This is a genomic window from Cupriavidus pauculus, from assembly GCF_008801835.1.
GTDB classification, from domain to species: domain Bacteria; phylum Pseudomonadota; class Gammaproteobacteria; order Burkholderiales; family Burkholderiaceae; genus Cupriavidus; species Cupriavidus pauculus.
On sequence record NZ_VZOW01000003.1, the window covers coordinates 227,579 to 285,249 of the forward strand.

Below are 57,671 nucleotides of genomic sequence, written 5' to 3' on the forward strand. Positions count from 1 at the left end.
CCACATTGCCCACCGCGCCGCCAAGAATCAACGACACCGCCAGACAGAACAGCTTCTGGCCCGTATGGCGATACAGCAGCCAGACGATGAAGCTGCCCACCGCGACGCCCAGCACCGTGAAGAACCAGCGCTGCCAGCCGCCCGCGTCGGCAAGGAAGCTGAACGCCGCGCCCTTGTTCCAGACCAGCACGAGATTGAAGAAGCTCGTGACCGGGCGCGATTCACCGTACTGGAACGAGCGCGAGATCAGGATCTTGAAGAACTGGTCGATCATGACGACCAGCAGCGCAAAGGCCATCCACAGCCACGGCGTGACGTTGCTTTTGCCCTTGCCCTTGCTGCGCACCGGAGTTGAGCGCGCGGAGCGCGTGGAAGACGTTGCCATCAGGCGTGGCTCCTATGTTCACCGGCGCCAAACAGGTTGCTGTCGCAGCGGCCGCAAATCGTCGGGTGCTCGGGGTTGTGGCCGACATCGGCGCGATAGTGCCAGCAGCGCTCGCACTTGGCATGCTGCGAAGGCGTGACGGTCACCATCAGATCGCCGCCTTCCGGCGCCGGCGTGACCTTGGCGGCCGACGTCAGCAGCACGAAGCGCAAATCGTCCTCCAGGCTTTGCAGTGCGCTCAGCACCGGGCCGCCCGCGGCAATCGTGACTTCCGCCTGCAGCGACGATCCGATATCGCCCTCGGCGCGTACGGCTTCCAGCTGGCGCGTGACCTCGGCGCGCACGGTGCGGATCTCGTGCCACTTCATCAGCAGGTTGTCCGCATCGTCCACCGACGGGATGTCGTAGTAGGTGCTCGTAAAGATCGTGTCCGTGTGTTCGGTGCCGTGCGCGAAGATCTGCCAGGCTTCCTCGGCCGTGAACGACAGGAACGGCGCCATCCAGTGCAGCATCGCCTGCGTGATGTGGTACAGCGCATTCTGCGCGGCGCGGCGCGCCTTCGAATCGGCTGCCGTGGTGTAGAGGCGATCCTTCAGCACATCGAGGTAAAAGCCGCCCAGGTCTTCGGAGCAGAACGTCTGCAGCTTGGCCACCACCGGGTGGAATTCGTAGGCCTGATAGTGCGACAGGACTTCCTTTTGCAGGCGCTCGGTCAGCGCCACTGCGTAGCGGTCGATCTCAAGCCATTCCGACGCCGGCAGTGCGTCGCGGGCGTGGTCGTAGTCCGTCAGGTTGGCCAGCAGGAAGCGCAGCGTGTTGCGGATGCGGCGATAGCCTTCCACCACGCGCTTGAGGATCTCCTCCGAGATCGACAGCTCGCCCGAGTAATCGGTCGACGCCACCCACAGCCGGATGATTTCGGCGCCCATCTTGTTCGAGATGTCCTGCGGCGCGACCGTGTTGCCGACCGACTTCGACATCTTGCGGCCTTCGCCGTCGACCGTGAAGCCGTGCGTGAGCAGCGCCTTGTACGGCGGCTTGCCATACAGCATCGATGCGGTCAGCAACGACGAATGGAACCAGCCGCGATGCTGGTCCGAGCCTTCCAGGTACAGGTCCGCCAGACGGCCGTCAGGGGTGTCGGCCGACGGATCGTAGAGTTCGTCGCGGTGCGATCCGCGGATCACGGTCCAGTGGGTCGTGCCCGAATCGAACCAGACGTCGAGCGTGTCGCGGTTCTTTTCGTACTGCGCGGCTTCGTCGCCGAGCAATTCCTTGGGGTCGAGCGATTGCCATGCCTCGATGCCGTGCTGTTCGACGCGCTTGGCCACTTCCTCGAGCAACTCGGGTGTGCGCGGGTGTAGCGCGCCGGTTTCCTTGTGCACGAAGAACGCCATCGGCACGCCCCATTGGCGCTGGCGCGACAGCGTCCAGTCCGGGCGGTTGGCGATCATGTTGTGCAGGCGCTGCTTGCCCCACGACGGATAGAACTCGGTGGCCTCGATGCCCGCCAGCGCGGTCTCGCGCAGGGTCGGGCCGTTGTCGGCCGGATCCACGTCCATGCCGGCAAACCACTGCGACGTAGCGCGATAGATGATCGGCGTCTTGTGACGCCAGCAGTGCATGTAGCTGTGTTCGTACTTATGGGCGTTGAACAGGTTGCCCGAGGCGCGCAGCACCTCGACGATCTTCGGGTTGGCATCCCAGATCGACAGTCCGCCGAACAACGGCAGCGTGCTGGCGTAGACGCCATCGCCCATCACTGGGCTGATGATGTCCGCATCGGGCATGCCGTGCGCCTTGCATGACTGGAAGTCTTCCACACCGTAGGCCGGCGCCGAATGGACGATGCCGGTGCCAGTGTCGGTGGTCACGTAGTCGCCCAGGTAGACCGGCGACGTGCGCGCGTATCCCGCGTCCATCTTGGCAAGCGGGTGATGGAAGCGCACTTCGGTCAACGCATCGCCGCGCGCGGTGGCCACGATGGTGCCTTCCAGCGCGTAGGTTTTCAGCTGCTCCTCGACGCGATCCTTGGCCAGGATCAGGAAGCCGCGCGGCGTGTCGACCAGCGCGTATTCCACTTCCGGATGCATGTTCAATGCCTGGTTCGACGGAATCGTCCAGGGCGTGGTGGTCCAGATCACGATCCAGCCCGGCTTGCCTTGCAGCTGCGCCAACGGCACGTGGAACGCATGGGCCAGCTTGTCGAGTTCCGCGAACGGGAAGCCGACATCGATCGACAGATCGACCTTGTCCTTGTACTCGACTTCCGCCTCAGCCAGTGCCGAACCGCAGTCGAAACACCAATTCACGGGCTTCAGGCCGCGGAACACGTAGCCTTTCTCCATGATCTTGCCCAGCGCACGCAGCTCGTCGGCTTCGTTGCTGAAGTTCATGGTCAGATAGGGATTGTCCCAGTCGCCCAGCACGCCCAAGCGTTCGAAATCCTTCTTCTGGCGGGCGATCTGTTCCGTCGCGTAAGCGCGCGCCTTGGCCTGGACTTCCTGCACGGGCAGGCCCTTGCCGAACTGCTTTTCGATCTGGATTTCGATCGGCATGCCATGGCAGTCCCAGCCCGGCACGTAGACGGCGTCCAGGCCGGTCAGGCCGCGCGCCTTGATGATCATGTCCTTCAGGACCTTGTTGACCGCATGGCCGATGTGGATGTCGCCGTTGGCATACGGCGGGCCGTCGTGCAGCACGAACTTCTTCGCGCCCTTGCGCGCCGCGCGGATCTTCTTGTAGATCTGCTTGTCCTGCCACTGCTTGACCCACAGCGGCTCGCGCTTGGGCAGGTCGCCGCGCATCGGGAACGGCGTGTCCAGCAGGTTGACCGAATACTTGCTTTTTTCAGGCTTGGCGCGTTTGTCGTCTGACATGTTCGATTCTCAGGGCAATTCGTGAGGCGCGGCCGGTAGATGACCGCCGCGCGCGTGTCGGTTTCGGAGCAAGGCAGGGCGGGCCCCGGCGGCGCGCATCTGGCGAGCCGCCGGCCGCTAGCTAATTCGATCCGTAGCGGAAGTGGCAAAGTCGCGCCGGCCGCCGCTCGCGCCCGGCGAGGCGATGCCGAAGAACGCACGCGCGTCCTCGGCATCCTTGGCGATCGCGGCGGTGAGGGCGTCCAGCGAGTCGTAGCGCATCTCGTCGCGCAGCTTCTTCATGAATTCCACCCGGACCAGCTTGCCGTAGAGGTTTTCATTGATGTCGAAAAGATGCACTTCCAGCAGCACGCGGCCGGCGTCTTCCACCGTGGGGCGTACGCCGATGCTTGCCACGCCTGGCAGCGGATGCTCGGCAAGGCCATGCACCTGCACCACGAAGATGCCATTGACGGCCGGGCGCTTGTGCGAAATCTTCAGGTTCAGCGTCGGGAAGCCGAGATTGCGGCCGAGCTTGCGTCCATGGATCACATGGCCGCTGATCGCGTAGCCGTGGCCCAGCAGGCGACGCGCGTGTTCGAGATCGCCATCGCCCAAGGCCTGGCGCACCGCCGAGCTGGAAATACGGATGCCGCCCTCGGACACCGAACCCATTTGCTCGACATCGAAGCCGAATTGGCGGCCCGCGTCCTGCAGATAGGCAAAGTCGCCCGCGCGCCTGGCGCCGAAACGGAAGTCGTCGCCCACCAGGATCCACCGCGCGTGCAGCCCGTGCCAGAGGACGTTTTCGACGAAGGCCTGCGGCGATTGCGCGGCGAAGTGGGCGTTGAAGTGCTCCACGACCACGCGATCGACGCCATTGCGGCGCAGGGCGTCGAGCTTGTCGCGCAGCAGGGCGATGCGGGTCGGGGCGTGTTCGGGGGAGAAGAATTCCCGCGGATGCGGCTCGAACGTCATCACGCACAGCGGCAGGCCGCGCGCGTCGGCGGCGGCGCGCGCGCGCGCCAGCAGCGACTGGTGGCCGCGATGCACACCGTCGAAATTACCGATGGTGAGCGCGCAGGGCGCCCGGCTTTCGGCGTTGGGCAGGCCGCGGAAGACTTTCACGAGGACGGCGGACGAGCGTTTTAGGGAAAGCGAGCATTATAAGGCGAATGGCCACACTTGCCGCCCGATTGGCAGTTTCCCCGGCGCCGGCGTGGTGCCGGTGTTGGTCGGCTGCCCACAAATGGCGAATTTGTGGCCGATCCGCCCACCCGGTAATGGCGCAGCGCCGCAAAAATCGGCATGATATGCGCGATTCAGAACAAAAACCGCGCGAATACTGCAACGGTTGCCGCCGAGACGCGGCTCCTTCAGCCGATTGTCGTCGCCTTACATGCCAGGCCACACTTGAACGCGCTGCTCAACAAGATCCTGCCGCCCGGTCCGCAATTGGACACCGAGACACGGGCCAAGCTGCTGGCCACCGTGCACCGGGTGTCGCCCACGGCCATCGCATCGTCCGTCCTGCTGCCGGCGCTGACCGCCTGTGCCTTCTGGAATCACGCCAGCCACGCCGCGTTGCTGGCGTGGTGCGCGATCATGCTGATGCTCACCGCGGGCGGCAGCTGGTTCTACTTCGGCTACCAGCGGGACATCGGCAAAATGAGCCGCTCGGCGCACACGCGCAAGTGGTGGAACAACATGCGCGCGATTGCCTTTCTCACCGGCCTGACGTGGGGAAGTTCGGCGCTGCTGCATCTGTACACCAACTCCGTGGTGTTTTCGAGCGTGCTGTACTTGCTGACGCTGGGCGTGCTGGCGGGCGGCGCCACTTCGCAATCGCCCATCCCGTCCAACCTGGTGTTTGCCGGCGTGCCGATCCTGGTGCCCAACATCATGCTGGCCGACTTTGCGTTCCCGCAGCACGGCGGCTTCGTGCAGATCCTGCTGGTGATCTACGCGCTGATGCTGGCGCGCCATTCGCTGAATTTGCAGCACACGCTGGTGCGGGCCATCCAGCTGGAATCGGAAAGCCGGCGGCTGGCAAAACAGTTCCAGGAAGAAAAGGAGCGCGCGCTGCACGCCAGCGAGGAAAAATCGCGCTTCCTGGCCGCCGCCAGCCACGATCTGCGCCAGCCCGTCCACGCGCTGGTCATGCTGGTGGAAGCGCTGCGCGCGCGCAACCAGTCGAGTTCGCTGCATCCTCTGGTTGAGCAGGTGGCCGCCGGCACGCAGACCATCGATTTGCTGTTCCGCTCGCTGCTCGACCTTTCCAAGCTCGAGGGCCGCAAGGTGTTACCGACGCTGGAGCCCTGCGAACTGAACGCGCTGATCCACGACGTGATGAGCCAGTTTGCCGCCGATGCGCGCGAAAGCGGGCTGACGCTGACCCCGCGTGTGCCCGACGAGCTTTACGCGATGGCCGAACCGGTGCTGTTGCGGCGGGCGCTGTTCAATCTCGTGCAGAACGCGCTGCGCTATACCAAGCGCGGCGGCATTCTGGTCACCGCGCGCCAGCGTCGCAAACATGTGCGCGTCGAAGTGTGGGACACCGGCGCCGGCATCACGCCCGAGCATCTGCCGGAGATCTTCTCGCCGTACTACCAGGTGCATAACCCCCAGCGCGATCCGTCGCAGGGACTCGGCCTGGGCCTGGCGATCTTCAAGGAATGCGTGCGCCTGATGCGCGGGACGTATGGCGTGCGTTCGGTGCCGGGCAAGGGCTCGGTATTCTGGTTTGCGCTGGCTCCCGTGCCGGCCGAAACCGTGGCCAGCGTGCGCGCCATGCGCGCCAATGCGCGGGCCGAGGATGCGCGCCAGGACCGCCTGCGCGGCACGGTGCTGGTGGTGGACGACGACAGCCAGATCCGCAAGGCGTGGATCGCGCTGATGGAAGCGTGGGGAATCCGCGTGGCATGCGCCGCGCATGGCCAGGAAGCCGATGCGCTGTTCGCCAAGGGCCTGAAGCCGGACATCATCTTCTGCGACCTGCGCTTGCCCGGCAACGAAAACGGCCTGGATCTGCTGGAACGCTGGCAGACCACGCAACCGCAGGCGCGCAGCGCGCTGCTGACGGGCGACCTGAAATCGGCTGCGCTGCTGGCCGCCGAGGACGCCGGATACTTCGTGCTGCCCAAGCCGGTGGATCCGGCCAATCTGCGGATGTTGTTGCGGCGCTGGCTGCAACCAGCCTGACGCTGATAACTCTTGGCCTCGCGCACGGCGCAAAACCGGCAGCGCAGGCAAACGCCGCCATCGGCGCAGGCGCCGCGGGGCATCGTTGCAAGACGGAGTGGTAGAGCGGGGAAGCGGCGTGGTGTTCCGCCGCTGCCGCGACGCGCGTTACTGCCGCAGGCGGAATCGCTCCATGCGCGACATCACCTGCATGCGCGTGCGCACGCGCAAGCGTTGCAGGATGGCCGAAACGTGTTCCTTGACGGTGTTTTCCGTCAGCCCCAGCTTGCGCGCGATGACCTTGTTCGGCAGGCCTTCCAGCACCAACGCCAGCACCGAGCCCTGGCGCGGCGTCAGGCCCAGTTCGGCGGGCGTGACAGGAATGCCATGGGCCGGGCCGAACGATTGCGATCGGCCGGACAGGGCCTCGTCCGACGGAAAGCTCGTATCGCCGGCCAGCACCTTGCGTACCGCGGCGGTGAAGGCGTTGGCGTCCAGATGCTTGCCGACGAAACCGCAGGCGGACAGCGCGCGGGCGCGTCCCACGATTTCCGGTGTGGCTTCGGCGGACATGAAGATAAAGCGCGCGGCCGGAATCACGGTCTTGAAGGCCTGCATGGCATCGAAGCCAGTGCCGTCATTAAGCCAGATATCAAGCAGCACGATATCGGGACGAAGTCCCTGATTCAGCGTATGGAGAGCCTCCTTGGCGCTACCGGCAGCGTGGACTGCGACGTCGGGCATCACCTCCGCAAGAAATGCGGTGGTGCCGGAAAGAGCCATAGGATGATCATCGACCACCAACAGAGTCGGTGCAGCGTTCGACATGCGTATTCCCGTCTAATTTCCCGTTTCGTCCTTGTTGTCACCGTCTTCTGGAGAAGCAGCGCGTGGACGTAGGACCCACTCTAACAGAGCGGGGTGCGCGTCACAATCCATGGCACTTGGGTATTTCGCGTTGCATTTGAACGTGAAAACGTTGCCCGGTGTACGTTTCGGGGTAATTAAGTGCCTAATGCGTACGGTTTGCGGGCGTTTACCCTGCGGCGCGGTAGAATCGCGGCGATGAAAAATATTGTCATATTGATTTCCGGGCGCGGCTCCAACATGGAAGCGATCGTCCGGGCCTGCGCAGCCGAGCGATGGCCGGCGCGCGTGGCGGCGGTGCTGTCGAACCGGCCCGACGCTTCGGGCCTGAAATTCGCTGCCGACCATGGCATTGCCACGGGCGTGGTGGACCACAAACAGTTTGCCGATCGCGCCAGTTTCGACGCCGCGATGCGCGACGCGATCGACGCCTATCAACCGGATCTGGTGGTGCTGGCCGGCTTCATGCGTATTCTCACGGCGGAATTCGTGGCCCATTACGCGCAGCGGATGCTCAATATCCATCCGTCGCTGCTGCCGAGTTTCCCCGGCATGCATACGCACCGCCAAGCGCTGGAGGCAGGCGTGAAACTGCACGGCGCCACGGTGCACTTCGTTACGCCGGAACTCGATCACGGCCCGATCGTGATACAGGCCGCGCTTGATGTTCTGCCTGGCGACACGCCTGAGTCGCTGGCCGATCGTTTGCTCGATAGCGAACATGTCATTTACCCGCGCGCTGTGCGCTGGTTCGTCGAGGATCGTCTGCACGTGCAGCGCGGTATCGTTCAAGTTCAACCGGCCGAGCCCCAATGGTTCATGGCCAACTCGCCCGCAACGGCAGGAAAACAGCCATGAGTCGCAATTCCGCAACACCCCAGGACAATCGCCAGCGTTCGCGTGGCAGCAAAGGCAAGGGCAGTCCGATTCGTCAGCCCCGAGCACATGGCGCAGACGCCACGCCGCGCACGCCGGGCGGGCTGCAGGCTTTCCATCTGCAGCACATCGACCGGCTGCTGGGCAAGGTGCTGCTGTTCGCGCGGCCCGCCGATGCGGTGGTGAGCTTTTACTTCCGTGAAAATAGCAAACTCGGCCACCGCGACCGCGGAATCATCGCAGAAGCAATTTTTGCCGTGTTGCGTCGACGCGTCGAATTTGGTCAATTTGCCGAAAGTGGCACGGGGTCGGCCACGCGCCGCCTGGCTCTGCTCGGTCTTGCCGCAACGCTGGGGCGCGACACGCTGTCGCCGTTCCTCTATCCGGACGAAGCCGAGTGGCTCGATCGCCTGACGACGATCGAGCGCTCGAGCCTGGCGCCGCGCGTGCGCGCGAACCTGCCCGAATGGCTTTACGACGATCTCGTCGCGCGGCACGGCGAAGCGTTCACCGCCGCGCTGGGCGATGCGTGGCTGCGTCCGGCGCCCCTGGATCTGCGGGTGAATACCGTGAAGGTGTCGAAGGAAGAGGCGCTGGCCGAACTGACCAACGCCGGCATCGCGGCCGAGCCGACGCCCATGGCGCCCGATGGCATCCGGCTCAAAGGCAAGCCCGCGCTGAACCAGCTGCCGCTGTTCATCAACGGCGGTGTCGAGGTTCAGGACGAAGGCAGCCAGTTGCTATGTCATCTGCTGGCGCCGCGCCGCGGTGAAATGGTGGTCGACTTCTGCGCGGGCGCGGGCGGCAAGACGCTGGCGCTCGGCGTGGCCATGCGATCGACCGGTCGGCTCTACGCCTTCGATGTGTCGGAAAAACGCCTCGCCAATCTGAAGCCGCGCCTGGCGCGCAGCGGGCTGTCGAACGTCCATCCGGTGCTGATCGATTCGGAGCGCGACGCCAAGGTCAAGCGCCTGGCCGGCAAGATCGACCGCGTGCTGGTCGACGCGCCGTGCAGCGGACTTGGGACATTGCGTCGCAATCCCGATCTCAAATGGCGTCAGTCGCCGGAATCGGTAGTCGAGCTGACGGCCAAGCAGGCGGCGATCCTTGAGGCGGCCGCAAAGCTGGTGAAGGGCGGCGGTCGCGTGGTCTACGCCACGTGCAGCGTGCTGGAAGCCGAAAACGAAGCGATCGTGCGCGACTTCCTCGCCAAGAACGAAAACTTCCGGCTCGTGCCGGTGGCTGAGGTGCTGGCCGAGCAGAAGATCACGGTGCCAGAATTGCCGGCCGAAAGCGGCATGCTGGCGCTGTTCCCGCATATCCACCAGACCGACGGCTTCTTCGCCGCGGTCTTGGAGCGGACGCGTTAAGCGCGGATCTGGACAGAAAGCGAACCGATGAATCCGAACGCGTTGGCGGCGCTGACCCAGTCCCATTCGGTACTGGGCCGCATGCTCGATGACCTGATCCACGACACCAACGGCCAGGGCTTCTTCTGGCAGATCGGCGTGCTGGCGGCGTGTCTGGTCATTGCATGGCCACTGGCGCGTCAGGTGGTCAAGCGGCTCGAAGCGCGACACGCGTCGTCGAGCTTCGCGCTGCGCTTTGCAACGGTCAGCCTGGAACGCGCCATGTTCCCGTTGTTCGGCTGGCTGCTGGTACTGGCCGCGCGCTACGGCCTCGCGCCCTTTGCCTCGGTCAGCGTGCTGCGGCTGGCGCTGGTGCCGCTGTTCGGCATCGCGGCGCTTTATGTTGCGTTCTACATCCTGCGGCGCGGAATGTCCGCCACAGGCCAGTTGCACGGCATGCTGGTGCTGGTGGAGAAGGTGCTGACCACGACGGTGTGGATCGCCATGGCGCTGTATGTGGTCGGCGTGCTGCCCGATGTCATCGCCTGGATGGAAAGCATGCGCTTTTCGGTAGGCGGCAAGCACCCGATCAGCGTGGCCGACGCACTGTTGGGCGTGGTGTGGATTCTGCTCACCGTACTGGTGGCGATGTGGTTCGGGTCGTGGCTCGAAGACCGTCTGATGGGCGCACCCACCCTCGACGCGAACCTCAAGGTGGTGTTGACGCGCATTTCCAAGGCGCTGCTGCTGCTGGTGTCGCTGCTGCTGAGCCTGTCGCTGGTGGGGATCGACCTGACCGTGCTGTCGGTGTTCGGCGGCGCGCTCGGCGTGGGTCTTGGTCTGGGTTTGCAGAAGATCGCCAGCAATTACATCTCGGGCTTCATCATCCTGCTCGATCGCTCGGTCAAGTTGGGCGACCAGATCACGGTGGACAAGTACACGGGCATCGTGTCGCAGATCCGCACGCGCTACACGGTCGTGCGCAACGGCGATGGCGAGACCCTGGTGCCGAACGAGCAACTCGTGGCGCAGTCCGTGCAAAACCATTCGTTCTCGGGCACCAATGTCCGGGTGGCGGTGCGGGTGCAGGCCGACTACGCATCCGACCCCGAAGTAGTCATCGGCCTGCTGCAGGATTGTGTGCGCGATATTCCACGTGTGCTGCCCGCTCCTCAGCCTTCGGCCTTTCTCGTGGCCTTTGCCGATAGCGGCATCGAATACGAAGTCGCGGTCAATATCGCCGATCCCCAAAACGGCAAGCTGGGCGTCCAATCGGCCATGAATCGCGCGATTTGGCGCACGTTCCAGCAACATGGCGTGTCGATCCCCTATCCGCAGCGCGAACTCCGCGTCTTGAACGAGGCGCCCACATCACTCCCGGCTGGCCCGCAAGCGGCAAGCTGACGCGCGAACGAAGTCGTTCCGGCATCACCTGCGGGAACGAAGTTCAACAGAGTGCATCAAAGTGGGGGAAAAAGCGGATGTCTACCCTGTTGCGATTCGGTACAATGCCGGGTTGTCGCGGGTGTATACCGACATCCTGCAGCCCCACACCAGACAACCGCCAGATTGCAGCGGTTCGTACCTCGGCCCGGCTCCCTGCCACTTTCGCAGGATTGCGCCAGCGCCAGAAAGCTATCGCAATCGCTGACTTCGCAGGCCTTTTTCTGCGCGACAGGTGCGCCCCACGCTGGTGGCGCGCTGCAACCATTCGTTTTACGACGGAGAACATAGTTTGTTCGACATTATTCTTGACTGGGCCGCGAACGGCCTTGCCAATTGGTCCTGGTGGGAGATCGTGATCTACACGCTCGTGATGACGCACATCACCATCGCAGGCGTGACCATCTTCCTGCACCGCTGCATGGCGCACCGGTCGCTGGATCTGCATCCGATTGCCCAGCATTTCTTCCGTTTCTGGCTCTGGCTGACCACGGGCATGGTGACCAAGGAATGGACCGCCATTCACCGCAAGCATCACGCCAAGTGCGAAACCGAAGACGATCCGCATAGCCCGCAGACGCGCGGCATCCGCAAGGTGCTGCTGGAAGGCGCCGAACTGTATCGCGCGGAGGCCAAGAACACCGAAACGATCAGCAAGTTCGGCCACGGCACGCCCAATGACTGGATCGAGCGCAATCTGTATTCGCGTTTCACCTGGCAGGGCGTGGGCCTGATGTTGATCATCGACCTGGCGTTGTTCGGCCTGGTCGGCATGTCCGTGTGGGCCGTGCAGATGCTGTGGATCCCGATCCATGCCGCCGGCATCATCAACGGCCTGGGCCACTTCTGGGGCTACCGCAACTACGATTGCGAAGACGCGTCGACCAATGTGTCGCCGTGGGGCTTCATCATCGGTGGCGAAGAGCTGCACAACAACCACCACACGTATCCGACGTCGGCCAAGTTCTCGATCAAGTGGTACGAAATCGACGTGGGCTGGTGGTATATCCGCGCGATGCAGTCGGTGGGCCTGGCAAAGGTCAAGAAGACGCCGCCCAAGGCCCGCCTGGTGGAAGCCCGGCCCGTGGACCACAACACGCTTGAAGCGATCATCGCCAATCGTTACGACGTGATGGCCCGCTACGCCAAGGCGCTGAAGTCCGCATATCGCGCCGAGCTGCGCAAGCACAAGGAAGGCCGTTCGCCCGAGTACAAGAGCTACAAGCCGGCGCGCAAGTGGTTCCATCGCGAGGAAGTGAAGCTCGCGGCGCCGCAGCGCCAGCAGCTTGCCAGCATCACCGAGCAGAACAAGATGCTGCACACGTATGTGGAAATGCGTCGCGAACTGGCCGTGATCTGGGGCCGTTCGAATATGACGCGCGAGCAACTGTTGGCCCAGCTGCAAGCGTGGTGCCACCGCGCTGAAGCGAGCGGCATCCAGGCTTTGCAGGACTTTTCGCTGCGCCTGCGCCGGTACGCCTGATACAATCGGCAGCGCGCCCGTCATGGCTACAAAGCCCCGCCCCAGGCGGGGCTTTTCTTTTCGCTACACTCCCCCATGTTTCCGGCACAGACCGCGCAGTTGAGCGCGGCAGCCGATGGGCGCCCCGAGGAGTACTGCACAAATGACCCCACAAACGATCAAGACTGTCGAGTTCGAAAAGCCGAACTTGGCGGATGCCGAACATGCCGACGGCGGCAGCTGCGTTGCCCATGCGTGGGCCAAGGTGCCTCCCGTGCTGTCGCCCGACGAACGCAGCGCCCTCAAGGACCGGATCCGCAAGCTTCTGAAAGCGCGCAATGCGGTGCTGGTGGCGCACTACTACGTCGATGCAGATCTGCAGGACCTGGCCGAGGAAACCGGCGGTTGCGTGTCCGATTCGCTCGAAATGGCGCGCTTCGGACGGGACCATGCGGCGCAGACGCTAGTGGTAGCGGGCGTGCGTTTCATGGGGGAAACCGCCAAGATTCTCAGTCCCGAGAAGACCATCCTGATGCCTGATCTGGATGCCACCTGCTCGCTCGACCTCGGCTGCCCGGCGGACGAATTCACTGCGTTTTGCGATGCGCATCCCGATCGCACCGTGGTGGTCTATGCCAATACGAGCGCTGCCGTGAAGGCGCGCGCGGACTGGATGGTCACGTCGAGTATTGGGCTGAAGATCGTCGAGCATCTGCACGCGCGCGGCGAAAAGATCCTGTGGGCCCCGGACAAGCACCTCGGCAGCTACATCCAGAAGCAGACCGGCGCCGACATGCTGCTGTGGCAGGGCTCGTGCCTGGTGCATGACGAATTCAAGGGCATCGAACTGGATCTGCTGCGCCGCGAACATCCGCGCGCCAAGATCCTGGTGCACCCGGAATCGCCGGCCAATGTGGTCGAGCAGGCCGATGTGGTGGGCTCGACCAGCCAGTTGATCGCCGCGGCCCAGCAACTCGACGCCACCGAATTCATCGTCGCCACCGATAACGGCATCCTGCACAAGATGCGCATGGCCGCACCCGGCAAGCTGTTTATCGAGGCGCCGACGGCTGGCAACAGCGCGACATGCAAAAGCTGCGCGCATTGCCCGTGGATGGCGATGAATGCGCTCGGCAATCTCGCCGAAGTGCTGGAATCCGGCCGCAACGAAATCCACGTCGATGCGGACATTGGTCGACGCGCTGTTACGTGTATCGACCGTATGCTCGACTTCGCCGCGCAGCAGAAGGCCAATGTAAGGCCTGCCGCGGATCTCGCAAAGGAATCGGCGTTGTTTCAGGGAGTGGGTCCGGCATGAGCGTGAATTCGGTATTCGACAGCTACGGCCCGGCGTTGCGCGCCGCGCTGGAAGCCAACGTCAACGCGGCCATTGCCGAGGATGTGGGAAGCGGAGATCTGACCGGCCTGCTGATCCCGGCCGACAAGATTGTGCAGGCACGCGTGATCGTGCGTGAAAACGCGGTGCTGTGCGGCCAGCCGTGGTTTGAAGCGTGCATGGCGGCCGTCGATACGCGGCTGCAGGTTCGCTGGCGCATGGAAGAGGGCGCGCGGATGGCGCCTGACGACGTGGTGTGCGAAATTACCGGCCCCGCGCGCGCATTGTTGACGGCCGAACGCCCGTCGCTGAATTTCCTGCAGTTGCTTTCGGGCGTGGCCACGGCGACGCGCCGATATGCCGACCTGATTGCCGATACGCGCGCACGTGTGCTCGACACGCGCAAGACGCTGCCAGGCCTGCGTCTGGCGCAGAAATACGCGGTCAGGATTGGTGGAGGCGAGAACCAGCGCCTTGCCCTTTACGACGGCATTCTGATCAAGGAAAACCATATCGCGGCGGCTGGCAGCATCACGGCGGCCATGCGCGCGGCGCTGGCGCTCGACAGCGATGCGACCGTGCAGATCGAGGTCGAATCGATTGCCGAACTGGAAGAAGCGTTGAACGCTGGCGCGGTTTCGGTGTTGATCGACAACTTCACGATCGACATGATGCGCGAGGCCGTTGAGATCAATCGTGGACGCGCGCTGCTGGAAGTTTCGGGGGGCGTGAACTACGACACGATCCGTGCGTATGCTGAAACCGGCGTGGATCGCATTTCGGTAGGCGCGCTGACCAAGGACGTGCGCGCCACGGACTACTCGCTGCGCATCGTCGGCTAGCAACTGTTGGGAATCGCTGCGTATCCGCGTTTCGCGAATGCTTGTCGCGAATGCGTATGGGTCGATTTCGATTGACGGGAGTGGCGCGCGGATACGCCTTGGGCCGCGCAGCCGATCGCGCATCTTGGGGTGAGCCTGGACGTTGAAACCGCCGTCCCGCCGGCCGTCGATCAGAAACAGATCGAAAGAGAATTCGATCAAAAGATGGTTCGAACAAGATCGTTCGAACATCGAAAGAACCCGAAAAGGTAATTCGCGCCCATGGAGAATCTCATGGGCGCGAACTTCAATGCAGGTTTTGGCGGAGGTGCGCGGATTTCACTTCATGCGGCCCGGATATGGGGCCGACCTTCGCGCGCCAGGGCGTGACGATCAATTGTCAAACCCGGACGGCCACACCATTTTCCGGCTCAAGGCATGGCTTGCGGTTGTGCCTTGAGCAATGGCTGCCACCTTCACCAGCGCGGGCCGCCGCTGTCTATGCGGAGCCCGCGAGATCGCTGCGGTCTCGCTTGGCGCTTCCATCTGCGCCGTGCGATTGTTTAGAGCTTGGTAGTCGATGAGATAGACGGCAGCGTCGGCAGCGGCTTCGGCGTAATCGTCGGCAGCGTCTGGCTCGGCGGCACGATCTCGGCGACCGTCGGTTCCACGATCATTTGGGGAATCGGTTGGGGGAACGCTGGAACCATCGCCAGCACGGGCTCGACCGCTGTGGTCACTGGCACGAAAGCCACTGCCGGGAGGGGCGCTGGCTCAAGCGGAGTGAACGTAGGCGCCGTTGGCATTTCCGGCATCGGGGGCATTGGCGCGAATCCCGTCAGCAAATTTGCGTCGTTGCCCGGGTTGCTTGGCACTACCGTCCAGCCCGCGGCGTCAGCGTCGATCTGCGCTTGCCTGGCGGCCTTTTGCGCCTCGTATTCGGCCTGTTTTCGTGCGTTGTACTCGGCCACCGCGGCCCATTCGGCTTCGCGTTCGGCGTCGGCTTGCGCACGTGCCTGAGCTTCAGCGTCGAACTGTGCTTGGCTGGCCGCCTGCTCGGCGGCTTTTTGCGCCTCGTACTCGGCCTGCTTTTGCGCGTTGTACTCGGCCCATTCGGCTTCGCGCTCGGCGTCGGCTTGCGCACGTGCCTGAGCTTCCGCCTCGGCGCGTGCCTTTTCGGCGGCCATCCGCGCCTCGTACTCGGCCTGTTCTTGGGCCTGGCGTTCGCGCCATTCCGCCTCCGCCGCAGCTTGCTCTTCGGCTGCCTTGGCAGCCGCTTCGGCTTGCGCTACCTCTGCCGCCTTATCCGCTGCCTCCTTTTCCGCACGTGCCTGTGCTTCTGCCTCGGCGCGCGCGATAGCGGCAGCCTTTTCCGCTTCGTGCTCGGCGTCGGCCTGGGCGCGTTTCGCCGCTTCGTCGGCTTCGCGGGCGGCGCGCTCTTCTGCCGTCTCGATATGCGGACGGTAGGTTGCCTGCTCTACCAGCGCATCCAGCTTGCGTTGCTTCGCGTTATCTGTCAGGCGCGCCTCGGCTTCCGGCGACCAGCCTTTTGCGCGATGCGATGCTTCTGCGTCGGCGCGCATATCGTGCCGGGTGCGCTCGTACAGCTGCGCTTCATCGGCCTGGCCCTTGTAGTGTTCCGTCCGAACGTCGTAGCCCGCGCCTTCCGAATGCGAAATGCCTTGGCCGACGTGGGTGAGCTCAGCGCCGAACATCTCGACGCCCAGGCCGCCGTCGCCGGCCCAGATCGTGCCGGCATTGTTGACACCCAGGCCATACTCGGAGCCTTCGAGCAAGATCTTGTTGGCGTACATGCCGCCAAGTTCGGACACATCGAGCGCGACCGTCGGCTTCGTGCCTGCGGCGTCGTAGGTGAGCTTGCTTTGGAAATTGCCGTCGCTGTCCGCTTCGAACTCCGTGCCGTTCAACGAGTGAATATCCCAGCCCTTCACGGCGGCGTTGATCAGCGTGGCGCGCGAGAGCAGGTTCAGCTGCGCGGTGCCGACGTTCATGCCTTCGCCATCGATAGAGATCGTGGCCGGCTGTGCGCGGCTGGTATCGACGGTGAATGCCAGCGCGCCGTCCGCCGTGGGCGTATAACGCGCCGCTGCCAGCGTGACGACGGGTGCGTTGATGGTGTTGCAGCCATTGCACGAGATGCCGGCGGCGTTGGCGATGACCAGATGCGCCGGAGCGCCTGCAACTTCCATCGCGCCATTGAGCTCGGATGCCTTGCTCGACGACACGTCGGCGACGATGACCTTGGCAGCCTTGCCGCCCAGGTTGGCGTTTGCCGCCAGTTGGCCAGCCAGTTGGCTTGCGCCGGCTGCGGTCAGGTTGTTGAACACGACGCCGTTCTGGTCGACGTTGAACTGGCTGAACGTATTGTGAGAAATTCCGCGGGCATTGGCGCCGGCGATATTGATGACCGGGGTATTGCCCGCGTTGCCGACCTGCGTCTGGCTGCCGCTGGGAACGATGCCAGGCGCGGCATGGGCGCTCGCCGCGGCGAAAACCGCCAAAGCAGCGGAGCTGATGATGCGTAGTCTGAATTCAGACATATGGTTGACTTCCTTATAGTGTGAGGCTCAGCTGTGCACTGAGCACGAAAGGATCGGCATTCAACTGCGTGGGAGCCCACAGCGGGGTACCGATCGAAAGGGAGGCGTTGAGGCGCCGGTATGAGGCGGACACGCCGAGCGCGGCGCCCACTACGTTGCCGCCGGAACGGGGTTCGCCTTCCACGGGAACCACGCGCCCGGCATCGAGGGCAACCGTCAGCGCCACGTTGCCCTGGCCCCATGGCGCGGGCGAAGTCCAGTTGAGTTCGTTGCGCAGGTAGGCGCCGGTGTCGCCAAAGAGATAGGCGTCGCGGAAACCGCGCACAGATGTGTCGCCGCCGATGGATACGCGTTCGCTGCCGAATAATGGCGATCGGCTCCACTGGCCGTAAGCCGAGGACAGCCAGGACAGGCGCGGGGAAATCTGCGTGTAGAGGCTGGCGCTCAGCGCGGCTTTGCGAAAGTCCGCGGGCGCGCCGCCACCGGCGCTCAAGTCCGCCGTGTAGTGGGGAATGCTCTGCGTCAGCTTCGGACCGAGTGTCAGATAGCTCTTGCTTCCCAGGCGCGTGGCGAAGTTGATGCCGGCCTGCACGGCCGCCACACGCTCCGAGCTGTAGTCCAGCCGGAATTCGTCGAGGTAGGTGTTGCCCGTGTAGTGCGAAAACGCGAGAAACCCGTCGGTTTTCTGCCTGCCATTGCGCGAAAGGATGCGCGACGCCTCGACACGATGGCTGACCGTGTGGCCGTGATAGCTCAAGGTGAAGTCGTCGATCGCGAACGGGATGGCGTAGTCGCCGACGCTGCCCGAATAGCTGAAGGTCCAGGGGCCGACCGGCAAGATCGCCGATGCGCCATAGTTGCGGCGAAACCGGTCACCGTCGACGGGCATGGTGCTGGTGGCGGAAAGGCTCAGTTGTTCGGCCAGGCCGAGGCCGTTGTTGAGCGACAGGATTGCGCCCGCCTGGTCCTTGCCGGTGCTTTCCTGGCCGGTGTTGTCCAGGCTGAAGGCCGCATGGAGGGCCGGCGATACGTCGCCGCTCAGGACTACATCGGAATACCCCTCGGTTGGTGCCGCGCGCACCGCAACTTGCACGCCGTCCCTGGCCACGCGCTCGATCTGCTCGACGCCCTGTTCGATATCGCGCAGGTTCAACGGGTTGCCTGTCATGCCGGCGAACGCCATGCGCGCGGCGCGGTTTGCCGCGTTGTCGCCGCCGGAAAATTTGACGCTTGCCGTGCGGCCTTCCACGGCGGCGATGATCATGTGCCCGGGATCGGCGCTGTTCTGTGGCGGCAACCAGGCGTGACTGGTGATGTAGCCGTTGGCGACGTACCAGTCGTTGATCTCGTCCAGCATGCGCGCGACGGCTACCTTGCCGAGGCAATGCCCGGCGGCTTGCGCGGAAATCTGCTCCTTGAGCGATGCGGGCACCAGCGCTGCGCCGCGAAACTCCACATCGCGCACCTCCATGCACGGGCCGTCAGCGGGAGCCGCGTCGTCAGGCGACGCGCGCCGGGCGGGCGCGGGCGATGTCTGGCGCTGCTGGTCCAGGCTTTCCCGCTGTTCGCGGGCCTGGTCGAGCATGCGTTTTTGCTGCTGATCCTGAAGGTTGCGATCGACCGGAACGGGAACGCTCAGTGCGAAGCACGGCATGCAGGTCGCCATCAGCAGCGCGAACGCACTCAAGCGCATGCCAGGTGCCTTGTCGGCTGGCGCGGCTGACAGCTGGTTTGCTGGGATCCCTGCCTCTGAACATGAGGGGCCGCGCAGGGAAAAGGCCGGAAAGCGGGATGACATCACTGGCTCGCATTGGCTGATCGAGGCTTCCCCGAAAATCCGCTTTTCATGGAGGATTGGCGGAGGGATCTGCGCCCGGAAGCAGCTGAAACGCGAATTCTGCGTGGCAGTCTGATCGATAGAAATCGCTGTTCCGCGAATGTGATGGCGTGCTTGGCGCGGTTGCTGATCTTGTGCCGGCTCCTGCCGGCGATACGCCCTCTACGCGCGGAATTTCCGAACGTAGAACGCAAAAAAGGTCTGAGGCGCGCTAGGCGAGCCTCAGACCTTTCGGATTGTCAGTGCGACGATTCTGCTTCGACTAATTTTGTCGGCGGCGCATCTAGCGCTGGGCCTTGTGCTGGCGATGCCTTGCGGCCCGGCCCGTCAGCGGCTGAAGCACGGTTGGTAGTGCCTTGGGCAGCGTTTCGGGATAGTCGCGGCTGAAATGCAGGCCGCGGCTTTCGTGGCGTGAATACGCGCTGTCGACGATCATCGACGCCACTTCGACCAGATTGCGCAGTTCCAGCAAATCGCGCGTGACGCGGAAGTTGGCGTAGTACTCGGCGATTTCCTCGCGCAACAGGCCAATGCGATGCTGGGCGCGTTCCAGCCGTTTGTCGGTGCGAACGATGCCGACGTAGTTCCACATCATGCGCCGCAGTTCGTCCCAGTTGTGCGAGACGACCACTTCCTCGTCGGCATCGGAAACGCGGCTTTCATCCCAGGCGGGCAGCGTAATGTCCGGCGCGCCGGCCTTGCCGTGCGCTGCGATGTCCGCGGCGGCGGCGCGGCCAATCACCATGCATTCGAGCAGCGAGTTGGACGCCAGGCGATTGGCGCCATGCAGCCCGGTGCAGCCGGTTTCGCCTACGGCGTACAGGCTGCCTATGTCGGTGCGGCCCGCGGTATCGGTGACCACGCCGCCGCAGGTGTAGTGCGCCGCCGGCACGACCGGGATCGGCTCGCGTGCGATGTCGATACCGAGCTCCAGGCAGCGGGCATGGATGGTTGGGAAGTGTTCCTTCAGAAATGCTTCCGGCTGGTGCGTGATATCGAGATAGACGCAATCGAGGCCGCGTTTTTTCATCTCGAAGTCGATTGCGCGCGCCACCACGTCGCGCGGCGCCAGCTCGGCGCGGTCGTCATGCTCGGGCATGAAGCGCGTGCCGTCGGGCAATTTCAGCAAGCCGCCTTCGCCGCGCACCGCTTCGGAAATCAGGAACGACTTGGCGTACGGATGGTAAAGGCAGGTCGGATGGAACTGGATGAATTCCATGTTCGACACCCGGCAACCGGCGCGCCATGCCATGGCGATGCCGTCGCCGGTGGCGGTGTCCGGGTTGGTCGTATAAAGGTAGACCTTGCCCGCGCCACCGGCAGCCAGCACCGTGTGGGTTGCCGTGATGGTGCGGACTTCGCCGGAAGCCGCGTCGAGAACATAAAGACCGTAGCAGCGGTTACCCGCTAGGCCGAGCTTGGCCGATGTGATCAGGTCGATCGCGAACTGGTCTTCCAGGATCGTGATGTTGGGGTGCTTGCGCGCCTGGTCGGCCAGCGTGGTGACCACGGCGTGGCCGGTGGCGTCGGCCGCATGGATGATGCGGCGGCGGCTGTGTCCGCCTTCGCGCGTGAGGTGGAAGCCGAGTTCGGCGTGTTCATCGCGCGTGAACGGCACGCCGCGGTCGATCAGCCACTGGATGGCTTCGCGGCCGTGCTCGACGATGAAGCGCGTCGCTTCTTCGTCGCAAAGGCCCGCACCGGCCACCAGCGTGTCCTGGGTATGCTCATCGTGGCTGTCGCCCGAGTCGAGCACCGCGGCGATTCCTCCCTGGGCCCAGTCGCTAGCGCCGGTGGTCATGGCGCGCTTGCTGAGGATGACTACCCGGTGGGTGTCGGCCAGCTGCAGCGCGACGGTGAGGCCGGCCAGACCGCTGCCGACGATCGCGACATCGAAATTCATGGTGCAGGTGAATCGCTTTGGGGGCGAAAAGCGTTGGGAGGAAAGCTGGGAAGTCTACACCCGCTTGCCACACTGCTGACATCTTTCCCTTGTCTGACAAGGGTTGCGGCATGGGCCGCGGCGCGTTGTCCCAAATGCAAAAAGCCCCGCAAATGCGAGGCTTTTGGCTGAAGACCGTGGATCAATTACTTGATCTTGGTTTCCTTGTAAGGCACGTGCTTACGGGCGACGGGATCGAACTTCGAGATCTCCATCTTTTCCGGCATGGTGCGCTTGTTCTTGGTGGTCGTGTAGAAATGACCCGTACCTGCGGTCGATTCCAGCTTGATCTTGTCGCGTCCGCCTTTGCTGGCCATGGTGTACTCCTAATTAGACTTCGCCGCGTGCGCGCAGGTCTGCGAGCACGGCGTCGATGCCTTTCTTGTCGATCAGGCGCAGACCGGCGTTCGAGACGCGCAGGCTCACCCAGCGGTTTTCCGATTCAACGAAGAAGCGGCGGTTCTGCAGGTTGGGCAGAAAACGGCGCTTGGTCTTGTTGTTTGCGTGGGAAACGTTGTTGCCGACCATCGGCGCTTTCCCGGTCACTTGACAGACGCGTGCCATGAAGCACTCCTAAATCTTATTCGTGGACAATGTTCGCAACAGATCAACAAAAGGCGCGCGGGCCCGGACTGCAGCGGATTGGTACTTCAGCGAAACGAACATTATAGACCGGAAACGAGTGGCGAATCAATGCATTCCGATAGTTTCGGAAGGATGGTGTTGCGCCGTGCCGCCTGCGTCACGTTGCGGGACGCGCGAGCCTGAGTCTCAGGAAAGCCGGTCTTGCTATGGGCGTTGCGGGAACCGCAACGCGGGCGCCACTGTAAAGGCATGCCGGTGCGATGTCCAGTCCCGTTACGCGCCGGCGCGCCACACAAGCTGCGCCGATTTCCGACACGGCAGCGCAGGCGCCCCGGCGGGGGACGGTCCAGTCGAATACAATGGCGGCTGTTGACCGGTGGATTCCCATGACTTTCCCAAATATCGCCTCCGAAGCGGCGCCGGAAGCGGACCGCAGCGGCACGCCCGCGCGCAAGACCGTCCAGGCCGATTCCTTCCTGACGCTTCATTACAGCATCGCCCTCGAAAACGGCACCGAAGTCGTGAGCACGTTCGAGGAAAAGCCTGCCACGCTGCTGCTGGGCCAGGGGCAGCTCGCCCCGACGCTCGAACAGGCGCTGCTGGGCATGCCCGAAGGCGAGCGCATCACGTATCGTCTGGCGCCGGAGCACGCTTTCGGTCCGCGCAATCCTGAATTGCTGCAGTGGGTCTCGCTGGCCACGCTGCGCGAAAACAGCTCGTTCGAAGAGGAATACACGCCCGGCGATCTCGTCGAATTCAATGCGCCCGGCGGCGGCAAGTACGCTGGCGTGCTGAAGGAATACGGCGAGACCGCGGCACTCTTCGATTTCAACCACCCGCTGGCCGGACAGACGATCCTGTTCGACGTCCAGCTGATCGGAATTCTCTGATGTCCGCCGTGGCGATGGAACGCAGCATGACCGAACTCACTACATCTACCGACGCCGAAATCCTGATGGCGCAACCGCGCGGTTTCTGCGCGGGCGTCGATCGTGCGATCGAAATCGTCGAACGCGCGCTGTCCCTGTTTGGTGCGCCGATCTACGTGCGTCACGAAATCGTGCACAACGCCTACGTGGTAGCCGACCTGCGCAAGAAGGGCGCCGTCTTTATCGACGAACTGGACGAAGTGCCGGCCGGCTCGACGGTCATCTTCAGTGCGCACGGCGTATCCAAGGAAGTGCGCGCCGACGCGACGCGACGCGGCCTGACCGTGTTCGACGCCACTTGTCCGCTGGTGACCAAGGTGCACGTCGAGGTGGGCAAGATGCGCGCCGAAGGCTGCGAGATCATCATGATCGGCCACAAGGGACATCCCGAGGTGGAAGGCACGATGGGCCAGTCCGAGCAGGGCATGCTGCTGGTGGAATCGGTGGAGGACGTGAACCGGCTCGAAGTGGCCAATCCCGGACAGCTCGCCTATGTCACTCAGACCACGCTGTCGGTGGACGAGACCGCCGAGATCGTGGCGGCGCTGAAGGCGCGTTTCCCGCAGATCCGCGAACCCAAGAAGCAGGACATCTGCTACGCGACGCAGAACCGACAGGACGCCGTGAAGTTCATGGTGCCGCAAGTGGAGGTCGTGATCGTGGTGGGCAGCCCGAACAGTTCCAATTCGAACCGCCTGCGCGAACTCGCCGACCGTCTCGGCGTGCCGGCCTATATGGTCGACGATCCCGACCAGGTGAAGCCCGAGTGGGTCGCCGGCAAGCGCCGCATCGGCCTGACCGCCGGCGCGTCGGCGCCCGAAGCGCTGGCGCAGGCCATCGTCGAGCGCCTGCGCACCTTTGGCGTGAAGTCGGTGCGCGCGCTGGAGGGCGTGGAAGAGAACATGTCGTTCCCGCTGCCGCGTGGCCTCGCCAGCGTCTCCGTGCAGTCCTGACGCCCGCGCCGCTTCCCCGCGCACACCAGACGCCGCCGGCTTTGCCCGGCGGCGTTTTCATTTGGCAGACGCTTTCGATGCGCCGCCGCAGTTCGCCGTCGCGTGTCTTTCTCGCACGCACCTGACTGGTGCGACGGCTAATCCCTGCCTGCAGACATTCAAATCCCCGCAAGTAACCGCTGACCCGCTTTTCCTTTAATTATCGGTCGACAGCTGTAGTAACAGCCAGACAATATCAGGGTAATCCCCGAGAATCGGGTTTTCCCTATTATGGTGCGGCGCTACATTCTGCACATTAGAGCAGGCGTCCGGTTATTGAAATGAAATGCCTAATTAATACCAACGTATTATGTGTGAAGCCGGGACGGCCCGGATCGTGGCGCAGAATGCTCTTTCGGCCCTGTAGGCACGATTCTTGAAAGGGTAGCGGACGGGTCTGCCGAGTGGGCTTTGATTGCCCCAATCTGTGCATTGGGGAAATTCCCTAGCTCATTTGACGGGTAAATGGTTCAGGTTGTTGCGTCGCGTTATTGCATCCGCAAAGAAAGGGGATACAATGCGCGCGTTTCAAATTGAAACTAAACAAAGGCGGTCCAGGGAATACGTCCGGGAGGCGTAGTTATTTCCCTGTTTTTGAGAATCCTAGGAGATCACTCATGCAATTCACGTTTGCCAAGATTCTGCCGATCGCGGCCGCTGTGGCGCTGGTCGCTGCATGTGGCAAGAAGGAAGAGAAGCCGGCGGATGCGGCAGCATCTGCGCCGGCGGCCGCCGCGGCGCCTGCCGCTAGCGCCGGGGGCGAGACGGTCGTCAAGATCGGCCACGCCGCACCGCTGACCGGCGGCATTGCCCACCTTGGCAAGGACAACGAAAACGGCGCGCGCCTGGCCGTCGAGGAAGTGAACAAGACTGGCCTCGAGATCGGCGGCAAGAAGATCAAGCTGGAACTGGTCGGTGAAGACGACGCGGCCGATCCGAAGACCGGCACCGCCGTGGCCCAGAAGCTGGTGGACGCCCATGTCGTCGCCGTGGTGGGTCACCTGAACTCGGGCGTGTCGATCCCCGCGTCGAAGATCTACAGCGATGCCGGCATCGTGCAGATCTCGCCGTCGTCGACCAATCCCGACTACACGAAGCAGGGCTTCAAGACCACCTATCGCGTGGTCGCCACCGACGCCCAGCAAGGTCCGGCGCTGGCCAACTACGCCGCCAAGAGCCTGAACGCCAAGAGCGTGGCGATCGTCGACGACGCCACTGCCTACGGCAAGGGCCTGGCCGACGAATTCGAGAAGACCGCCAAGGCGGCCGGCGTGAACGTTGTGGCGCGCGAAGCCACCAACGACAAGGCCACCGACTTCAAGGCCATTCTTACCAAGATCAAGGGCAAGAAGCCTGACGTGATCATGTACGGCGGCATGGACGCCACCGGCGGCCCGTTCGCCAAGCAGGCCAAGGAACTCGGCATCCAGTCGAAGATCGTTGGCGGCGATGGCGTCTGTACCGACAAGGTGGCCGAACTGGCCGGCGACGCGGTGAGCAACATCATCTGCTCGGAAGCCGGCCTGGCGCTGTCCAAGATGGAACAGGGCGCCGATTTCGACAAGCGCTACCAGGCTCGTTTCAACGCGCCGGTGCAGATCTACGCACCGTTCACCTATGACGCCGTCATGGTCATCGTCGATGCGATGAAGCGCGCCAATTCGGTCGAGCCGGCAGCCATCCTGGCCGAGATGCCCAAGACTAACTACAAGGGCCTGATCGGCAATATCGCCTTCGATGAAAAGGGCGACATGAAGGAAGGCACCATCACGCTGTACGAGTACAAGGACAAGAAGAAGACCGTACTCGACGTCGTGAAGATGTAATCCGGGCTTATCGGCCCATACGAACGGCACCGTGCATCTTCTGCGGTGCCGTTCTTTTTAGTCTCGCCAACGTGTTAGCAGCATCCTTACCATGGATGGAACAGGGCGGGCAGCACACCAGCAATCCGAATACAAACCTACCCGACCGATCCAACATTACCGCCCGATCCTCGGCATCCACACCATGCCGGCCGGAGCAGGGCTGAAGCAGGAGTTTTCATGGATATTCTTATCCAGCAGATCGTGAACGGTCTGGTGCTCGGCAGCATCTACGCGCTGATCGCACTGGGCTACACCATGGTCTACGGCATTTTGGGCATCATCAACTTCGCGCACGGCGATGTGCTGATGATTGGCGCGCTGACCGCTTTGTCGGCAATTCTTGGGCTGCAGAAATACGCGCCCGGCCTGCCCGAATGGCTGACGCTGGTGATCGCCACACTGATCGCCATGCCCGTCTGTGCAGTGCTCTCATATACGATCGAACGCGTGGCATACCGGCCGTTGCGCAATGCGCCGCGCCTGGCCCCGCTGATCACCGCGATCGGCGTCTCGATCATCCTCCAGACCATGGGGATGCTGATCTGGTCGCGCAATCCGCTGACGTTCCCGCAGCTGCTGCCTTCCAGTCCGATCGACATCGGCTCCACGGGCGCCACCATCACCGGCAAGGAAATCGTCATCATCGGCCTGGCCGTGATGGTCATGGCCGGCCTGCTGGCCCTGGTCAACCGCACCAAGCTCGGCCGCGCCATGCGCGCCACCGCCGAGAACCAGAAGGTGGCGGGCCTGATGGGCGTGAACCCCAACTTCGTGATTTCGGCCACGTTCATGATCGGTGCCGCGCTGGCGGCGCTGGCCGGCGTGATGATGGCGACAAACTACGGCAACGCCCACTTCTACATGGGCTTCATTCCCGGGCTGAAGGCGTTCACCGCCGCCGTGCTGGGAGGTATCGGCAACCTCGCCGGCGCGATGGTCGGCGGCATGCTGCTGGGCCTGATCGAAGCGCTCGGCGCCGGCTACATCGGCGATCTCACCAATGGCGTGTTCGGTTCGAACTACCAGGACGTGTTCGCCTTCATCGTGCTGATCATCGTGCTCGTGTTCCGTCCGTCCGGCATCATGGGCGAACGCGTGTCCGACCGCGCCTGAGGGGAGAGCATCCATGAACGCTCCAATTCAAACCGCGGCCGTGGCCGCACCGACGCGCGTACCGGCCAAGACGCTGGCCGCGCTGGTCGGATTTCTTGTGATCGCGCTGTGCGCGCCATTCTTCGTCCAGTCGTTCGGCGGCAATTACTGGGTGCGCGTGCTCGATTTCGCGCTGCTCTACATCATGCTGGCGCTGGGCCTGAACATCGTGGTGGGCTTTGCCGGCCTGCTCGACCTGGGCTATATCGCGTTCTACGCGGTGGGCGCCTACAGCATGGCGCTGCTCGGCTCGCCGCATCTGGCCAACCAGTTCGAATGGATCCAGCAGCTGTTTCCTAACGGCATCCACCTGACGATGTGGCTGGTGTTGCCCATCGCGGTGCTGATCGCGGCCACCTTCGGCGTGCTGCTGGGTGCGCCGACGCTGAAGCTGCGGGGCGACTACCTGGCCATCGTGACGTTGGGCTTCGGCGAGATCATCCGGATCTTCATGAACAATCTGGATCGTCCGGTGAACATCACCAACGGCCCCAAGGGCATCACGGCGGTGGATCCGGTCCATATCTTCGGCTTCGATTTCTCGAAAACGCACGAGATCTTCGGCATGAAGTTCACGCCGGTGTTCATGTATTACTACCTGCTGGTGTGCCTGGTGATCGTGATCGTGTTCGTGTGTCTGCGACTGCAGACTTCGCGGATCGGCCGCGCCTGGGTGGCCATCCGCGAGGATGAGATCGCCGCCAAGGCGATGGGCATCAACACCCGCAACATGAAGCTGCTGGCGTTTGCCATGGGCGCGTCGTTCGGCGGCGCTTCGGGCGCGGTGTTTGGCGCATTCCAGGGCTTCGTCTCGCCCGAATCGTTCACGTTGTGGGAATCGATCTACGTGCTCGCCATCGTGGTGCTGGGCGGCATGGGTCATATCCCCGGCGTGATTCTGGGCGGCATCCTGCTGGTGGGCTTCCAGGAACTGCTGCGCGTGGTGGCGGAGCCGATGCAGACCGGCCTGTTCGGCCATGTGGTGGTCGATGCCGAAGTGCTGCGCCAGCTGATGTTCGGCCTGGCGCTGGTGGCGGTGATGCTCTATCGTCCGGCGGGCCTGTGGCCATCGCCGCGCAAGGAAGATCGCCCCGTGGTGCGCCGTGCCGGCAGCGTAGGCCGTTTCTGAACAGGAGGACAACATGAGCAATTCCGAATTCCTCCTGTCGGTACAGGGGGTCAACAAGCGTTTCGGCGGCCTGCAGGCGCTGTCCGATGTGGGCCTGCAGATCAAGCCGGGCGAGATCTATGGCCTGATCGGTCCCAACGGCGCGGGCAAGACCACGTTCTTCAATGTGATCACGGGCCTGTACACGCCCGACTCCGGCGAGTTCGTGCTGGGCGGCCAGCCGTACCAGCCGACCGCCGTGCATGAAGTGGCCAAGACAGGCATCGCGCGCACGTTCCAGAACATTCGTCTGTTCGGCGACATGACCGCGCTCGAGAACGTCATGGTGGGTCGCCACGTGCGCACCAAGGCCGGCCTGTTCGGCGCCGTGTTCCGCCCGCCTTCGGTGCGCCGCGAGGAAGAGGGCATCGAGGATATGGCGCACGATCTGCTCGACTACGTCGGCATCGGCAAATACGCAAACTTCACCTCGCGCAATTTGTCCTACGGCCATCAGCGTCGTCTCGAAATCGCCCGCGCACTGGCCACCGAACCCAAGCTGCTGGCGCTGGACGAACCGGCCGCGGGCATGAACGCCACCGAAAAGGTGGAACTGCGCGGCCTGCTCGAAAAGATCAAGAACGATGGCAAGACCATCCTGCTGATCGAGCATGACGTGAAGCTCGTGATGGGCTTGTGCAATCGCCTGACCGTGCTCGATTACGGCAAGGTCATTGCGCAGGGCCTGCCGCACGAGGTGCAAAACAATCCTGCCGTGATCGAGGCCTACCTCGGCGCGTCGGCGCATTGATGGCCGGAGGAAGCAACATGACACAGCAGACAATTCTGAAAATTTCCGGGCTGAAAGTGGCCTACGGCGGCATCCAGGCCGTCAAGGGCGTGGATCTGGAAATCCGCGAAGGCGAACTGGTGACATTGATCGGCGCCAACGGCGCGGGCAAGACCACCACGATGAAGGCCATCACGGGCCTGCAGGGCTGGGCCGGCGGCGATGTGGAATACATGGGCAAGTCGATCAAGGGCGTGCCCAGCTACGTCCTGCTCAAGCGCGGTCTGGCGATGGTGCCGGAAGGCCGCGGCGTGTTCGCGCGCATGACCATCACCGAGAACCTGCAGATGGGTGCCTACACGCGTGACGACGAAGCCAATATCAAGGCTGACATCGATCGCATGTTCGAGACCTTTCCGCGCCTCAAGGAGCGCGCCAACCAACTGGCCGGCACGATGTCCGGCGGCGAGCAGCAGATGCTGGCAATGGCGCGTGCGCTGATGAGCCAGCCCAAGCTGCTGCTGCTCGACGAACCGTCGATGGGACTTTCGCCGATCATGGTCGAAAAGATCTTCGAGGTGGTGCGAACGGTTTCGGGTCAGGGCGTGACCGTGCTGCTGGTCGAGCAGAACGCGCGGCTGGCGCTGCAGGCGGCGCATCGCGGTTATGTGATGGAGTCGGGCCTGATCACCATGAGCGGCGACGCCAAACAGATGCTCGACGATCCGAAGGTCAGGGCCGCGTACCTCGGAGAGTGACCGCGCGCAAACGCGCCAAATCGTATCGATCGAGCGAAAGCCGAGTCCAGAAATGGGCTCGGCTTTTTTGTTGGCGTAATGTGCGCGCCGATGTTGCTAGCGCAGCTTCTGCACCTGACAGCTGTCAAGAATGAGGTCACGGTAATCCGATATGGTGCAAGCCGATCGATGAAGACCGCTGTCTGCGACATCCTGAAAATTCGAGGCGTGACGGCTTCATCGCGAATCTGAAAGATGCAAGGCAGTAGTGAGAGATTCCCGGCCACCAGCCCGCTGGCATTTCCGGGGCACGCCGTACGCATGGTCTGGCCGCAGACCGATCACGCATCGCTGATCGGCAAGCCCAGAAGCCGTGGGGCGACACGCCAAGCGAGAACACTTTTCGAACCCGACAAGGAGAGCGCGATGAAATGGGCTGAAGCGAGGGCGCTTGTGGTCCCTAATCCCGGCAAGAGAGCGGACGGATGGGTTCTGCGGACGGTAGATGCCTGGGCACACAGATATCGAATTCATCGATCTCATCAATTCGTGAGTGGCGGCTTCAAGGCGCCTGGATGCACGATGGCGCGCGCGACAAGCCTGAGCGGCATGACGCTCGCGTCGAAGCTGATCATCGTGGCGCACGGTAATCCGCACTGTCTGGCAGGACTATCCCCGAAGCAGACTGTTGACCTTCTATATAGCCTGGGGCTGCGACAAGTCGGCCTGTTGTCGTTCAAGTCATGCGAGATCGGAGTCGGGGATTTCCTGAACCAAGTCGTCGACGCCGCCAGGCATCGCATCCAGATCGGCTGGTGCATCGGCTACAAGGATATCGTCCGAACCGCCGGACGTAACGAATTGGTGGGATCGGAGTGGCGCTGGCGGTGGATCGATGCGGCGCGCGAGATCAAGCGCTCGGACGAACGCCGGGTCAAGGTGGTGCGCGGCAATGTGCCAGTGTTGCCGCCACGAAAACCAAGTACCAGATATATGCCCTTGCCGCTGATGAACCAGCTCTACGCTCTCGGGAATTGAATGAATCGTTTTGTTTTCAGCGAGGTGATCCGCGCTGAGGTTTTTGGAGTTGGGTATGAAATGGAATGATGTCCGTGTGCTGGTGATTTCTGCAGCGGAGGACGGTAGGTGCAAGGCACTGATCAATGCCGCCAATGCGTGGGCAGATCGCTATAACGTGCCCAGTCAGCATCGAATCTTCGACGGATACGGTAGAAAAGCCGGATTCGTCAAGACGGCGACTGGCAGCCTGAGCGGGATGACCAGCGCGTCGAAGCTCATCATCATCGGGCACGCCAACGCGCACGGGATAGAGCAACTTTACGCAAAACCATTTTGTCCGTTCGGTCTGGTGAACTACCTGCATCGGATTGGCTTGCGCCAGGTAGGACTTATCGCACTGAAATGCTGCCTACTGGGACGGGGCGATTATCTTGAGCGATTCGTTGAGGAAGCCGACGGCCGCCTCGAGATTGGTTGGTGCATCGGCTATCGAGACGTCGCGTTGACCCGAGAGGGCCATGAATACGTCGGTTACGAATCTCACTGGCGAGACCTGATACCCTCGCTGAAACTCCCCGACAGCTGGCGCGTCAGGATCGTGCGGGGAACAATTCCGGTGGTGCCGCCCAATGCGCCGAGCCGACGCTTTCCGCCGTTACCGGTTTAGGCACCGCGCATCTTCCGGGGCAGGGAGTCGCCCAACCGATCCGCGTGTAGTGAGGCGGACGCTCCGGGAGCACGGGCCGCGGCTGCGCTCCGGCGCGCGCCGTATGGTGGCCCGCAAGCTGGCCCGCGCATGCAGCGCACGGCCAGCGTTGCGAGCGGGCGTCAGGCCAGCTTCTTCAGCAGTTCGCGCAACATACCGATCATCTGATCGATTTCCTCGCGCGACACGTTCAGTGCCGGCATGAAACGCAGCAGGTTGGGGCGCGGCGCGTTCAGCAGCAGGCCCACCGGCGCCATCTCGCGCGCTTCTTCGACGATCTGCGGGCCGATATCCTTGTTCAGCATCAGCGCGCGCAGCAGGCCTTCGCCGCGCTCGCCGCCCAGGTTGAATTCGGCGGACAGCGCCAGCAGTTGTTCGCGTAGATATTCGCCCTTGGCCTTGACGTCATCGAGAAAGCCCGGCGCCGTCAGTTGCGAAATCACCGAGCTGCCCACCGCGGTCATCAGTGGATTGCCGTTATACGTGCCGCCCTGGTCGCCGGCTTCGAAGCTGGCCACATCCGCCTTGCACAGCAGCGCCGACAGCGGCACGCCGCCGCCGATGCCCTTGCCGAGCGTCATGATGTCCGGCTCCACGCCCGACAACTCGTACGCGAACAGCGTGCCGCAACGGCCGCAACCGGTCTGCACTTCATCGACGATAAACAGCAGCTTGTGCTTGTCGGCCAGCGCGCGCAGGCCTTGCATGAACTCGCGGGTGGCGGGGATCACGCCGCCTTCGCCCTGCACCGGCTCCAGCATGATGCCGACGGTCTTGTCGGTGATCAGCTTCTCGACCGACGCCAGGTCGTTCAGCTCGGCCTTCGGAAAACCGGGCACTTGCGGCGCGAAGATCGTGTCCCAGCCGGCCTTGCCCGATGCGCTCATGGTCGCCAGCGTGCGGCCATGGAAGCTGTGGTCCATCGTGATGATCTCGTAGGCGCCGTTCTTATGTTTGCGGCCCCATTTGCGCGCCAGCTTGATCGCGCCCTCGTTGGCCTCGGCGCCACTGTTGGCGAAGAAGACCTTATCGAAACAGCTGTTCTCAGTGAGCTGGTTCGCCAGCTTGAGCATCGGTTCGTTGTAGAACGCCGGGCTCGGATTCAGCAGCTTGCGCGCCTGCGTCTCAAGCGCCTGGATCATGCCTTCGTTCGAATGGCCCAGTGCGTTGACCGCCCAGCCTTGCACGAAATCCAGATAGCGCTTGCCGTTATGGTCCGTCAGCCACGAGCCCTTGCCCTCGGTAAAGACCAGTTCGGGCCGGTTGGTGATGTACATCAGGGATTGGACGGGGTACTCAGCAAATGCCATGGCGGACTCCTGGGGTCGGCATGAAACGATGGACGGACAAAAACAAAAAGCCACGGGGATTGCCCGTGGCTTGTTGACCTGAACAGACGCTATCTACGGTCAGCCGCGCGGCACCCCGGAAGGGAGCAACGTACGAGCGCGGCGTCGGATCATGGCGGTGTTCATGGCGGCAAATATAAGACGCATGCGCCCGGGTGTCAAAGCGAAATTTGGCAGACCCGGGTGGCATTGTTGTGTCGGCGGAACGGCTGCGGCTGGCGCTCAGGCCGCGCCGGCCGGGTGCAGATCGGCTTCGGACGTGAACGAATCGGCGAAGAACGCGTCCTCGTGCAACTGGCACTGCGCGGTGAAATCGGCGCGTGCGGCGTTGACCATGACGGGCGCGCCACAGGCATAGACCTCGTGGCCGGACAGGTCGGGATGGTCGGCCATCACGGCCTGATGGACAAAGCCGGTGCGACCGGACCAGTTGTCCTCGGGCTTCGCATCGGACACCACGGGCACGTATTTGAAATTCGGCAGCTCGCGCGCCCATTTCTCGCACAGCGCGTGCATGTACAGATCCTGCGGCCGGCGGCCACCCCAATACAGCGTCATCGGGCGCGTGATGCCGGTGTACGCGGCATGTTCGACGATGGCCTTGATCGGTGCGAAACCGGTCCCCGACGCCAGCAGGACGATCGGCTTGTCCGAATCCTCTCGCAGGAAGAAGCTGCCCAGCGGACCTTCGAAGCGCAGGATGTCGCGCTCCTTCATGGCCGGCATGCCTTCCTTCGCGCCAAACACGTAGTCGGTGAACGCGCCGCCCGGCATATGGCGGATGTGCAGCTCGATCGGGCCTTCCTCGTGCGGCGGCGTGGCGATCGAATAACTGCGGCGCTTGCCGTCGCGCAGCAGGAATTCCACGTACTGGCCGGCCAGGAACTGCATCCGTTCGGTGGCCGGCAGCTGCAGGCGCACGGCGATCACGTCGTCGGCCAGGCGCTCTATCGTGCTGACGCGGCACGGAATCTTCTTGATGGGGATATCGCCGGCGCCGTGCACTTCACGGCATTCGATCGTGATGTCCGAGGTGGCGTTGGCGCAGCAGAACAGCGCGCGGCCCTCGGTCTTTTCCTGCGCCGTCAGCGCGGACGCGGCGTGGTCGCCCTGGGCGATCGTGCCTTCGACCACGCGGCCCTTGCAGGACCCGCACGCGCCGTTCTTGCAGCCATACGGCAGGCCGATGCTATGGCGCAGCGCGGCGCCCAGGATGGTTTCGTCGGCGGCCACTTCGAACTTGTGGCCACTCGGCATGACGGTAACTTGATAAGCCATAATCGGGTCTATGAACCAAATTCTGTCGCCGCAAGCGGCGTTGTCTTCCCCACGGGGCGTCGGGCACGGCAGGCGTGGCCGCCGGCTGGGCCGGCCGCGCCTGCTGATCGTTGGCTGCGGCGACGTCGGCACGCGCATCCTGCGCCTGCTGGCCACGCGCATGCGTGTGTTCGCCGTCACCTCGCAGCCGTCGCGCCGCGCCGAACTGCGCGAAGCCGGTGCGATACCGCTGGTGGCCGATCTGGACCGCCCAGCCACGCTGGCCCGGCTGTCGCAACTGGCGACGCGGGTCATGGATCTGGCGCCGCCGCCCGGGCAGGGCAATGGCGATCCGCGCACACGCGCGTTGCTCGGCGCCCTGCGCCGCACCGCATGGCGCCGCGCGCGCACCACGCGCTTTGGCGTCGGTGTCGGCGAGGCCGCCATTCTACCCGAGCGGGGATGGCACCGGGCGTTTGAGGCGGCGGTCCGGCATCGGGCCGCAGGCGCCTTCGTCTACGCCAGCACCACCGGCGTTTATGGCGACCGGTGCGGGGCCCGCGTGCAGGAATTCCACGCAGTGCGCCCGCAGACCGCGCGAGCCCGCCGGCGTGTCGCGGCGGAAGCGGCGGTGCGCGATTTTGGCCGCAAGGCCGGCTGGCGCGTCAATATCGTGCGGATTCCCGGCATCTACGCGGCCGACCGCCTCCCGGTGGCGCGCCTGAACAAGGGCACGCCGGCGCTGGCGCCGCAGGATGACGTCTACACCAGCCATATCCATGCCGACGACCTGGCGCGCACCATGATCGCCGCGCTGTGGCGGGGCCGCCCGCAGCGCGTGGTGCATGCCAGCGACGACACCGAATTGCGCATGGCTGACTATTTCGATCTGGTGGCCGACCGCAAGGGCCTGCCGCGTCCGCCGCGCATCTCGCGGCAACAGGCGCTGACCACGATCGATCCCACGCTGCTGAGTTTCATGAGCGAATCGCGCCGGCTGGACAACCGCCGGCTCAAGCGCGAGTTGCGGCTGAAGCTGCGCTATCCGACCGTCGCGTCGTTCTTCGACCGCTAAAGCGTCACCGCGCGTGCCAGTCCGCCGTCGCGGGCAGGCACGCCGATTGCTGGGAATCGTGCCGATTCATCCTGTCTATACAAGATCGACCCGGTTCGCATGCCTGCCGCGGCCGCATATGCCAGATCGTGGTGCGGCATAGTGCGCAGATGCACAACCATGGCGCTTTGCAGCGCCATTTGTAGGGCAGCCGCAGAACGTGTGCTCAGGTAAACCCCGGGTTTGACTTGTATATACAGGATGGTAGATTGCCGGTCAGGCAGCGCGTGCGGTTGCGCCGCCCGACCCGCAAATCCAGCCCTGCCCTTAACGACGCCCATATGGAGCCGACAGCATGAAGCTGCACCGCCGCGCCGCACCGATTGTTTCCGCCATTGCCCTTGCCATCGCCGCCGTCCCCGCCGTCCAGGCCCAGACCACCGCAGTGGCGCTCGGCATGAGCGGCTGGACCGGTTTTGCCCCGCTTACGTTGGCCGACAAGGCTGGCATCTTCAAGAAGCACGGCGTCGATGTGGACATCAAGATGATTCCGCAGAAGGACCGCCATCTGGCACTGGCTTCGGGCGCGATTCAGTGCGCGGCGACCACGGTGGAGACCCATGTGGCGTGGAACGCCAATGGCGTGCCGATCACCCAGATCGTGCAGCTCGACAAATCGTACGGGGCGGATGGGCTAGCCGTGCGCGGCGACGTCAAGACGTTTGCCGACCTCAAGGGCAAGACGATCGGCGTGGACGCGCCGGGCACCGCGCCGTTTTTCGGGCTGGCCTGGATGCTGCGCAAGAATGGCATGACGCTCAAGGACGTGAAGCTGACCACGCTGTCGCCGCAGGCCGCCGCGCAGGCGTTCGTGGCGGGGCAGAACGACGGCGCAATGACCTACGAGCCCTATCTGTCGACGGTGCGCGCCAATCCGGACAAGGGCAAGATCCTGGCCACCACGCTCGATTACCCGATGGTGACCGATACGCTGGGCTGCGCGCCCAAATGGCTCAAGGACAACCCGAAAGCGGCGCAGGGATTGGTGGACAGCTATTTCGAGGCGCTCGAAATGATCCGCAAGGAGCCGGAGAAATCGAACGAGATCATGGGCGCGGCAGTCAAGCAGACCGGCGAGCAGTTTGCCAAGTCGTCGGCTTACCTGCGCTGGCAGGACAAGGAAGCCAACCGCAAGTTCTTCGCGGGCGAGCTGGCCAGCTTCAGCAAGGAAGCGGCCGACGTGCTCAAGGACATCGGCGTGATCCGCCAGGTGCCCGACGTGACGGCGATCTATGACGCCCGATTCCTCAAGTAAGCCGGAGGGCGTCCCGATGTCTCAAGTCACCACGCCGCCAACTGCCGCGTCCGCCCGCGTCCAGCATGATGCCCAGGCCGCGGCCGGCGCGCCGCGTGCGCGTCATCCGTGGCTGTCGCCGCTGGTGCCGGTGTCGCCGCGCGCCCGCTGGACGCTGGGCCTGTCGTTCTTCGTCGTGTTCTTCGCGATCTGGGCCGTCGCCACGCTCGGCGGCTTTGTGCCGCGCACGTTCCTGGCCGATCCGCTGACGATGGCCAACGAGGGTCGGCTGCTGTTCACCGAATACGGCTTCATCGGCGATATCGGCATGACGGTGTGGCGCGTGGTGGGCGGCTTCGTGCTGGCCGCCGCGCTGGCCGTGCCGCTGGGCATTTTCATGGGCGCGTACAAGGCGGCCGAAGCGTTCTTCGAGCCCTTCGTGTCGTTCTGCCGCTATCTGCCCGCGTCGGCGTTCATTCCGCTGTTGATTCTTTGGGCCGGCATTGGCGAGACGCAGAAGCTGCTGGTGATCTTCATCGGCTCGTTCTTTCAGATTGTGCTGATGGTGGCGGTGACGGTGGGCGGCGCGCGCAAGGATCTCGTCGAAGCCGCCTACACATTGGGCGCCACGCCGCGCGGCATTGTGCGGCGCGTGCTGATCCCGGGCGCCGCGCCGGAAATCGCCGAGACGCTGCGGCTGGTGCTGGGCTGGGCGTGGACCTATGTGATCGTGGCCGAGCTGATCGGCTCGTCGTCCGGCATCGGCCACATGATCACCGACAGCCAGGCCTTGCTGAACACCGGCCAGATCATCTTCGGCATCATCGTGATCGGCTGTATCGGGCTGGTGTCCGATCTCGTCTTCAAGCTGGCCAACCAGCGCCTGTTTCCGTGGAGTTCGATCAAATGAGCGCGCTGTCGATCCAGCAGGTTTCCCGCACGTTCGAAAACCCGCGCGGCGGCAGCACGCAGGCGCTGCTGCCCGTCGATTTCGATGTGCGCGACAACGATTTCGTGACGATCCTCGGACCGTCGGGCTGCGGCAAGTCGACACTGCTGCGCATCGTGACGGGACTCGATACGCCCAGCGGCGGCCGCGTGCTGCTCGACGGCCAGCCTGTGGCGGGCCCGGGCGCGGACCGCGGCATGGTGTTCCAGTCGTACACGCTGTTTCCGTGGTTGACGATCGAGCAGAACGTGCGCTTCGGGCTGCGCGAACGCGGCATGAGCGAAGCCGACCAGAAAGAGCGCAGCGATTTCTTCATCGCGCGCGTCGGCTTGCGCGGTTTCGAGCAGCACTATCCGAAACAGTTGTCGGGCGGCATGCAGCAGCGCACCGCGATTGCGCGTGCGCTGGCCAACGATCCCAAGATCCTGTTGCTCGACGAGCCGTTCGGCGCGCTCGACAACCAGACGCGCGTGCTGATGCAGGAGTTGCTGCTGGGCATATGGGAGGCGTCGCGCAAGACGGTATTATTCGTCACGCACGATATCGACGAAGCCATTTTCATGGCCAACCGCGTGGCGGTGTTTTCCGCGCGGCCCGGTCGGATCAAGAGCGAAATCGCGGTGAATTTCCCGCATCCGCGCCATTACACGATCAAGACATCGCCCGAGTTTTCTGCGCTGAAGGCACGGCTGACCGAAGAGATTCGCGCCGAAGCCATGGCTGCGGCCGAGCATTGACGGGGCGATGCGCAACCACGCCATGAACCAGACCGCCGCTTCGGCATCTTCCTCATCGTCCGCGCCTGCTGCGCTGTACCAGCAGGTCAAGGAATATATCGCGCGCCAGATCCAGAGCGGCGCGTGGCAACCTGGCGACCGCGTGCCGTCGGAGCAGGAACTGGTGAACCGCTTTTCGGTGTCGCGCATGACGGTCAACCGGGCGCTGCGCGAATTGTCCGAGCAGGGCAGGGTCGTGCGCGTGGCCGGCGTGGGTACGTTCGTGGCGGAACACAAACCGCAGTCGACGCTGCTTTCGGTCGTCAATCTGCAGGACGAGATCCGCATGCGCGGCCATGACTATGCGTGCGACGTGATCCTGGTCGAACGTGTCTCGGCATCGATCGAAGTGGCCGCCGCGCTGGAGCTTCGCACCGGCGAGTCGGTGTACCACTCGATCTGCATTCATCGCGAGGACGGCGTGCCGGTGCAACTGGAGGACCGCTACGTCAACCCGCGCGCCGCGCCCGATTTCATCGCCCAGGATTTTGGCGACACGCAGCCCGGCGAATATTTGCTGCGCAATGTTCCGTACGATCAGGTGGAACACGTGGTCGACGCCATCGCCGCCACGGCGGAGCAGGCCGCGCAGCTCGAGATGCCGCCGACCCAGCCGTGCCTGCTGCTGACGCGCCGTACGTGGACGCATGGCGTGCCGGTGACCTTTGTACGCTGCCTGCATCCGGGCAACCGGTATCGGCTGGGCAGTCGCTTTCGCGCCGACGGCAATCCCGCCTTTGGCTAGAACTGGTGCCTGAGGCCGGTCAAAAGCCGGCCATCGGGTTTTATTTTCGACTAACCTGTATAGACAGGCTCATACAACATCGGCAACTGAAGATGACACAAGATTCCCGCTCTCTCCTGACTCTCAATCCCGGCCACGTTTCGCTGGACGACCTGCGCCGCATCTATCGCGGGGAGGTGCGCCTGGCGATGGCGGAATCGGCATGGGCCGGGGTCCGCGCCGCGCAGGCCACGGTGCAGGACATCATCGATGCCGATGCCGTGGTCTATGGCATCAATACCGGCTTCGGCAAGCTGGCGCAGTCGCGCATCGCGCATGACAAGCTGGCCGACCTGCAGCGCAATCTGGTGCTGTCGCACAGCGTGGGCACCGGCGCAGACCTGGCGCCCGACACCGTGCGGCTGATCCTGGCCATCAAGGCGGTCAGCCTGGCGCGCGGCCATTCCGGCGTGCGTCCCGCGTTGATCGAGGCGCTGCTGGCGCTGGCCAACCATGGCGTCACGCCGTGCATCCCGGCCAAGGGTTCGGTCGGCGCATCGGGCGACCTTGCGCCGCTGGCCCATATGTCGTGCACCCTGATCGGCGTGGGCGAGGTGATGATCGACGGCCGGCGCGTGCCGGCCGCGCAAGGGCTCGCGCACGCCGGGCTCGAGCCCTTCACGCTTGGCCCCAAGGAAGGCCTGGCGCTGCTGAACGGCACGCAGGTTTCCACGGCTCTGGCGCTGGCGGGATTGTTCGCCGCCGAAGACGCATTCGCGGCCGGTCTGGTTGCCGGGGCGCTGTCGCTCGAGGCGATCAAGGGATCGGTCAAGCCGTTCGACGCGCGCATTCACGAAGCGCGCGGCCAGGCCGGCCAGATCGCCGTGGCCGGCGCGGTGCGCGCGATGCTCGACGGCAGCGGAATCGTCGATTCGCACAAGACCTGCGGCCGCGTGCAGGACCCGTATTCGATCCGCTGCCAGCCGCAGGTGATGGGCGCGTGCCTCGACAATCTGTCGCACGCGGCGCGGATCCTGCGCATCGAGGCCAACGCCGCATCGGACAATCCGCTGGTGTTCTCCGAGCAGGGCGATGTGGTGTCCGGCGGCAATTTCCACGCCGAGCCGGTGGCGTTTGCAGCCGACATCGTGGCGCTGGCCATCGCCGAAATCGGCGCGATTTCCGAGCGCCGTCTGGCATTGCTGCTCGATACCGGCCTGTCCGGTTTGCCGCCGTTTCTGGTGCGCGACGGCGGCCTGAACTCGGGCTTCATGATCGCGCAGGTCACGGCCGCAGCGCTTGCTTCGGAAAACAAGGCGCTCGCGCATCCGTCCAGCGTGGACAGCCTGCCGACCTCGGCCAATCAAGAAGATCACGTTTCGATGGCCACGTATGGCGCGCGCCGGCTTGGCGAGATGGCGGCCAACACCGCGGTGATCGTCGGCATTGAGGCGATGGCCGCGGCGCAGGGCATCGAGTTCCATCGCCCGCTGCACTCATCGCCGCTGATCGAACAGGAACTCGCGCGTATCCGCAGCCGTGTGGCATTCCTCGACGCCGACCGCTATCTCGCGCCCGATATCGAAGCGATGAAGCAATGGGTGGTGCAGGGCGATGCGGGCGCGGGCTGGCCCGCCGCCGTGCGGGCCATCCTGCCGACGAACCAGAACGTCTGAGCATCCGAACGTGTGACACGCGGCGCCGCCGCGAACCTCTTTCCAAGAAACGCGAGACCACCATGAACGCCAACGAACACCAATTCACCGACACCGCGCGCGGCCAGCGCGAAATCCGCGCGCCGCACGGCAGCCAGCTGCATTGCAAGAACTGGCTGATCGAGGCCGCGTACCGCATGATCCAGAACAATCTCGATCCCGACGTGGCCGAGCGCCCGCAGGATCTGGTGGTGTACGGCGGCATCGGCAAGGCCGCGCGCAACTGGGAATGCTTCGACGCGATTCTCGATAGCCTGCGCCGGCTGGGCGAGGACGAGTCGCTGCTTGTGCAGTCGGGCAAGCCGGTGGGCGTGTTCCGCACTCATGCCGATGCGCCGCGCGTGCTGATCGCCAATTCCAATCTGGTGCCGCATTGGGCCACTTGGGACAAGTTCAACGAACTCGATCGCGCCGGGCTGATGATGTACGGGCAGATGACGGCGGGATCGTGGATCTACATCGGCACGCAGGGCATCGTGCAGGGCACGTTCGAAACTTTCGTGGAAGCTGGCAACCAGCACTACAACGGCGACCTGACCGGCAAATGGATCCTGACCGCCGGCCTCGGCGGCATGGGCGGCGCGCAGCCGCTGGCGGGCGTGCTGGCCGGCGCGTGCGTGCTGGCCATCGAATGCCAGGAATCGCGCATCGATTTCCGCATCCGCACGCGCTACCTCGACAAGAAGGCCACCACGCTGGACGAAGCGCTCGCGATGATCGCATCGGCAACCAGCAAGGGCGAGGCAATCTCCGTGGGCCTGCTGGGCAACGCGGCGGAAATCGTGCCGGAACTGGTGCGTCGCGCGCGCGCCGGCGGCATGCGCCCGGACATCGTCACCGACCAGACCTCGGCGCACGATCTGGTGAACGGCTATCTGCCCGAAGGTTGGAGCGTGCAGCAGTGGGAAGACCTGCGCCAGCGCGACCCCAAGGCAGTCGAGGCCGCCGCACGCGCTTCGATCGTCCGGCACGTGCAGGCCATGCTGGACTTCCAGAAAATGGGCGTGCCGACGCTCGACTATGGCAACAACATCCGCCAGGTGGCGTTCGACGAGGGCGTGGCCAACGCGTTCGATTTCCCCGGTTTTGTGCCGGCCTATATCCGGCCGCTGTTCTGTCGCGGCAAGGGCCCATTCCGCTGGGTGGCGCTGTCCGGTGATCCCGAGGACATCTACAAGACCGACGCCAAGATGAAGGAGCTGTTCCCCGAGGACAAGCATCTGCACCGCTGGCTCGATATGGCGCGCGACCGCATCGCGTTCCAGGGTTTGCCGGCGCGGATCTGCTGGGTGGGGCTCGACGAACGGCATCGCGCCGGGCTGGCCTTCAACGAGATGGTGAAATCGGGCGAACTGAAGGCGCCGATCGTGATCGGGCGCGATCACCTCGATTGCGGATCCGTCGCGTCACCCAATCGTGAAACCGAAGCGATGCGCGACGGGTCCGACGCCGTGTCGGACTGGCCGCTGCTCAACGCGCTGCTGAACACCGCGGGCGGCGCCACATGGGTCAGCCTGCATCACGGCGGCGGCGTCGGCATGGGCTTTTCGCAACATGCCGGCGTGGTCATCGTCTGCGACGGCACCGATGCGGCGGCCAGGCGGATCGAACGCGTGCTGTGGAACGACCCGGCCACCGGCGTGATGCGCCACGCCGATGCCGGTTATGACATCGCCATCGACTGCGCCAGGGAAAAGGGCCTGAACCTGCCGATGGTGAAGCGTTGATGGCCGTGCAGAAGTTTGCAGTCGACGCGATCGCGCCGACGCCGTGGAAGAACGGCGGTGGCGCAACGCGCGAAATCGCCGTGTGGCCGCCTGGTGCCGCCATGGAGTCGTTTGCATGGCGCATCAGCGTGGCCGATATCGCTGACGACGGGCCGTTCTCCGCATTTCCCGGCGTGGATCGCCAGATCGCATTGCTGGAAGGCGCCGGCGTGCACCTGCAGGCGCATGACGATTCGTTTTCCCATCGGCTGGTGCGCGTGGGAGAACCGTTCGCGTTTTCAGGCGATACCGCCATGCATGCCACGCTGATCGACGGGCCGACGCGCGATTTCAATGTGATGACACGCCGCGGCGTGTGCCGCGCCGACGTGCGCCTGATGCGCCAGCCGTTCTCGGTGGTGCCGGGCGAGACCACGGTGCTGGTGCTGGCGCTCGACGGCGCCTGGGAGGCCGGCCCCAGCCTGCATCTGGCCGCCGGAGAAGGCATACTGCTGCCAGCCGGCACGCCGGCCATCACGCTGTCTCACAACGGGCTTGCCGCGCTGTGCCTGCGCGTGACCCTGCATATGGAGCGGGACCGATGAAGATCAACGATGCGCTGTCGGCAGACGGCGTCTGGCATCACTGCCATCTGCTGGCGGATGCCGATCCCGCGCACGCCACGCGCGACGCCGCCATCGCGGTCGAACATGGCCGCATCGTGTGGCTGGGCGAAGCGTCTGCCTTGCCGGAGAGCCTGCGGCGCCTGCCGCGGCACGACGCGGCAGGCGCGTGGATCACACCGGGCCTGGTCGACTGCCATACGCATCTGGTCTACGGCGGCCAGCGCGCCGACGAATTCGCGATGCGCCTGGCCGGGGTCAGCTACGAGGAAATTGCGCGCGCGGGCGGCGGCATCGTGTCGACGGTGCGCGCCACGCGCGATGCAGACGAAGCCACGCTGTTCGCGCAGGCCGCGCCGCGCCTGGAAGCGCTGCTCGCCGAAGGCGTCACCGCCATCGAGATCAAGTCCGGCTATGGCCTGTCGCTCGATGCCGAACGCAAGCAGCTGCGCGTGGCGCGGCAGCTCGGCGAGGCTTACGGCGTGACGGTCCACACGACGTTCCTCGGCGCGCACGCGCTGCCGCCCGAATATGCGGGCCGCGCCGACGACTACATCGAGCTGGTCTGCAACACGATGCTGCCGGCGCTGGCCGGCGAAAAACTTGTCGATGCGGTGGATGCGTTCTGCGAGGGCATTGGATTCAGCCCCGCGCAGACCGAGCGCGTCTTCGAGGCGGCGGCGCGGCACGGCTTGCCCGTCAAGCTCCATGCCGAGCAGTTGAGCAATCTGGGCGGCGCGGCGCTCGCGGCGCGACACCGCGCGCTGTCCGCCGATCATCTCGAACATCTCGACGAAGCGGGCGTGGCCGCGATGGCGCAGGCGGACACCGTCGCTGTGCTGCTGCCTGGCGCCTATTATTTCCTGCGCGATACCCACTTGCCGCCGTTGGCACTCCTGCGCCAGTACGGCGTGCCGATCGCCATCGCCACCGATCACAATCCGGGCACGTCGCCCACCACGTCGCTGCTGCTGATGATGAACATGGCGTGCACGCTGTTCCGCATGACCGTGCCGGAAGTGCTGGCCGGCGTGACCGTCCACGCGGCGCGCGCGCTCGGTGCGGCGGATCGGCACGGACGCCTTGCGGTGGGCCGGGTGGCCGATTTCGCGCTGTGGCGCGTCGATTCGCCGGCGGAACTGGCGTATCGCTTTGGCGGCAATCCGTGCGCGGCGGTGGTGCGTCAGGGCCGGCTCCATGTTCAAGGCAAAGGTATTCAACGATGAGTGCGACGAGTGCAGGCCGATTGTTCGCCCCCTACGCGCTGCTGCCCGACGGCTGGGCGCGCGATGTGCTGCTGGCGTGGGACGCGCAGGGCGTTTTCACGTCGATCGTTCCCAACGCGACGGGCGCGGGCGCTGCGATCGGCGCTTCTATTGCCGCTCCGACGGGCACCGCGGTCGGCCCCGCGCCGCGCGCTGCCGGTCCGGTGTTGCCCGGGATGCCGAACCTGCATTCGCACGCGTTTCAACGCGGATTTGCCGGGCTGACCGAATTCCGCAGCGTCACGGATGGCGACGATCCGGCCGGTGGCGATTCGTTCTGGAGCTGGCGCTCGCTGATGTATCGCTTCGCGCTGCGCGTGTCGCCCGATGCGCTCGAGGCGATCGCCACGCAGCTCTACATCGAGATGCTGCGCGCCGGCTACACCAGCGTGTGCGAATTCCACTACGTCCATCACGATCCCGACGGCAAGCCTTACGCCGATCGCGCCGAGATGTCGCTGCGGCTGCTGCGCGCGGCACAGACCGCCGGCATCGGCATGACGCTGTTGCCCGTGCTGTACCAGACGGCCGGATTTGGCGGCAAGCCCGCGCAGCCTGACCAGCGCCGCTTCCTGAATGACACCGAGGCGATGCTGGCGCTGCTGGAAAAGCTTGCGCCGCATTGCGCCGCCTATGGCGCGCGGCTGGGTCTGGCGCCGCATTCGCTGCGCGCCGTGCCGCACGGCAGCCTGTCGCAGGCCGTCGCCGCGCTGCACGCGATGGACGCCACGGCGCCTGTGCATATCCACATCGCCGAGCAGCAAAAGGAAGTCGATGACTGCCTGGCGGCGACCGGCGTGCGTCCGGTGCAATGGTTGCTCGATCACGCACCGGTGGACTCGCGCTGGTGCCTGGTACACGCCACGCACATGGACTGGGACGAGCGGCGGCGGCTGGCGCACAGCGGCGCGGTGGCCGGCATCTGCCCGACCACCGAGGCCAATCTTGGCGATGGCGTGTTCGAGGCCGCGCCATATCTGGCGCAGCACGGCTGGTGGGGCATCGGATCGGACAGCCACGCCAGCGTGAGCGTGGCCGAGGAATTGCGCATGTTCGAATACGGCCAGCGCCTGGGACTGCAGCGGCGCAATGTGCTGGCATCGCAGGCGCACCCGCAGGTGGCGGACCGCTTATGGCTCGATGCCGTGGCGGGCGGCGCGCGTGCGGCGGCGCGTCCCGTGGCCGGACTGTCGGTCGGGCAGCGCGCCGATTTCATCGTCCTCGATGGCCAGCAGCCGACGCTGGCCGGGCTGGACGGCGCCCACGCGCTGGCCACCTGCGTGTTTGCGAGCCACGGACATGAGACACTAGCGGAAGTCCGCACGGGCGGCACGTGCCGCGTGCAGCACGGCGTGCATCCGCAGCAAACGGATGCGGCCCGGCTGTTCGTCGAGGCGCGCGCCGGCCTGCTGGCGGACTAGGGTCCCGAACCCTCGATAGCAGTTAACAGACCGCCGCCCCAAGACAAGATGTCCTCCTTCACCACCGATATTCCCGCTTTCACCCTGCATCGCGGCACCCGCCCGCTGCTGGTGTCGATGCCGCACGTCGGCACGTATCTTCCCGCGCAACTGGCCGAGCGTCTGACGCCCGAGGCCCGCACGGTGCCTGATACCGACTGGCACATGGATCGCCTCTACGATTTCGCGCGCGATCTCGGCGCATCGATCCTGATGGCCACGCACTCGCGCTATGTGATCGACCTGAATCGTCCGCCCGACAACGCCAACCTCTATCCGGGCCAGGACACCACGGGTCTGTGCCCGATCGACACGTTCGACAAGACGCCGGTCTACGCCGACGGCGCCAACTTGCCTGACGATTCCGAAATCGCCTTGCGCCGCGGCGCGGTCTGGCATCCGTACCACAACGCGCTGCAGGACGAACTCAAGCGCCTGCGCGCGGAACACGGCACCATCGCGTTGTGGGACGCCCATTCGATCCGCTCCGTGCTGCCGCGTTTCTTTGAAGGCAAGCTGACCGATTTCAATCTCGGCTCGGCCGACGGCAAGAGCTGCGACACAGGGCTGGCCAGCGATGTGGTGGCGATCGCCCAGCGCGTGCCGAACCACACCGCGGTGCTGAACGGCCGCTTCAAGGGCGGCTATATCACGCGCCAGTACGGCAATCCGGCCGAAGGCGTACACGCGATCCAGCTGGAACTCACGCAATCGTCGTATATGGAAGAACGCCATCCGTTTGCGTACGATCCGGCCAAGGCCGCCAACGTGCAGCCGGCCATCCGCCAGATGCTGGAAACCGTGCTGACGTTCGTCGAGGCGCGCTGACGCTTTGAGCGGGCTTTCGATAGCCGCCGCCAAAAGAAAAAACCCGGCCGCGCGCGATGCCGCCACGCGCGGGCCGGGTCTTCAGATGACGCAACTTATTTCCTGGTCACGTTCTTGTCGGCCTTGTTGCCGGTGGCCGCGTTGTAGCGCTCCACATATTCCTCGAACAGTTTGCGGATCGACTTGCCGATTTTTGCGTAGTCCGATTCATTGAGATTGGCCAGCGACACGCGACCCGACGGATGGCGCGTGCCAAATCCGCGGCCGGGCAGCAGTACCACGCCGGCTTCCTCGGCCAGGCGGAACAGCAGTTCCACCGGTTCGGCCGAGGACATCACCCATTTCACGAAATCCGGACCAAGCGCCTTGCCGCCCAGTTGCTCGATGTCGAGCAGCGTGTAGTAATCGACCACATTCGGGTCGTCGACATTGTCCGGCGCGATGCCGATCTCGTTGAACAGCGCCGCCTTGCGGCTGCGAATCAGTCGCTTCATCGCCTGCTTGTAGGCGTCGGGCGTATCCATGAGCGAGAACAGCGAGAACAGCACCATCTGCACCTGTTGGGGCGTGGAAAGCCCCGCCGTATGGTTCAGCGCCACGGTCCGGCTGTCGGCCACGATGCGGTCGATGAACTTCAGCGTGTCGGGCGTGGTGGTGATCGAGTTGTAGCGCTTGTGCAGTTGCTGGCGCTGGTCGTCCGGCAATTTGGCAAGCTTGTCGTCGAAGATGTTGTCGCGATGGGTGGCGATGACGCCAAGCCGCCAGCCCGTGGCGCCGAAGTACTTCGAGAACGAATAAACCAGAATGGTGTTGCGCGGGCAGAGCGCGAACAGCGAGACGAAGTTGTCGGCAAACGTGCCGTAGACGTCGTCGGTCAGGATGATCAGGTCCGGGCGGTCCTTGACGATCGATGCCAAATATTCCAGGCTCTCATCGCTCATGCGTACCGACGGCGGGTTGCTGGGATTGACCAGGAAGAAGGCCTTGACGGCCGGATCGCGCAGCTTGTCGAGTTCCTTGTTCGAATACTGCCAGCGCGATTCGGGGTCGGCATCGATCGACAGTTCCACCAGCTGGTAATCGTTGAGTTCAGGGATCTCGATATAAGGGGTGAAAATCGGCATGCCCAGCGCGATCTTGTCGCCGGCCTTGAGCAGATGATTTTCCCGCATCGAGTTGAACAGGTACGTCATCGCCGCGGTGCCGCCTTCCACGGCAAACAGGTCGAATTCGCCGATGAACGGATGCTTGCCGATCATCTCCTTGCGGATGTACTGGCCGACGATGATTTCGCTCAGCTTGAGCATGCGGTCGGGCACCGGGTAGTTGCACGCCAGGATGCCTTCGCACATTTCATAGAGAAAATCGGCGGCGTTCAGTCCAAGCTGATCGCGCACGTACGATACGGCGCCGGCCAGAAATTTCACGCCGGGCACGTCGCGATTCTCGCGCGCGAACAGGTCGAAGCGTTCCTCGATGCCCTCGCGGCGCGGAAAGCCGCCGACGCCCTCGGGCATGTATTGGAACGACCGTTCCGATTCGCGCATGGCAAACAGCCCGAGCTGCCAGAAGCCGTGACGCGGCACGGTGGCCAGGAAATTGGGATTGCCGCGCCCGGCGTTCAGCATCAGGCGGTTGGCGTCGCTGCTGGCCAGCTTGATCAGCTCATCCTTGAGTTCGAACGGCGAAAGGCTGGACAGCGTGGAGAGATCCGGTTTGCTCATTGCATGACTCCTTTTGGGAATGCGTCGATTGGCGGTGCGCGTCAGACCAGGCCGACCACGAGCGGGCCGAGCAGCGTCAGCAACACGTTGGCCAATGCGTAGGTGATGGCGAAGGGCACGGTAGGTACCGGGCTCTCGGCCTTGTCGAGAATGCCGCCGAAGGCGGGGTTGGCGCTGCGCGATCCGGACAACGCGCCGGCCAGCAGCGCAGCGTTGTCGTAGCGCAGCACGTAGCGGCCAAACAGCATCGTCAGGAAAAGCGGCAGCAGCGTGACCACCGCGCCCAGCAGGAAGATCGTCAGCCCACTCTGGCGCAAGGTGTCGACGGCCTGCAGCCCGGAGTTGATGCCGACGATGGCCACGAACGCGGCCAGCCCGAAGTCCTTGAGCAACTGGCACGCCGCGGTGGGCATCGCGCCGTACATCGGATGCTTGGAGCGCGCCCAGCCAAACACCAGCCCGGACAGCAGCGCGCCGCCGCCCGCGCCCAGCGTCAGCGGGATCGAGCCCACGCGCACTACCAGCAGGCCGATCAGCAGGCCCACCAGCACCCCGGCGCCGAAGTAGACGAAATCGGTCTTTTCGCTCGGCGTAAGCTCGTAGCCGGCGCGCTGCGCGGCACGCTTGGTGTCTTCGGGCGTGCCGTAGAACGTGATGATGTCGCCGTGCTGCAGCTTGAGATCGGGCAGGATCGGCAGCGCGTGGTCGTAGCGCTCGATGCGCTCCAGGTACACGCCGTGGCGCATCTCGCGACTGACGTTGGCGATGATCTCGGACAGCGGCTTGTTGTTCATGCCCTTCAGCGTGAACACCGCGCGGCGCGTCTGCATCACCATGCCCATGCCCTCGGCGTCGGCAATTTCTTCGCCGATCACCAGCGCCGTCGGCACCATCGCGTCGCGTCGGCCGACCAGCAAGACCAGATCGCCAGTCTCCAGCACGGTGTCCTGCGCAAACTTCATGGGCTTGCCGCCGCGCTGGAGTTTTTCGACGGTGATCAGGTCTTCGCCGCCCACCTCGATGTCCTTGATGGTCTTGCCCGCAGCGCCCGTTACACGGAACAGGCGTCCCACCAGGCGCGGCAGTGCGCCGGCCTGACCGGGCCCGAACTGCGGCAGGCCGCCGTGCATCGCCGCTTCCACCTTCTTGGCATCCGTCTTCAGGTCGGACCCCATGAAACGCGGCAGGATATTGACGCAGACGATGATCGCGCCAAGCGATCCGAACACGTAGGTCACCGCGTAGCCGATCGCAACGTTGGCCTGCAGCGTCTTCACCTGATCCGGCGGCAGGCCGAGCTTGGTGATGGCGTCGCCGGCCGTGCCGATAATGGCCGATTGCGTCATGCCGCCCGCAGCCAGTCCGGCGGCGATGCCCTTGTCGAGCTGGAAGATCTTGGCAAGAACCACCACTGTCACGAGCCCCGCGACGGCCATGAAGACCGCCATGGCGATTTCGCGCAGCGAGTTGCGGTTCAGCGAGTTGAAGAATTGCGGGCCGCTTTCATAGCCGACGGCATAGATGAAGACGGCAAACATCACGGCCTTCACGCCATTGTCGATCTCTACGCCAACCTGGCTGATGATGACGGCCGCTAGCAGCGACCCAGCCACGCCGCCCAGCTGGAACTTGCCGAACGTGATCTTGCCGATGGCATACCCGATGGCCAGCGACAAAAACAGCGCTGACTCCGGCGATTTCTGGAAGATCGTATGCAACCAATCCATGGAACCTCCTGTAATGCATGACGCAGGTTTGGGGACGCATGTCGTCGGCGCTTGTGACACCGGGACACGCCGTACAACGCTTTGCTAATGGGGAGAAGGGCCCAGCGCGCGGGCCATTACGTTTGTGAACACGGTGTGCAGGGGAAACGGAACGCGCGTGATGAGGCGCGCGATCACGCTTTGGATGGCTGCAGGAAGCGTCGAGGTCGGCACGCCGGTGAGGAGCGGGATCGGTCGATCTCTGCCGATCCGTACGATGCTTGCCGATGTGGCGCCGATGCCGCCTGGTCGCAGCGAGTCGGCGCATATCGCATTCACGGTGTGGCCGATGGCCAATGCCGACATCGCGATCTGCGGCGGTTCGGCAAGCAAGGCGGAAGCGATTTCCATGACGCGGCGAGGGCCTCCCTTGGATCACGGCAAGCCAGGCGGTGGGACCCGCAGGCGTGAGGCATTATCCGTGGGTGGTGCGCGTGCGCGTATTGAAAGCTTTTGATCGCGTATTAAACGCAATCAAGAAAACTGCTATGTCTGGAAGTAGTTTTACAGAGTAATGACAAGGCCTCGCGCATGCGGACTGTTCGTCGCAACAGTGATGCGCTGGCGATCGACGGGCGCCCGCTGCCTATGGCCGCGAGCGCCGCAGTGCAGAACTTATTTTCCGCTGTTGAGCCGGTCCTGGATGTGCTGGGCGCGTGCCGCCGAGGCCGGGTGCGAACTGAGCAGGCTGGACTGCCCGCCGTCCAGCTTGGCCAATTTCTGGAACGCCGTAACCAGCGCCTGACGGTTGGCGTTGTTCTTGGTCAGCAGGTCAAACGAGTAGTCGTCGGCCTGGCTTTCCTGGCGCTGCGAAAACTGCGCGTTGACAAACGTTTCGCCCAGTTCACCGATTTGCGACGACGACAGCGCAGTCAGCGTGGCGTTGCCGGTGGAACCGAGCAGTCCGCGCGCCGCTGCCGTGGTGTAAGCCACCTGCATGGCGGCCTTGGTGTGGCCCAGTGCGACGTGGCCGATTTCGTGACCGAGCACGCCGCGCACTTCATCGTCGGTCATCAGATCCATCAATCCGCTATAGACACGCACGCAGCCATTGGCCATGGCCCATGCGTTCACATCCTTGGTCATGTAGACCTTGGCGTCGAGCGGCAGCCCGGTGTTCTTCAGCCCGCTCATGATGTTGGTCAGGCGCTTCGCATACGTGCTGTCGGCGGTGGCCAGCGTGTTTTTCTTGTCCATCTCCGCGCACGACTGGTCGGACAATTGCTTGACGTTGGTGTCGCTGAGCGTGGCGGCCGAAAACAGACTGCCGCCGGCTTGCGTCAGGCTATCCATGTTGGCGCCGGCGCAGCCAGCAAGCATTGCAGCGCAGCCGATGGCTGCGGCGGTAGCGAGTTTGCGCTTCATCGTCGATTCCCTGGTAATGACTTGGTGTTATGGTCGCGGCGCCCTGTAGCCCCCATGCGGGAGACACCGCAGCGAGGAAGGATAAGCAAGGCGAAATCCGATTGCCAGCGGTGCGCGTCTGACATGGACGCCGCGCATCCATTTGCGCGAATTCAGATTCGTCTTATTGAGCGGTGTGGGTAGCTGCGGCGAAATAGCGGCATGCCACCAAAAAACAGATCGCACCCGATGTGGATCCCCAACCGTTCCCGAGCCCGCTATGTGCGCAAACGCTCAAATCGAGCGTGCTGCGAGGCGTTTCAAACTGTCACCTGTGCGTAATCTGAGGAAAAAGCAGATGTGGTCGCATTGTCAAAATTGGCGAACCGCTTCAAATGTCACGGCATGTGCGCTGCCAGCACCGGACTGTCGTACAACGCGCGACAGCGCACATAAGCAAAGCGTGGGTGGAGGCACGATACGGGCTAAAGCGTTGTGAATGTATTGTAAAAAAAACAATAACGTCGGTGCACGGGAACGGGGATGGCCTGCGATCAGCGCGGCCATGGTCATCTAGTGTGATTTAAGCTCCATTTCCTGTCAGTTCGGCGACTCAGTCAGCATCGCGGCGGCAAAAAGCCCTCGCGGCGTTGTTCAAACCAAAAAACAGGGGAAGCGGAGATTCAGCCATGCGCAGTCTGATCATCAATGCCGACGACTTTGGTCTCGATTACGAAACCTGTGCCACGACGATAGATTGCTTCGAGGCCGGGTTACTGACCAGTGCAACTATCATGGTGGGCTGCGAGGCGTCGAAGCAGGCCTACGACTACGCCCGGCAGAATCGCAAGCGTTTTTCCTTCGGTCTGCATTTCAATATCGTCGACGGATTCGAGCCGCTTGCTGGCAAGGACACCTCGTTGTGCGACGAGCCAGGCGCGTTCCGGGAAAGCGACGCGCAGCGCTACGCGGCCATGGCCGGTTTGCTGGCCAATACCGAAATCCGGCGCGAATTTCGCCTGCAGCTCGAAGAGTTGCGGGACAACCATGTGGAAGTTACACATGTGGACAGCCACGGCCACCTGCACAAGTTTCCGTCGATCATCTATTCGTTACGCCAGGAAATGCGCCGCGCCGGCATCACGTGGGTGCGTCGTCCGCAAAACGTCTTCCTTCGGCCAAACGCCCCGCGACGCATCATCAACAATGTCTTCGCCATCCCTTTCTGGGGCTTGATGCGTACCGACTATTACTGCGCCGTGGACGGCGGCGACGAAACGTGGGCGCAGCGCCTGCCGGACGCGCTGCCGGATGGCTTGACCGAAGTCTCGGTCCATCCGGGCCGCGCGGAGCCATGGCGGCGCATCGAAGCCGAACCGCTGCTGCATCCCGATGAATTGGGAACTGCACTCACCTCGGCCGGCGTTGCGCTGACGCGCTATCGGGCCCACGTCTAGTCAGCCGGCGCGCCAGCCGTCAACGCTTGCATGGCAAAAGCCAGCGCGCGGCAAGGTAACGCCGGCACATGCGTGAACGGACCGTCAACAGCTGATAGGGAAACAGCAGGAGCAGGGAGCAGCGGGGTGCGAATCGGGGGAAATAACTGCGTGGCGCGAAGCCAAGCCGAAGCAGAAAGCGGACGGGGAAAAGCGAAAGGGGGCGAAGGGTAAAACGGATAAAGCGGGGGAGGGCGGAAAAGCGAGGAAAAGCGAGGAAAAGCGGATGGTGCCCGGGGTCGGACTCGAACCGACACGCCTTGCGGCGGGGGATTTTGAGTCCCCTGCGTCTACCTGTTTCACCACCCGGGCATGGGTGTCGCGATGTTCCGGAACGGGCAACGCGCTGCGATGAAACGCGGATTATGCCGCAAATCCGCACTGCGGACAACTGGCCGGCGCGCCGCCGGGCGTTTGCTCTGCGGTGTCCCGGGTGAGTTACCTCCGCGTCTTGACGGTGCGGCTACGGTCGTAGAAGCCGGGTGGCTTGCGTGCGATCCAGCGGATGAAGTCGGCCATGACCGGGTGCGCACGCAGCGCGGTCCAGTCGTGATACGTGATGGCCAGCTCAGCTTCGGAAAAGACCGAATGGATTTTCTGATGGCAGACGCGGTGCATCGGTACCACGTCACGGCCGCCGCGGCTGCGCGGCACCGGATGATGCAGATCGGTGCTGGCGTCGTCCAGCAGCGGACGGCCGCACAACGGGCAGCGGTTGGCCTGGGCGGGCGCGTCGGCGATCGGCGGTGGGCCGAGTTGATCATCCTGGCCGGCGCGCAATCGGCGTTTGACGACCATAAGGTTCCGGGAGAACAGCGGTTGACGGTAGAGGGACAGCGCTTGCGGTAGGATAGCGCGCAACTGCGACACGCGTCGCCGCCGCGATCCCAATGGAGCCGAGCCATGTCCGCCGAGCCGACCCTCGATGCCACGCCTGCCAACAGCGTTGCCGCGCTGGCCGCCTTGCCCTCGCAGGATCCGGCCTTCTATGCGCAGGCTTACAACAATCGCGCGAACGTTCCGGACAATGCTGTCCACATGGCGCGTTGGGCCGCCGATTCGGCGTTGATGCGCGCCAGCGCAGTGACATATTTCGAGAATCTCGCCTATGGCGATCCGGACTCGCCGCTGGCTGCGACGGAAACGCTCGATTATTTCCCGGCCGCCTCGGTCGATGACGACGCATTGCCGCCATTGCTGGTGTTTCTGCACGGCGGCTACTACCGCGCGCTGGACAAGCGCGATCACAGCTTTGTCGCGCATGTGCCGACCCGCCGTGGCGTGTCAGTGGCGGTGATCAACTATGCGCTGTGTCCGGCCGTGACCGTGGAAACCATCGTGCGTCAGACGCTGCAGGCCGTCGCATGGCTGTACCGCGACAGCGAGCGGCTGGGACACGATCGTCGGCGTATTTTCCTCGCGGGGCATTCGGTCGGCGGCCATCTGGTGACGATGCTGATGGCCGCCCGATGGCCGCAATGGGGCAAGGATCTGCCGCCGGATTTGATCAAGGGCGGCCTCACTATCAGCGGCCTGTACGATCTGGAACCGCTGCGCCTGGCCGACTTTCTGCAGGTGGATCTGCAATTGACGCCGGCCGATGTGGCGCGCCTGTCGCCCGCCTTCATGACGCCCGCCACGCGCGCCCCGCTGATCACTGCCGTGGGGGAACTGGAATCGAGCGAATATCATCGCCAGCATGCGCTGATCCGGGCGGCGTGGCCGCACAATGCGCGCGAGGATTTCCGCCTGAAGGGACGCCATCACTTCAACGTGATGGATGATCTGATGCGGGATGACAGCCCGTTGTCGCGGGCGCTGTTGGGAATGATCGCCGGCGCCTGACGCAACCGGCCGCCTCACCCGCCCCGCGTTTCCGGCGCGCCCCGTCTCTCTCCACGGACCGTTCACCGCAAACGATTCACCACGAACAATTCACCGCTACTGTTCGCCGCTACTGTTCGCCGCAAAGTCGGCGGCGGACTTCCGGTTGCGTCACGTAATCCACGCACCATTGCCGCACGCGGCCCTTCTTCTCCGGGCGATAGACCAGGAACAGGTGCGTGGCATGCTTCTGTTCCTCGACGGCGCGGGCCACCAGGCGGCCTTGCGCGATCGCGGCTTGTGCCATGTGTCGCGGCACGTAGCCGATGCCGGCGCCTGCTTCGATCAGCGCAATGGCCACGCCGAAGCCAGGCACGAACAGCGGCTTTTGTGTATTAAGCAGCCACGCGTGCTGCGGGCTGAAAGCCAGCGATGTGTCGCGGACGTAGACCGCCGGATACTTGCGCAGGTCGCTTGAACGTAGCGGTTGTTTCTGTTGCGCCAGCGGATGGTCGGGCGCGATCACGAAGTCCCAGGCGATCTCGCCCAGCGATTCGCTGATCAATGCGTCCGAATGCGGCACCCCGTGCGGCACGCCGATGACCAGGTCGGCACGATCGCCGTACCGCGCGTCCCAGCAGCCGTTGTACACCTCGCGCAGGATGCTCAGTTCCGTGGTCGGGAATTGCTTCTCGAATTCCAACACCAGCGCCACCAAGGCATCTTGCGCGATGATGTTGTTGACGGCGATGCGCAACTCACGCTCGACCGCGTCGTTTTCCAGCCCTGTGTTTTGTCGCAAGACTTCCATTTCGTCGATGATGCTTTTGCAATGGCGGACAAGAAATCGCCTGCCTCGGGTCAATCGGATTTGACTGCCATCGCGTTGGAATTTTTCTAGCCGGGTGCTGGTCTTCAGCTGGCGGCGCGCATCGCCGGTGGCCGAAGGCATGTGGCCGAAGTGTTCGGGAGCCGACGCGTGGACTGATTTAATTGTATAAAGGCGGGAATTCCAAGGTCGAGCAATGATTGGAGTTATTCCCGTAAATAATTTGCTGATATCAGCAATATCGCAAACGCCTCAAATTTAATGCGTCACGAATTAGCGATATTGCGGTTATTGCAATATCGCTGGTTCAGGTGGGGGAATTAAGGGGAGGGAGATACAGCGGAGGGGGAAAGTGTGGCGAGGTGTGGCGGCACGTCGCCACACCAGAAGGCATCGGTCCTATCGCGATTGCAGTCTTGCAGGCGCCGAAACCTTCAGCGCCTGGCGTCCTTAGGAATTCGCATCCCCCTGCGATTCGAGCCTCAGTGCTTCGAATCCTTCAGTTCCAGCACGCGCAGCAGCGACGACGTATCGTCCTTGCCCCAGCCTTGTTCCATCAGTTCGCCCAGTTGTGCCGACGTGGCGCGCATGGCGGGCAGATCGAGGCCGATTTGATTGGCGATGTCGGCGGCAAGACCGAAATCCTTGGCATGCAGGCGCGATTCGATGCCGGCGGAAAAATCGCGCGACACCATCTTCGGGCCAAGCATGTCGAGCATGCGGCTGCCCGCCATGCCCGTCGACATGGCCTGGAAGACCTTGCCGGTATCCACGCCCTGTGCATTGGCAAAGCGCATGGCTTCGGCGATGCCCTCAATGTTCACCACCTGGGCAATCTGATTGCACAGCTTGGCGACCTGACCCGCGCCGTTGCCGCCGATATGGGTGATGGTCTTGCCCAGGCATTCCAGCAGCGGCCGCACTTTCTCCAGCGCCTCGGCGCGTCCACCCACCATGATGGTCAGCGTGGCCGCCTGCGCGCCCACCGTGCCGCCCGACACCGGGCAATCCAGTGCTTCGATGCCTTTGGCAGCCAGCGCCTGCGCAATCTCGCGCGTGACGATCGGCGAAATCGTGCTGTGATCGATGCAGATGGTACCGGGCGCCGCGCCCTCGATGACGCCGCCCTGGCCGAGCAGCACGTCGCGCACGTCCTCGGACGATGTGACGTTGGTGAACACTACTGCCGCACCGCGAGCGGCCTCGGCCGGACTGAAAAACGGTTGTGCGCCCAGCGCACGCGCGGCTTCGGCGGCCTCGGGGCGACGCACGAAAGCGCGCACGGTGTGTCCGGCGCGAATCAGATGGCCCACCATCGGCGCGCCCATCGCGCCCAGGCCGATAAATGCTACGGTGGTCATGAATGCTTCCTTGTCAGATAACGTTGGCGCTCCGGCGCCACGGTGCGTTACTTTGCGGCGAGGCGCCACAACGAGGTGACTTCCGCCTTGCGTGCGGCGAACAGCGGATCCTCGGCGTCGTTGGCTTTGGGATGGTGCGGACGCACATCGGAACGGCCCAGCACCTTCAACCCGGCGGCATCGATCCAGCCAAGCAGTTGATCGCGCGTGCGCAGGCCGAGATGTTCGGCGAAATCGGACAGGATCAGCCAGCCCTGGCCGCGCGGCTCGAGATGCGCGGCCAGGCCGTCGAGGAAACCGCGCAGCATGCGGCTGTCCGGATCGAATACGGCGTGTTCTATGGGCGACGCCGGACGCGCCGGCACCCACGGCGGATTGCAGACGATGAGCGGCGCGCGGCCTTGCGGGAACAAGTCGGCCTCGATGATCTCGACGCGGTCGTCGAGCCCCAGGCGGGCGATGTTCTCGCGCGCGCAACCGAGCGCTCGCGCATCCTGATCGGTGCCGATCACGCGCTCGACACCCCGCTCGGCAAGCAGCGCGGCCAGGATGCCGGTGCCGGTGCCGATATCGAACGCCAGCGCGGTCGATGGCAGCATTTCGCGCGCCACAAGTTCGAGATATTCGCCGCGCACCGGCGAGAACACGCCGTACCACGGGTGAATCCGTTCGCCGAGGATCGGAATCTCCACGCCCTTGCGACGCCATTCGTATGCGCCGATCAAGCCCAGCAGCTCGCGCATCGACGCCACATAGGGCTGGCTGGATGGACCGTAGACCTGCTCGCACGCCTCGCGTACGTCCGGTGCGCGGCGCAGCGGAACCACATGGCCGGCCTCGAACGGCAGCAGCAGCATGCCCAGCGTGCGTGCACGCTGCGATTGCGCCAGACGATGCTTGTGGAACGCTTCGGTGAGGCTGGCGGGCGCCTTGTCGGCGTTGCGCGATTTGCGCTGCGGCTTGCGGTCGACGCGTCGCGCCATGGCCTGCAGCAGTTGCCGCGCATTCTGGAAATCGCCGCGCCAGAGCAGGGCGGTGCCTTCGCTGGCCAGCCGGTACGCGGTATCGGCCGGGGTCTGGTCGTCGGCAATCACGACGCGCTTCGGCGGCGGCAGTCCGGCCTCGGAGCGCCACAGCGCGCTGCGCTCGGCGCCGTCCTCGGTCCATTCGATTGTCGGGAGGGAATCAGTCACGGGTATCTATATAGAAGGGGAATCCTGACGCGCCAGGCGCGCGAGGAAGATGAAGCGATGTGGCTCCGGCGGGGCGCGCCGACCGCGTCGTCGGCAACGGTCGGGCCGCCCCAAGGCGCCGGAGTGATGGAAGCCTGCCGCTTACAGCTCGTAGGCCTCGTGGTCGCCCGACATGGCCTGTTCCACAAGCTTGCGGTTCAACGTCGGCGAGAACAATTCGATAAATGTGTAGACAAAGCTGCGCAGATACGCGCCCTGCTTCACGGCGAGGTGCGTGACATTGGTGCCAAAAAGGTGTCCGGCAGGAATGCCGCGCAGGTTGCGGTCGCG

At 64.1% G+C, this 57,671-nt stretch carries 50 protein-coding genes and 1 tRNA gene (2 of these 51 running past the window's edge); 30 read left to right on the plus strand and 21 right to left on the minus strand.

All coding sequences use genetic code 11. From position 1 onward, the window contains the following. The 3 genes from lspA to F7R19_RS05560 all read right to left on the minus strand — a co-directional run. Positions 1–385 carry the 5' portion of a signal peptidase II gene (lspA, locus tag F7R19_RS05550; RefSeq protein ID WP_150979599.1) on the minus strand. Its footprint begins 152 nt before the window's first position, so only the first 385 of its 537 coding nucleotides appear in the window; its start codon is at positions 383–385; the stop codon falls past the left edge of the window. Beyond that, positions 385–3,264, minus strand: a complete 2,880-nt coding sequence (ileS, locus tag F7R19_RS05555; RefSeq protein WP_061952875.1) for an isoleucine--tRNA ligase — start codon at positions 3,262–3,264, stop codon at positions 385–387. Before ileS ends, lspA begins: the two co-directional genes overlap by 1 nt. Positions 3,265–3,381: 117 nt before the next feature. Next, positions 3,382–4,371, minus strand: coding sequence for a bifunctional riboflavin kinase/FAD synthetase (locus F7R19_RS05560; RefSeq protein WP_150979600.1), 990 nt, complete (start codon positions 4,369–4,371; stop codon positions 3,382–3,384). A gap of 285 nt (positions 4,372–4,656) precedes the next feature. On the opposite strand from F7R19_RS05560, the gene F7R19_RS05565 reads away from it, so the two are divergent. Beyond that, positions 4,657–6,444, plus strand: coding sequence for an ATP-binding response regulator (locus tag F7R19_RS05565; RefSeq protein ID WP_061952871.1), 1,788 nt, complete (start codon positions 4,657–4,659; stop codon positions 6,442–6,444). A gap of 147 nt (positions 6,445–6,591) precedes the next feature. On the opposite strand, the gene F7R19_RS05570 is transcribed toward F7R19_RS05565, so the two are convergent. Then, a complete protein-coding gene (locus F7R19_RS05570) occupies positions 6,592–7,251 on the minus strand; it encodes a response regulator (RefSeq protein WP_150979601.1) in 660 nt (219 codons plus the stop codon). A 237-nt stretch (positions 7,252–7,488) separates the two neighbouring features. Here F7R19_RS05570 and purN point away from each other — a divergent pair, with 237 nt between their 5' ends. From purN to nadC, 6 genes are all read left to right on the plus strand, one after another. After that, positions 7,489–8,148 carry a phosphoribosylglycinamide formyltransferase gene (gene purN, locus F7R19_RS05575; protein WP_061952867.1) on the plus strand — a complete coding sequence of 220 codons (660 nt, stop codon included), beginning with the start codon at positions 7,489–7,491 and terminating at the stop codon, positions 8,146–8,148. Then, positions 8,145–9,536, plus strand: a complete 1,392-nt coding sequence (locus F7R19_RS05580; protein ID WP_061952865.1) for an RsmB/NOP family class I SAM-dependent RNA methyltransferase — start codon at positions 8,145–8,147, stop codon at positions 9,534–9,536. Before purN ends, F7R19_RS05580 begins: the two co-directional genes overlap by 4 nt. A 27-nt stretch (positions 9,537–9,563) precedes the next feature. Further along, complete coding sequence (locus F7R19_RS05585; RefSeq protein ID WP_150979602.1) at positions 9,564–10,919, plus strand: mechanosensitive ion channel family protein; 1,356 nt, start codon at positions 9,564–9,566, stop codon at positions 10,917–10,919. A gap of 331 nt (positions 10,920–11,250) precedes the next feature. Beyond that, entirely contained in the window at positions 11,251–12,441 is a 1,191-nt protein-coding gene (locus F7R19_RS05590) for a DesA family fatty acid desaturase (RefSeq protein ID WP_061952960.1), read from the plus strand. Between the two features lie 142 nt (positions 12,442–12,583). Then, the gene (gene nadA / locus F7R19_RS05595; RefSeq protein WP_150979603.1) at positions 12,584–13,738 is read left to right on the plus strand and encodes a quinolinate synthase NadA; all 1,155 of its coding nucleotides are present in this window, start codon (positions 12,584–12,586) and stop codon (positions 13,736–13,738) included. Further along, positions 13,735–14,598 (plus strand): carboxylating nicotinate-nucleotide diphosphorylase, encoded by an 864-nt coding sequence (gene nadC / locus F7R19_RS05600; protein WP_061952859.1) that lies wholly within the window; start codon positions 13,735–13,737, stop codon positions 14,596–14,598. The genes nadA and nadC overlap by 4 nt, the downstream gene beginning before the upstream one ends. A gap of 542 nt (positions 14,599–15,140) precedes the next feature. Here the strand turns inward: nadC and F7R19_RS05605 are convergent. Together F7R19_RS05605 and F7R19_RS05610 are read right to left on the minus strand one after the other, a co-directional pair. Then, positions 15,141–17,138 carry a two-partner secretion domain-containing protein gene (locus F7R19_RS05605; protein ID WP_150979604.1) on the minus strand — a complete coding sequence of 666 codons (1,998 nt, stop codon included), beginning with the start codon at positions 17,136–17,138 and terminating at the stop codon, positions 15,141–15,143. Positions 17,139–17,151: 13 nt separating this feature from the next. Further along, on the minus strand, positions 17,152–18,792 hold the full coding sequence (locus F7R19_RS05610; protein ID WP_170292556.1) for a ShlB/FhaC/HecB family hemolysin secretion/activation protein: 1,641 nt from the start codon (positions 18,790–18,792) through the stop codon (positions 17,152–17,154). On the opposite strand from F7R19_RS05610, the gene F7R19_RS29665 reads away from it, so the two are divergent. Next, entirely contained in the window at positions 18,791–19,051 is a 261-nt protein-coding gene (locus tag F7R19_RS29665; protein WP_170292557.1) for a hypothetical protein, read from the plus strand. The two genes, F7R19_RS05610 and F7R19_RS29665, sit on opposite strands and share 2 nt — an antisense overlap. A 207-nt stretch (positions 19,052–19,258) precedes the next feature. Here the strand turns inward: F7R19_RS29665 and nadB are convergent, their stop codons facing one another. From nadB to rpmB, 3 genes are all read right to left on the minus strand, one after another. Next, positions 19,259–20,878, minus strand: coding sequence for an L-aspartate oxidase (nadB, locus tag F7R19_RS05615; protein WP_061952853.1), 1,620 nt, complete (start codon positions 20,876–20,878; stop codon positions 19,259–19,261). 185 nt (positions 20,879–21,063) lie between these two features. Continuing rightward, complete coding sequence (gene rpmG / locus F7R19_RS05620) at positions 21,064–21,234, minus strand: 50S ribosomal protein L33 (RefSeq protein WP_008644909.1); 171 nt, start codon at positions 21,232–21,234, stop codon at positions 21,064–21,066. Positions 21,235–21,247: 13 nt separating this feature from the next. After that, on the minus strand, positions 21,248–21,481 hold the full coding sequence (gene rpmB / locus F7R19_RS05625) for a 50S ribosomal protein L28 (RefSeq protein ID WP_008644908.1): 234 nt from the start codon (positions 21,479–21,481) through the stop codon (positions 21,248–21,250). Between the two features lie 407 nt (positions 21,482–21,888). On the opposite strand from rpmB, the gene F7R19_RS05630 reads away from it, so the two are divergent. The 9 genes from F7R19_RS05630 (at position 21,889) to F7R19_RS05670 (ending at position 30,765) form a co-directional block, all read left to right on the plus strand. Next, positions 21,889–22,392, plus strand: a complete 504-nt coding sequence (locus F7R19_RS05630; RefSeq protein ID WP_223505842.1) for an FKBP-type peptidyl-prolyl cis-trans isomerase — start codon at positions 21,889–21,891, stop codon at positions 22,390–22,392. After that, positions 22,392–23,384, plus strand: coding sequence for a 4-hydroxy-3-methylbut-2-enyl diphosphate reductase (ispH, locus tag F7R19_RS05635; RefSeq protein WP_061952849.1), 993 nt, complete (start codon positions 22,392–22,394; stop codon positions 23,382–23,384). Before F7R19_RS05630 ends, ispH begins: the two co-directional genes overlap by 1 nt. Before the next feature lie 656 nt (positions 23,385–24,040). Next, positions 24,041–25,249, plus strand: a complete 1,209-nt coding sequence (locus F7R19_RS05640) for a branched-chain amino acid ABC transporter substrate-binding protein (protein WP_061952847.1) — start codon at positions 24,041–24,043, stop codon at positions 25,247–25,249. 219 nt (positions 25,250–25,468) lie between these two features. Next, a complete protein-coding gene (locus tag F7R19_RS05645) occupies positions 25,469–26,404 on the plus strand; it encodes a branched-chain amino acid ABC transporter permease (protein WP_061952845.1) in 936 nt (311 codons plus the stop codon). Positions 26,405–26,417: 13 nt separating this feature from the next. Further along, positions 26,418–27,572: an ABC transporter permease subunit gene (locus tag F7R19_RS05650; protein ID WP_061952843.1), complete on the plus strand. Its 1,155-nt coding sequence runs from the start codon at positions 26,418–26,420 to the stop codon at positions 27,570–27,572. 13 nt (positions 27,573–27,585) lie between these two features. Next, positions 27,586–28,362 carry an ABC transporter ATP-binding protein gene (locus F7R19_RS05655; protein ID WP_061952841.1) on the plus strand — a complete coding sequence of 259 codons (777 nt, stop codon included), beginning with the start codon at positions 27,586–27,588 and terminating at the stop codon, positions 28,360–28,362. 17 nt (positions 28,363–28,379) lie between these two features. Then, positions 28,380–29,099, plus strand: coding sequence for an ABC transporter ATP-binding protein (locus F7R19_RS05660; RefSeq protein ID WP_150979607.1), 720 nt, complete (start codon positions 28,380–28,382; stop codon positions 29,097–29,099). Between the two features lie 405 nt (positions 29,100–29,504). Further along, a complete protein-coding gene (locus F7R19_RS05665) occupies positions 29,505–30,116 on the plus strand; it encodes a hypothetical protein (protein ID WP_150979608.1) in 612 nt (203 codons plus the stop codon). A gap of 55 nt (positions 30,117–30,171) precedes the next feature. Further along, positions 30,172–30,765, plus strand: a complete 594-nt coding sequence (locus tag F7R19_RS05670; RefSeq protein ID WP_061952835.1) for a hypothetical protein — start codon at positions 30,172–30,174, stop codon at positions 30,763–30,765. 161 nt (positions 30,766–30,926) lie between these two features. On the opposite strand, the gene F7R19_RS05675 is transcribed toward F7R19_RS05670, so the two are convergent. Both F7R19_RS05675 and F7R19_RS05680 read right to left on the minus strand, forming a co-directional pair. After that, the gene (locus F7R19_RS05675) at positions 30,927–32,114 is read right to left on the minus strand and encodes an acetylornithine transaminase (RefSeq protein WP_061952833.1); all 1,188 of its coding nucleotides are present in this window, start codon (positions 32,112–32,114) and stop codon (positions 30,927–30,929) included. A 261-nt stretch (positions 32,115–32,375) separates the two neighbouring features. Next, positions 32,376–33,431 (minus strand): CDP-6-deoxy-delta-3,4-glucoseen reductase, encoded by a 1,056-nt coding sequence (locus F7R19_RS05680; protein WP_150979609.1) that lies wholly within the window; start codon positions 33,429–33,431, stop codon positions 32,376–32,378. A 10-nt stretch (positions 33,432–33,441) separates the two neighbouring features. On the opposite strand from F7R19_RS05680, the gene F7R19_RS05685 reads away from it, so the two are divergent. The 11 genes from F7R19_RS05685 (at position 33,442) to hutG (ending at position 45,804) form a co-directional block, all read left to right on the plus strand. Further along, positions 33,442–34,485 (plus strand): NAD-dependent epimerase/dehydratase family protein, encoded by a 1,044-nt coding sequence (locus F7R19_RS05685; RefSeq protein ID WP_150979610.1) that lies wholly within the window; start codon positions 33,442–33,444, stop codon positions 34,483–34,485. Between the two features lie 334 nt (positions 34,486–34,819). Next, positions 34,820–35,779: an ABC transporter substrate-binding protein gene (locus tag F7R19_RS05690; RefSeq protein WP_150979611.1), complete on the plus strand. Its 960-nt coding sequence runs from the start codon at positions 34,820–34,822 to the stop codon at positions 35,777–35,779. 16 nt (positions 35,780–35,795) lie between these two features. Next, positions 35,796–36,668, plus strand: a complete 873-nt coding sequence (locus tag F7R19_RS05695; protein WP_061952824.1) for an ABC transporter permease — start codon at positions 35,796–35,798, stop codon at positions 36,666–36,668. Continuing rightward, positions 36,665–37,444 carry an ABC transporter ATP-binding protein gene (locus tag F7R19_RS05700; RefSeq protein WP_150979612.1) on the plus strand — a complete coding sequence of 260 codons (780 nt, stop codon included), beginning with the start codon at positions 36,665–36,667 and terminating at the stop codon, positions 37,442–37,444. The genes F7R19_RS05695 and F7R19_RS05700 overlap by 4 nt, the downstream gene beginning before the upstream one ends. Positions 37,445–37,466: 22 nt before the next feature. Further along, positions 37,467–38,228 carry a histidine utilization repressor gene (gene hutC / locus F7R19_RS05705; RefSeq protein WP_061952956.1) on the plus strand — a complete coding sequence of 254 codons (762 nt, stop codon included), beginning with the start codon at positions 37,467–37,469 and terminating at the stop codon, positions 38,226–38,228. 92 nt (positions 38,229–38,320) lie between these two features. Continuing rightward, entirely contained in the window at positions 38,321–39,883 is a 1,563-nt protein-coding gene (gene hutH, locus F7R19_RS05710; RefSeq protein ID WP_150979613.1) for a histidine ammonia-lyase, read from the plus strand. Positions 39,884–39,945: 62 nt separating this feature from the next. After that, the gene (gene hutU / locus F7R19_RS05715) at positions 39,946–41,649 is read left to right on the plus strand and encodes a urocanate hydratase (protein ID WP_150979614.1); all 1,704 of its coding nucleotides are present in this window, start codon (positions 39,946–39,948) and stop codon (positions 41,647–41,649) included. Further along, complete coding sequence (locus F7R19_RS05720) at positions 41,649–42,233, plus strand: HutD/Ves family protein (protein WP_150979615.1); 585 nt, start codon at positions 41,649–41,651, stop codon at positions 42,231–42,233. The genes hutU and F7R19_RS05720 overlap by 1 nt, the downstream gene beginning before the upstream one ends. Further along, positions 42,230–43,477, plus strand: coding sequence for an imidazolonepropionase (gene hutI / locus F7R19_RS05725; protein ID WP_150979616.1), 1,248 nt, complete (start codon positions 42,230–42,232; stop codon positions 43,475–43,477). The genes F7R19_RS05720 and hutI overlap by 4 nt, the downstream gene beginning before the upstream one ends. Next, entirely contained in the window at positions 43,474–44,937 is a 1,464-nt protein-coding gene (locus F7R19_RS05730; protein ID WP_150979617.1) for a formimidoylglutamate deiminase, read from the plus strand. Before hutI ends, F7R19_RS05730 begins: the two co-directional genes overlap by 4 nt. A 48-nt stretch (positions 44,938–44,985) precedes the next feature. Then, entirely contained in the window at positions 44,986–45,804 is an 819-nt protein-coding gene (hutG, locus tag F7R19_RS05735) for an N-formylglutamate deformylase (RefSeq protein WP_061952810.1), read from the plus strand. 95 nt (positions 45,805–45,899) lie between these two features. Here the strand turns inward: hutG and F7R19_RS05740 are convergent, their stop codons facing one another. From F7R19_RS05740 to loiP, 4 genes are all read right to left on the minus strand, one after another. Then, positions 45,900–47,528 (minus strand): bifunctional aspartate transaminase/aspartate 4-decarboxylase, encoded by a 1,629-nt coding sequence (locus tag F7R19_RS05740; protein ID WP_150979618.1) that lies wholly within the window; start codon positions 47,526–47,528, stop codon positions 45,900–45,902. Between the two features lie 41 nt (positions 47,529–47,569). Beyond that, on the minus strand, positions 47,570–49,255 hold the full coding sequence (gene aspT / locus F7R19_RS05745) for an aspartate-alanine antiporter (RefSeq protein WP_150979619.1): 1,686 nt from the start codon (positions 49,253–49,255) through the stop codon (positions 47,570–47,572). Positions 49,256–49,339: 84 nt separating this feature from the next. Next, positions 49,340–49,645, minus strand: coding sequence for a hypothetical protein (locus tag F7R19_RS05750; protein WP_150979620.1), 306 nt, complete (start codon positions 49,643–49,645; stop codon positions 49,340–49,342). Positions 49,646–49,909: 264 nt separating this feature from the next. Continuing rightward, positions 49,910–50,659 (minus strand): metalloprotease LoiP, encoded by a 750-nt coding sequence (gene loiP, locus F7R19_RS05755; RefSeq protein WP_061952804.1) that lies wholly within the window; start codon positions 50,657–50,659, stop codon positions 49,910–49,912. Between the two features lie 668 nt (positions 50,660–51,327). Between loiP and F7R19_RS05760 the strand changes: the two genes are divergently transcribed. Then, a complete protein-coding gene (locus F7R19_RS05760) occupies positions 51,328–52,095 on the plus strand; it encodes a ChbG/HpnK family deacetylase (RefSeq protein WP_150979621.1) in 768 nt (255 codons plus the stop codon). Positions 52,096–52,361: 266 nt separating this feature from the next. Here F7R19_RS05760 and F7R19_RS05765 read toward each other — a convergent pair. Beyond that, positions 52,362–52,446, minus strand: a tRNA-Leu gene (locus F7R19_RS05765). A 126-nt stretch (positions 52,447–52,572) separates the two neighbouring features. Beyond that, positions 52,573–53,004, minus strand: coding sequence for an HNH endonuclease signature motif containing protein (locus tag F7R19_RS05770; RefSeq protein WP_223505840.1), 432 nt, complete (start codon positions 53,002–53,004; stop codon positions 52,573–52,575). Positions 53,005–53,037: 33 nt separating this feature from the next. Here F7R19_RS05770 and F7R19_RS05775 point away from each other — a divergent pair, with 33 nt between their 5' ends. Beyond that, positions 53,038–53,979 carry an alpha/beta hydrolase gene (locus F7R19_RS05775; protein WP_150979622.1) on the plus strand — a complete coding sequence of 314 codons (942 nt, stop codon included), beginning with the start codon at positions 53,038–53,040 and terminating at the stop codon, positions 53,977–53,979. A 109-nt stretch (positions 53,980–54,088) separates the two neighbouring features. Here F7R19_RS05775 and F7R19_RS05780 read toward each other — a convergent pair whose 3' ends face one another. The 4 genes from F7R19_RS05780 to F7R19_RS05795 form a co-directional block, all read right to left on the minus strand. After that, a complete protein-coding gene (locus tag F7R19_RS05780; protein ID WP_170292558.1) occupies positions 54,089–54,760 on the minus strand; it encodes a LysR substrate-binding domain-containing protein in 672 nt (223 codons plus the stop codon). 509 nt (positions 54,761–55,269) lie between these two features. Continuing rightward, positions 55,270–56,148, minus strand: coding sequence for an NAD(P)-dependent oxidoreductase (locus tag F7R19_RS05785; protein WP_061952793.1), 879 nt, complete (start codon positions 56,146–56,148; stop codon positions 55,270–55,272). Positions 56,149–56,195: 47 nt separating this feature from the next. Further along, positions 56,196–57,341 carry a methyltransferase gene (locus F7R19_RS05790; protein ID WP_150979624.1) on the minus strand — a complete coding sequence of 382 codons (1,146 nt, stop codon included), beginning with the start codon at positions 57,339–57,341 and terminating at the stop codon, positions 56,196–56,198. A gap of 141 nt (positions 57,342–57,482) precedes the next feature. Continuing rightward, positions 57,483–57,671 carry the 3' portion of a CysB family HTH-type transcriptional regulator gene (locus tag F7R19_RS05795; protein ID WP_061952789.1) on the minus strand. The gene runs 753 nt beyond the window's last position, so 189 of the gene's 942 nt are visible here — the last part of the coding sequence; its start codon lies beyond the right edge, outside the window; it ends in the stop codon at positions 57,483–57,485.

Excerpts from the sequence above, each read along its gene's own strand:
- F7R19_RS05695 (WP_061952824.1), top strand. The coding sequence starts at position 35,796 with ATGTCTCAAGTCACCACGCCGCCAACTGCCGCGTCCGCCCGCGTCCAG.
- hutU (WP_150979614.1), top strand. The coding sequence starts at position 39,946 with ATGAACGCCAACGAACACCAATTCACCGACACCGCGCGCGGCCAGCGC.
- F7R19_RS05775 (WP_150979622.1), top strand. The coding sequence starts at position 53,038 with ATGTCCGCCGAGCCGACCCTCGATGCCACGCCTGCCAACAGCGTTGCC.
- aspT (WP_150979619.1), bottom strand. The coding sequence starts at position 49,255 with ATGGATTGGTTGCATACGATCTTCCAGAAATCGCCGGAGTCAGCGCTG.
- hutG (WP_061952810.1), top strand. The coding sequence starts at position 44,986 with ATGTCCTCCTTCACCACCGATATTCCCGCTTTCACCCTGCATCGCGGC.
- F7R19_RS05585 (WP_150979602.1), top strand. The coding sequence starts at position 9,564 with ATGAATCCGAACGCGTTGGCGGCGCTGACCCAGTCCCATTCGGTACTG.
- F7R19_RS05690 (WP_150979611.1), top strand. The coding sequence starts at position 34,820 with ATGAAGCTGCACCGCCGCGCCGCACCGATTGTTTCCGCCATTGCCCTT.
- F7R19_RS05720 (WP_150979615.1), top strand. The coding sequence starts at position 41,649 with ATGGCCGTGCAGAAGTTTGCAGTCGACGCGATCGCGCCGACGCCGTGG.
- nadA (WP_150979603.1), top strand. The coding sequence starts at position 12,584 with ATGACCCCACAAACGATCAAGACTGTCGAGTTCGAAAAGCCGAACTTG.
- F7R19_RS05605 (WP_150979604.1), bottom strand. The coding sequence starts at position 17,138 with ATGTCTGAATTCAGACTACGCATCATCAGCTCCGCTGCTTTGGCGGTT.
- F7R19_RS05685 (WP_150979610.1), top strand. The coding sequence starts at position 33,442 with ATGAACCAAATTCTGTCGCCGCAAGCGGCGTTGTCTTCCCCACGGGGC.
- F7R19_RS05570 (WP_150979601.1), bottom strand. The coding sequence starts at position 7,251 with ATGTCGAACGCTGCACCGACTCTGTTGGTGGTCGATGATCATCCTATG.
- F7R19_RS05730 (WP_150979617.1), top strand. The coding sequence starts at position 43,474 with ATGAGTGCGACGAGTGCAGGCCGATTGTTCGCCCCCTACGCGCTGCTG.
- F7R19_RS05750 (WP_150979620.1), bottom strand. The coding sequence starts at position 49,645 with ATGGAAATCGCTTCCGCCTTGCTTGCCGAACCGCCGCAGATCGCGATG.
- nadB (WP_061952853.1), bottom strand. The coding sequence starts at position 20,878 with ATGAATTTCGATGTCGCGATCGTCGGCAGCGGTCTGGCCGGCCTCACC.
- F7R19_RS05680 (WP_150979609.1), bottom strand. The coding sequence starts at position 33,431 with ATGGCTTATCAAGTTACCGTCATGCCGAGTGGCCACAAGTTCGAAGTG.
- F7R19_RS05630 (WP_223505842.1), top strand. The coding sequence starts at position 21,889 with ATGACTTTCCCAAATATCGCCTCCGAAGCGGCGCCGGAAGCGGACCGC.
- nadC (WP_061952859.1), top strand. The coding sequence starts at position 13,735 with ATGAGCGTGAATTCGGTATTCGACAGCTACGGCCCGGCGTTGCGCGCC.
- F7R19_RS05580 (WP_061952865.1), top strand. The coding sequence starts at position 8,145 with ATGAGTCGCAATTCCGCAACACCCCAGGACAATCGCCAGCGTTCGCGT.
- F7R19_RS05760 (WP_150979621.1), top strand. The coding sequence starts at position 51,328 with ATGCGCAGTCTGATCATCAATGCCGACGACTTTGGTCTCGATTACGAA.
- loiP (WP_061952804.1), bottom strand. The coding sequence starts at position 50,659 with ATGAAGCGCAAACTCGCTACCGCCGCAGCCATCGGCTGCGCTGCAATG.
- hutH (WP_150979613.1), top strand. The coding sequence starts at position 38,321 with ATGACACAAGATTCCCGCTCTCTCCTGACTCTCAATCCCGGCCACGTT.
- F7R19_RS05650 (WP_061952843.1), top strand. The coding sequence starts at position 26,418 with ATGAACGCTCCAATTCAAACCGCGGCCGTGGCCGCACCGACGCGCGTA.
- F7R19_RS05610 (WP_170292556.1), bottom strand. The coding sequence starts at position 18,792 with ATGCCGTGCTTCGCACTGAGCGTTCCCGTTCCGGTCGATCGCAACCTT.
- F7R19_RS29665 (WP_170292557.1), top strand. The coding sequence starts at position 18,791 with ATGCAGGTCGCCATCAGCAGCGCGAACGCACTCAAGCGCATGCCAGGT.
- ileS (WP_061952875.1), bottom strand. The coding sequence starts at position 3,264 with ATGTCAGACGACAAACGCGCCAAGCCTGAAAAAAGCAAGTATTCGGTC.
- F7R19_RS05785 (WP_061952793.1), bottom strand. The coding sequence starts at position 56,148 with ATGACCACCGTAGCATTTATCGGCCTGGGCGCGATGGGCGCGCCGATG.
- F7R19_RS05655 (WP_061952841.1), top strand. The coding sequence starts at position 27,586 with ATGAGCAATTCCGAATTCCTCCTGTCGGTACAGGGGGTCAACAAGCGT.
- F7R19_RS05660 (WP_150979607.1), top strand. The coding sequence starts at position 28,380 with ATGACACAGCAGACAATTCTGAAAATTTCCGGGCTGAAAGTGGCCTAC.
- hutI (WP_150979616.1), top strand. The coding sequence starts at position 42,230 with ATGAAGATCAACGATGCGCTGTCGGCAGACGGCGTCTGGCATCACTGC.
- F7R19_RS05700 (WP_150979612.1), top strand. The coding sequence starts at position 36,665 with ATGAGCGCGCTGTCGATCCAGCAGGTTTCCCGCACGTTCGAAAACCCG.
- F7R19_RS05665 (WP_150979608.1), top strand. The coding sequence starts at position 29,505 with ATGAAATGGGCTGAAGCGAGGGCGCTTGTGGTCCCTAATCCCGGCAAG.
- F7R19_RS05670 (WP_061952835.1), top strand. The coding sequence starts at position 30,172 with ATGAAATGGAATGATGTCCGTGTGCTGGTGATTTCTGCAGCGGAGGAC.
- hutC (WP_061952956.1), top strand. The coding sequence starts at position 37,467 with ATGAACCAGACCGCCGCTTCGGCATCTTCCTCATCGTCCGCGCCTGCT.
- F7R19_RS05675 (WP_061952833.1), bottom strand. The coding sequence starts at position 32,114 with ATGGCATTTGCTGAGTACCCCGTCCAATCCCTGATGTACATCACCAAC.
- ispH (WP_061952849.1), top strand. The coding sequence starts at position 22,392 with ATGTCCGCCGTGGCGATGGAACGCAGCATGACCGAACTCACTACATCT.
- F7R19_RS05740 (WP_150979618.1), bottom strand. The coding sequence starts at position 47,528 with ATGAGCAAACCGGATCTCTCCACGCTGTCCAGCCTTTCGCCGTTCGAA.
- purN (WP_061952867.1), top strand. The coding sequence starts at position 7,489 with ATGAAAAATATTGTCATATTGATTTCCGGGCGCGGCTCCAACATGGAA.
- rpmG (WP_008644909.1), bottom strand. The coding sequence starts at position 21,234 with ATGGCCAGCAAAGGCGGACGCGACAAGATCAAGCTGGAATCGACCGCA.
- F7R19_RS05645 (WP_061952845.1), top strand. The coding sequence starts at position 25,469 with ATGGATATTCTTATCCAGCAGATCGTGAACGGTCTGGTGCTCGGCAGC.
- F7R19_RS05640 (WP_061952847.1), top strand. The coding sequence starts at position 24,041 with ATGCAATTCACGTTTGCCAAGATTCTGCCGATCGCGGCCGCTGTGGCG.
- rpmB (WP_008644908.1), bottom strand. The coding sequence starts at position 21,481 with ATGGCACGCGTCTGTCAAGTGACCGGGAAAGCGCCGATGGTCGGCAAC.